The sequence below is a fragment of the Achromobacter sp. MUI-25009338 genome (assembly GCF_057359325.1).
In genome coordinates this window covers 5,776,044-5,833,714 of sequence record NZ_CM170627.1, presented here as the reverse complement: position 1 = coordinate 5,833,714, position 57,671 = coordinate 5,776,044, and the positions used below count along the sequence as shown (strand labels likewise).

At 60.4% G+C, this 57,671-nt stretch carries 44 protein-coding genes, 2 pseudogenes and 1 other annotated feature (2 of these 47 cut by a window edge); of the genes and pseudogenes, 23 read left to right on the top strand and 23 right to left on the bottom strand.

What is annotated here, in order from left to right:
* From AC1IQ6_RS27620 to AC1IQ6_RS27585, 8 genes are all read right to left on the bottom strand, one after another.
* Positions 1-70, bottom strand: the beginning of a protein-coding gene (locus AC1IQ6_RS27620; protein ID WP_102774973.1) for an ABC transporter substrate-binding protein. 974 nt of this gene lie to the left of the window's left edge; 70 of the gene's 1,044 nt are visible here — the first part of the coding sequence; it begins with the start codon at positions 68-70; the stop codon falls past the left edge of the window.
* Positions 71-116: 46 nt separating this feature from the next.
* Positions 117-1,040, bottom strand: coding sequence for a TauD/TfdA dioxygenase family protein (locus AC1IQ6_RS27615; protein ID WP_485865606.1), 924 nt, complete (start codon positions 1,038-1,040; stop codon positions 117-119).
* Between the two features lie 328 nt (positions 1,041-1,368).
* On the bottom strand, positions 1,369-2,568 hold the full coding sequence (locus AC1IQ6_RS27610) for a M20 aminoacylase family protein (RefSeq protein ID WP_102774975.1): 1,200 nt from the start codon (positions 2,566-2,568) through the stop codon (positions 1,369-1,371).
* A gap of 40 nt (positions 2,569-2,608) precedes the next feature.
* Positions 2,609-3,619 (bottom strand): ABC transporter ATP-binding protein, encoded by a 1,011-nt coding sequence (locus tag AC1IQ6_RS27605; protein ID WP_209166007.1) that lies wholly within the window; start codon positions 3,617-3,619, stop codon positions 2,609-2,611.
* Positions 3,616-4,626: an ABC transporter ATP-binding protein gene (locus AC1IQ6_RS27600; RefSeq protein WP_479730711.1), complete on the bottom strand. Its 1,011-nt coding sequence runs from the start codon at positions 4,624-4,626 to the stop codon at positions 3,616-3,618. Before AC1IQ6_RS27600 ends, AC1IQ6_RS27605 begins: the two co-directional genes overlap by 4 nt.
* Before the next feature lie 11 nt (positions 4,627-4,637).
* Positions 4,638-5,564 carry an ABC transporter permease gene (locus AC1IQ6_RS27595; protein ID WP_102774978.1) on the bottom strand — a complete coding sequence of 309 codons (927 nt, stop codon included), beginning with the start codon at positions 5,562-5,564 and terminating at the stop codon, positions 4,638-4,640.
* Complete coding sequence (locus tag AC1IQ6_RS27590) at positions 5,561-6,535, bottom strand: ABC transporter permease (RefSeq protein ID WP_111826281.1); 975 nt, start codon at positions 6,533-6,535, stop codon at positions 5,561-5,563. Before AC1IQ6_RS27590 ends, AC1IQ6_RS27595 begins: the two co-directional genes overlap by 4 nt.
* Positions 6,536-6,556: 21 nt before the next feature.
* On the bottom strand, positions 6,557-8,143 hold the full coding sequence (locus AC1IQ6_RS27585; protein WP_111826282.1) for an ABC transporter substrate-binding protein: 1,587 nt from the start codon (positions 8,141-8,143) through the stop codon (positions 6,557-6,559).
* A 115-nt stretch (positions 8,144-8,258) separates the two neighbouring features.
* Between AC1IQ6_RS27585 and mnmE the strand changes: the two genes are divergently transcribed.
* From mnmE to AC1IQ6_RS27540, 9 genes are all read left to right on the top strand, one after another.
* Positions 8,259-9,611, top strand: a complete 1,353-nt coding sequence (gene mnmE / locus AC1IQ6_RS27580; protein ID WP_111826283.1) for a tRNA uridine-5-carboxymethylaminomethyl(34) synthesis GTPase MnmE — start codon at positions 8,259-8,261, stop codon at positions 9,609-9,611.
* A 184-nt stretch (positions 9,612-9,795) separates the two neighbouring features.
* A complete protein-coding gene (locus AC1IQ6_RS27575; RefSeq protein WP_485865605.1) occupies positions 9,796-10,986 on the top strand; it encodes a tyrosine-type recombinase/integrase in 1,191 nt (396 codons plus the stop codon).
* A 209-nt stretch (positions 10,987-11,195) separates the two neighbouring features.
* Complete coding sequence (locus AC1IQ6_RS27570; RefSeq protein ID WP_104588210.1) at positions 11,196-11,387, top strand: type II toxin -antitoxin system TacA 1-like antitoxin; 192 nt, start codon at positions 11,196-11,198, stop codon at positions 11,385-11,387.
* Positions 11,388-11,452: 65 nt separating this feature from the next.
* Positions 11,453-14,371: an SNF2-related protein gene (locus tag AC1IQ6_RS27565; protein ID WP_485865604.1), complete on the top strand. Its 2,919-nt coding sequence runs from the start codon at positions 11,453-11,455 to the stop codon at positions 14,369-14,371.
* Positions 14,368-19,320: an Eco57I restriction-modification methylase domain-containing protein gene (locus AC1IQ6_RS27560; RefSeq protein WP_485865603.1), complete on the top strand. Its 4,953-nt coding sequence runs from the start codon at positions 14,368-14,370 to the stop codon at positions 19,318-19,320. Before AC1IQ6_RS27565 ends, AC1IQ6_RS27560 begins: the two co-directional genes overlap by 4 nt.
* Before the next feature lie 8 nt (positions 19,321-19,328).
* Positions 19,329-20,633 (top strand): AAA family ATPase, encoded by a 1,305-nt coding sequence (locus AC1IQ6_RS27555; RefSeq protein WP_485865602.1) that lies wholly within the window; start codon positions 19,329-19,331, stop codon positions 20,631-20,633.
* Positions 20,630-21,277, top strand: coding sequence for a retron system putative HNH endonuclease (locus AC1IQ6_RS27550; RefSeq protein WP_485865601.1), 648 nt, complete (start codon positions 20,630-20,632; stop codon positions 21,275-21,277). The genes AC1IQ6_RS27555 and AC1IQ6_RS27550 overlap by 4 nt, the downstream gene beginning before the upstream one ends.
* Positions 21,270-23,153 carry an ATP-binding protein gene (locus AC1IQ6_RS27545; protein WP_485865600.1) on the top strand — a complete coding sequence of 628 codons (1,884 nt, stop codon included), beginning with the start codon at positions 21,270-21,272 and terminating at the stop codon, positions 23,151-23,153. The genes AC1IQ6_RS27550 and AC1IQ6_RS27545 overlap by 8 nt, the downstream gene beginning before the upstream one ends.
* Position 23,154: 1 nt before the next feature.
* Positions 23,155-25,662 (top strand): DEAD/DEAH box helicase, encoded by a 2,508-nt coding sequence (locus AC1IQ6_RS27540; protein WP_485865599.1) that lies wholly within the window; start codon positions 23,155-23,157, stop codon positions 25,660-25,662.
* A 6-nt stretch (positions 25,663-25,668) separates the two neighbouring features.
* On the opposite strand, the gene merR is transcribed toward AC1IQ6_RS27540, so the two are convergent.
* Positions 25,669-26,103, bottom strand: coding sequence for a mercury resistance transcriptional regulator MerR (gene merR, locus AC1IQ6_RS27535; protein ID WP_003131969.1), 435 nt, complete (start codon positions 26,101-26,103; stop codon positions 25,669-25,671).
* Between the two features lie 71 nt (positions 26,104-26,174).
* Between merR and merT the strand changes: the two genes are divergently transcribed.
* The 9 genes and pseudogenes from merT (at position 26,175) to AC1IQ6_RS27490 (ending at position 35,020) form a co-directional block, all read left to right on the top strand.
* The gene (gene merT, locus AC1IQ6_RS27530; RefSeq protein WP_003131974.1) at positions 26,175-26,525 is read left to right on the top strand and encodes a mercuric ion transporter MerT; all 351 of its coding nucleotides are present in this window, start codon (positions 26,175-26,177) and stop codon (positions 26,523-26,525) included.
* Positions 26,526-26,537: 12 nt separating this feature from the next.
* Positions 26,538-26,813, top strand: a complete 276-nt coding sequence (gene merP / locus AC1IQ6_RS27525) for a mercury resistance system periplasmic binding protein MerP (protein ID WP_003131987.1) — start codon at positions 26,538-26,540, stop codon at positions 26,811-26,813.
* Between the two features lie 71 nt (positions 26,814-26,884).
* On the top strand, positions 26,885-28,570 hold the full coding sequence (gene merA / locus AC1IQ6_RS27520; protein ID WP_485865598.1) for a mercury(II) reductase: 1,686 nt from the start codon (positions 26,885-26,887) through the stop codon (positions 28,568-28,570).
* 17 nt (positions 28,571-28,587) lie between these two features.
* The gene (merD, locus tag AC1IQ6_RS27515; protein ID WP_000995360.1) at positions 28,588-28,953 is read left to right on the top strand and encodes a mercury resistance co-regulator MerD; all 366 of its coding nucleotides are present in this window, start codon (positions 28,588-28,590) and stop codon (positions 28,951-28,953) included.
* Positions 28,950-29,186: a broad-spectrum mercury transporter MerE gene (gene merE / locus AC1IQ6_RS27510; protein ID WP_003132004.1), complete on the top strand. Its 237-nt coding sequence runs from the start codon at positions 28,950-28,952 to the stop codon at positions 29,184-29,186. Before merD ends, merE begins: the two co-directional genes overlap by 4 nt.
* Positions 29,183-30,172 (top strand): DUF3330 domain-containing protein, encoded by a 990-nt coding sequence (locus tag AC1IQ6_RS27505; RefSeq protein WP_003132006.1) that lies wholly within the window; start codon positions 29,183-29,185, stop codon positions 30,170-30,172. Before merE ends, AC1IQ6_RS27505 begins: the two co-directional genes overlap by 4 nt.
* Positions 30,173-30,302: 130 nt before the next feature.
* Complete coding sequence (locus tag AC1IQ6_RS27500) at positions 30,303-30,863, top strand: recombinase family protein (protein ID WP_003124096.1); 561 nt, start codon at positions 30,303-30,305, stop codon at positions 30,861-30,863.
* A gap of 2 nt (positions 30,864-30,865) precedes the next feature.
* Positions 30,866-33,835 carry a Tn3 family transposase gene (locus AC1IQ6_RS27495; protein ID WP_485865597.1) on the top strand — a complete coding sequence of 990 codons (2,970 nt, stop codon included), beginning with the start codon at positions 30,866-30,868 and terminating at the stop codon, positions 33,833-33,835.
* A 57-nt stretch (positions 33,836-33,892) separates the two neighbouring features.
* Positions 33,893-35,020, top strand: a pseudogene (locus AC1IQ6_RS27490) (IS3 family transposase).
* Positions 35,021-35,325: 305 nt separating this feature from the next.
* On the opposite strand, the gene AC1IQ6_RS27485 reads toward AC1IQ6_RS27490, so the two are convergent.
* The 7 genes from AC1IQ6_RS27485 to AC1IQ6_RS27455 form a co-directional block, all read right to left on the bottom strand.
* Positions 35,326-36,102, bottom strand: a complete 777-nt coding sequence (locus tag AC1IQ6_RS27485; protein WP_485865596.1) for an IclR family transcriptional regulator domain-containing protein — start codon at positions 36,100-36,102, stop codon at positions 35,326-35,328.
* A gap of 65 nt (positions 36,103-36,167) precedes the next feature.
* Positions 36,168-37,328 carry a C4-dicarboxylate TRAP transporter substrate-binding protein gene (locus tag AC1IQ6_RS27480; RefSeq protein WP_485865595.1) on the bottom strand — a complete coding sequence of 387 codons (1,161 nt, stop codon included), beginning with the start codon at positions 37,326-37,328 and terminating at the stop codon, positions 36,168-36,170.
* Positions 37,329-37,372: 44 nt separating this feature from the next.
* Complete coding sequence (locus tag AC1IQ6_RS27475; protein WP_485865594.1) at positions 37,373-38,827, bottom strand: NAD-dependent succinate-semialdehyde dehydrogenase; 1,455 nt, start codon at positions 38,825-38,827, stop codon at positions 37,373-37,375.
* A gap of 24 nt (positions 38,828-38,851) precedes the next feature.
* A complete protein-coding gene (locus tag AC1IQ6_RS27470; RefSeq protein ID WP_485865593.1) occupies positions 38,852-40,162 on the bottom strand; it encodes a TRAP transporter large permease in 1,311 nt (436 codons plus the stop codon).
* The gene (locus tag AC1IQ6_RS27465) at positions 40,159-40,677 is read right to left on the bottom strand and encodes a TRAP transporter small permease (RefSeq protein WP_485865592.1); all 519 of its coding nucleotides are present in this window, start codon (positions 40,675-40,677) and stop codon (positions 40,159-40,161) included. The genes AC1IQ6_RS27470 and AC1IQ6_RS27465 overlap by 4 nt, the downstream gene beginning before the upstream one ends.
* Before the next feature lie 80 nt (positions 40,678-40,757).
* Entirely contained in the window at positions 40,758-41,834 is a 1,077-nt protein-coding gene (locus AC1IQ6_RS27460; protein ID WP_485865591.1) for an alcohol dehydrogenase, read from the bottom strand.
* Positions 41,835-42,295: 461 nt separating this feature from the next.
* Positions 42,296-43,312 (bottom strand): IS110 family RNA-guided transposase, encoded by a 1,017-nt coding sequence (locus AC1IQ6_RS27455; protein ID WP_485865590.1) that lies wholly within the window; start codon positions 43,310-43,312, stop codon positions 42,296-42,298.
* An 899-nt stretch (positions 43,313-44,211) separates the two neighbouring features.
* On the opposite strand from AC1IQ6_RS27455, the pseudogene AC1IQ6_RS27450 reads away from it, so the two are divergent.
* From AC1IQ6_RS27450 to AC1IQ6_RS27435, 4 genes and pseudogenes are all read left to right on the top strand, one after another.
* Positions 44,212-44,568 (top strand): annotated as a pseudogene (locus tag AC1IQ6_RS27450) (IS1634 family transposase); the annotation flags it as partial.
* Positions 44,569-44,736: 168 nt separating this feature from the next.
* Positions 44,737-44,988, top strand: coding sequence for an integrase core domain-containing protein (locus AC1IQ6_RS27445; RefSeq protein ID WP_485866604.1), 252 nt, complete (start codon positions 44,737-44,739; stop codon positions 44,986-44,988).
* Positions 44,972-48,937 (top strand): helicase-related protein, encoded by a 3,966-nt coding sequence (locus tag AC1IQ6_RS27440; RefSeq protein WP_485865589.1) that lies wholly within the window; start codon positions 44,972-44,974, stop codon positions 48,935-48,937. The genes AC1IQ6_RS27445 and AC1IQ6_RS27440 overlap by 17 nt, the downstream gene beginning before the upstream one ends.
* Before the next feature lies 1 nt (position 48,938).
* Positions 48,939-51,047, top strand: a complete 2,109-nt coding sequence (locus AC1IQ6_RS27435) for a UvrD-helicase domain-containing protein (protein ID WP_485865588.1) — start codon at positions 48,939-48,941, stop codon at positions 51,045-51,047.
* Between the two features lie 54 nt (positions 51,048-51,101).
* Here the strand turns inward: AC1IQ6_RS27435 and AC1IQ6_RS27430 are convergent, their stop codons facing one another.
* The 7 genes from AC1IQ6_RS27430 to AC1IQ6_RS27400 form a co-directional block, all read right to left on the bottom strand.
* Positions 51,102-51,965 carry a phage integrase N-terminal domain-containing protein gene (locus AC1IQ6_RS27430; protein ID WP_485865587.1) on the bottom strand — a complete coding sequence of 288 codons (864 nt, stop codon included), beginning with the start codon at positions 51,963-51,965 and terminating at the stop codon, positions 51,102-51,104.
* A 740-nt stretch (positions 51,966-52,705) separates the two neighbouring features.
* Positions 52,706-52,990, bottom strand: coding sequence for a HigA family addiction module antitoxin (locus AC1IQ6_RS27425; protein WP_485865586.1), 285 nt, complete (start codon positions 52,988-52,990; stop codon positions 52,706-52,708).
* 72 nt (positions 52,991-53,062) lie between these two features.
* Positions 53,063-53,473, bottom strand: coding sequence for a hypothetical protein (locus tag AC1IQ6_RS27420; RefSeq protein ID WP_485865585.1), 411 nt, complete (start codon positions 53,471-53,473; stop codon positions 53,063-53,065).
* Between the two features lie 302 nt (positions 53,474-53,775).
* Positions 53,776-55,010 (bottom strand): IS3 family transposase gene (locus AC1IQ6_RS27415; protein WP_485864893.1). Its coding sequence is split into 2 segments (ribosomal slippage): positions 53,776-54,731 and positions 54,731-55,010, totalling 1,236 coding nucleotides; the frame shifts between segments, so codons are not numbered across the junction.
* Positions 54,616-54,732: a sequence feature (AL1L pseudoknot), on the bottom strand. (Overlaps the previous gene by 117 nt.)
* 30 nt (positions 55,011-55,040) lie before the next feature.
* Positions 55,041-55,568: an STY4528 family pathogenicity island replication protein gene (locus AC1IQ6_RS27410; RefSeq protein ID WP_485865584.1), complete on the bottom strand. Its 528-nt coding sequence runs from the start codon at positions 55,566-55,568 to the stop codon at positions 55,041-55,043.
* Positions 55,569-55,993: 425 nt separating this feature from the next.
* Positions 55,994-56,848, bottom strand: a complete 855-nt coding sequence (dinD, locus tag AC1IQ6_RS27405) for a DNA damage-inducible protein D (RefSeq protein ID WP_111826284.1) — start codon at positions 56,846-56,848, stop codon at positions 55,994-55,996.
* Between the two features lie 218 nt (positions 56,849-57,066).
* Positions 57,067-57,423: a winged helix-turn-helix domain-containing protein gene (locus AC1IQ6_RS27400; protein ID WP_485865583.1), complete on the bottom strand. Its 357-nt coding sequence runs from the start codon at positions 57,421-57,423 to the stop codon at positions 57,067-57,069.
* Positions 57,424-57,481: 58 nt separating this feature from the next.
* Between AC1IQ6_RS27400 and AC1IQ6_RS27395 the strand changes: the two genes are divergently transcribed.
* Positions 57,482-57,671, top strand: partial view of a hypothetical protein gene (locus AC1IQ6_RS27395; RefSeq protein WP_111826286.1) — the 5' end (the start) only. It continues 374 nt past the right edge of the window; the window shows 190 of its 564 coding nt (coding positions 1-190); it begins with the start codon at positions 57,482-57,484; its stop codon lies beyond the right edge, outside the window.

Genomic DNA, 57,671 nt, shown 5'->3' with positions numbered 1-57,671 from the left:
GCGCCAGCGCAAGGCCCGCGCCGGTGGCGGCGCGGATGAAGCGGTCCCTCAGGTTGGAAGAAAAATGCATGGCGTTCCTTGTGGATAAATCGTGGGGCGGGCGCGGGCGCCGGTTTTCAGAACGGCGTATCGCCTTCGATGGTGGTGCGGTACAGCTTGCGGCGCAGGTGGTCCGGCGTGCCGGCGGCCAGGTGGATCAGCGAGCGGTTGTCCCAGAACACCAGGTCGTGGGGCCGCCATTGGTGGCGGTAGATGTGTTCGGGCCGGATGCTGTGGGCGAACAGCTCGTCCAGGATCTGGCGGCTCTCGTCCTCGGGCAGGCCTTCGATGCGGGTGGTGAAGCCTTCGCTGACGAATAGCGCGCGGCGGCCCGATTCGGGATGCGTGCGCACCACGGGATGAACGACTTCCTGCACCTGCGCCAGCTGCTGCGCGCTCAGGTTGGGACGCCAGGCGCCTTCCTTCTGCAGCTGCCCGTACTTGGCCAGGTAGGAATGCACGGCGCGCCTGCCTTGCACGGCATCGCGCAGCGCGGCGGGCAGCGTGTCGTAGGCCAGGTGCATGTTGGCGAAAAGCGTGTCGCCGCCCTGCGCCGGCAGTTCCTGCGCATGCAGCAGCGAGCCCAGGCTGGGCAGCGCCTTGTACGAGATGTCCGAATGCCAGTACTTGCCGGCGTCGCCCAGGCCCACCGGCTTGCCGTTTTCCACGATGTTGGACACGACCAGGATCTCCGGATGTCCGGGCAGGTGGAATTGGTGCAGCACGTGGATCATCAGGCGGCCGAAGCGGCGGCTGAAATCGATGTGCTGCTGCGGCGTGATGCGCTGGTCGTGGAACACCAACAGATGGTGGTCCAGATGGGCCCGGTGCACCCGGGCGAAATCGGCCGCGTCGAGTTCCTGCGACAGGTCGATGCCGACGATTTCGGCGCCCATCGCGCGCGCCAGCGGGCGGATTTCGAAATCCTGGGGGGCGGGGGCGCCGGCGTAACGCGGCGCGGTTTGCGCTTCGGGCAGGCGCAGCGCGTTGCTCTGGGACATGGGTCGCTCCTTGCGGTTGGGCCGCCGGCCGGGCCGGCATTGGAGCGATCCATTATGAAAAGCCGGCAGCCCGGCACCAACGAATTATTCGGCCTTTGTTCAAGCCGCTCCGGCATAAAGGGGACTGTGCCGGCCTGTGGATAAACCTATGGATAAACCTGGAGACAAGCCCGGGAAAAGCGGTGAATAGCCGGTGGATACCCAGGGGATATCCCGGTGGATAGCCGGTGGAAAGCCAGTGGACAGGCGGTGCACAACCCGGCCCGCGCATGGAAAAAGGCGCGGACCCCGACGGTTCCGCGCCTTTTAAATCAATGACTTGCGTATATCAGGGGGCGGCCAGGAAGGTCTGAGCCAGTTTCACCCAGTAAGTCGCGCCCACCGGCAGCAGGGCGTCGTTGAAGTCGTAATTCGGGTTGTGCAGCTGGCACGGCCCCATGCCGTGATAGGTTTCCAGCCGGTGCCCGCCGTCGCCGTTGCCCAGGAACAGGTAGGCGCCCGGCACCGCCTCCAGGAAGAAGGAAAAGTCCTCGGCGCCCATGAAGGGCGGCATGTCCCGCAGCACCTGGTCGGCGCCGAACACGTCTTCGGCCACCTGGGCGGCGAAGGCCGTTTCCTTTTCCCAGTTCACCAGCGGCGGATAGGCCCGCACGAAGTCCAGTTCGCCCGTGCCGCCGTATACCTGGGGCAGCGTGGTGGCGATGCGGCGCATATCGGATTCGATCTTGTCCAGCGCCTCCACCGTATAGGTGCGCACGGTGCCGCGCAGCACGGCCTCGCCGGGAATCACGTTGTAGGCGTCGCCGGCGTGGATCTGCGTGATCGACAGCACCGCCTGGTCCAGCGGATTCTTGCTGCGCGAGATCACCGTCTGCAGCGCATGCACCATGTCGGCCGCCACCACGATGGGATCGACCGAGGCGTGCGGCTGCGCCGCGTGGCCGCCCACGCCCTTGATGACGATGTCCCAGCGGTTGCTGGAAGCCATGGTCGGCCCGGCGCGGAACCCGAACTGGTTGACCGGCATGCCCGGCATGTTGTGGATGCCGAACACCGCGTCGCACGGAAAGCGGTCGAACAGGCCATCCTCCATCATGGCGCGCGCGCCGGCGTTGCCGCCTTCCTCGGCCGGCTGGAAGATGAACACGATGGTGCCGTCGAAGTCGCGATGCCTGGCCAGATACTGCGCCGCGCCCAGCAGCATGGTGGTGTGGCCGTCATGGCCGCAGCCGTGCATGCGCCCGCTGATGGTGGACTTGTGCGCGAAGCGGTTGTGCTCGGGCATGGGCAGGGCGTCCATGTCGGCGCGCAGCCCGATGGTTTTCTTGCCGCTGCCGGCGCGCAGCACGCCCACCACGCCGGTTTTCCCCAGCCCGGTGTGGACTTCCAGCCCCCACTCCCGCAGGCGTTCGGCCACCAGCGTGGAGGTGCGCGTTTCCTGGAAGGCGAGTTCGGGATGGGCGTGGATATCGCGGCGCAGCGCGGTCAGCTCGCCGTGCACGCGTTCGATTTCGGCTATGGTTTTCATGGCTGTGGATAAACGGTAGGAGTGTGGATAGGCGTTTTTTCTAGGCCGCGTCGTTCAAATGGCAGGCGCTGAGCTGGCCCGGCGCGACTTCCTTCAGCAGCGGCCGCTCGGCGGTGCAGCGCGGCATGGCGTGCGGACAGCGCGGATGGAAGGCGCAGCCGCTCGGCGGGTCCAGCGGCGAAGGCAGTTCGCCCTTGATCGGCTGGTACGTGCGCCGCCCCGGCTGCAGCGTCGGCAGTTCTTTCAGCAGGGCCTGGGTGTACGGATGGTTGGCGCGCCGGAAAACGGTGTCGGTGGGCGCCAGCTCCACCACGCGGCCCAGGTACATGATAGCCACGCGGTCTGAAATATGGCTGACCACGCTCAGGTTGTGGCTGATGAAAAGATAGGTCAGGTCCAGGTCGGCGCGCAATTGTTCGAACAGATTAAGCACCTGGGCCTGGATCGATACGTCCAGCGCCGCGACCGCCTCGTCGCACACGATGACCGAAGGCTTGAGCGCCAGCGCCCGCGCAATACCTATGCGCTGCCTCTGGCCGCCCGAGAATTGATGGGGATAACGCTGTGCAAAACTCGCGTCCAGGCCCACCTGGCGCATCAGCCCCGCCACGTACTCGGCCTTGTCGCGCGAGCGCACCAGGCCGTGCGCCACCGGCGCCTCGCCGATGATCTCGCGCACCCGCATGCGCGGATTCAGCGAGGCGTAGGGGTCCTGGAAAATCATCTGCACGCCCAGCTCGTACGCCTTGCGCGCCGGGCCCGCCAGGTCCTGCACCGGCTTGCCCTGGTAATGCACCTCGCCGGCCGTCGGCGGCAGGATGCCGCAGACCACGCGGCCCAGCGTGGATTTTCCACAGCCCGACTCGCCCACGATGCCGATGACCTCGCCGGGCATCACGTCCAGGTCCACGCCGGCCACCGCGTGCACGACCTGCGTCTTCAGGCCCGCGCCCAGCAGATTGGCGATGCGGCCGGCCAGGTCCACGCGCTGCACGAAGCGCAGCTCGACCTGGCGCAGGGACAGGATGGGGCGGGAATCGGCGGCGTTCATTGGATGTCGGGGCCTCCTGCATGCCAGCAGCGCACCCATTGCGCCGGACGGACTTCCACGGGCTGCGGCTCGACCAGACAGGCGTCGGTGGCGCGCGGGCAGCGCCCCCGGAACGCGCAGCCCGCCGGCAGGTTGAGCAGCGACGGCGTCATGCCGGGAATCGGCACCAGCGGCTTGCCGCGAGATTGCGGCGTGGGAATCGAGGCGATCAGGCCATGCGTGTAGGGATGCATGGGATGGCTGATCACGGCCTCGGTGCTGCCGGTTTCGACCACGCGGCCCGCGTACATCACGGCCACGCGGTCGGCCAGCCCGGCCACCACCGCCAGGTCATGCGTGATCCAGATCAGGCCGGTGCCGGTCTCGCGGCACAGCTTCTGCACTTCGAACAGGATCTGCCCCTGTATGGTCACGTCCAGGGCCGTGGTCGGCTCGTCGGCGATGATCAGGCGCGGCGAATTCAGCAGCGCGATCGCGATCGCCACGCGCTGGCGCATGCCGCCGGACAACTGGTGCGGATAGCTGCGCAGCCGCTCCTGCGGAGACGGAATGCCGACCATCGCCAGCGTCTGCAGGGCGCGCTGGCGCGCCTGTTCGCGCGTGGCCGGGCCGTGCGCCTGCACCGCCTCTATCATCTGCGTGTCCACGCGCAGCACCGGGTTCAGCGTCATCATCGGGTCCTGGAAGATCATCGCGATCTCCTGGCCGCGCAGCTGCCGCCAGCGCGCCGGCGTGGCGCCGCGCAGGTCTTCCCCGTTCAGCCTCAGCTCTCCGTCGACGATGCGGCCCGGCGGGTCCAGCAGCCCCATCAGCGAAAAGCCGGTAATGCTCTTGCCGGAGCCGGACTCGCCCACCAGCCCCAGGATCTCGCCTTCGGCCAGATGCAGGTCCACGCCGTCGACCGCCTTCACCACGCCGGCGCGCGTGAAGAAATGCGTCTTCAGCCCGCGCACTTCCAGGATGGAGCGCGGCGCGGCGGACGGGTTTTCCACAGGCTGGGTCTGCATCGCGGCGCCCCTCAATTCGCGTGGCGCGGGTTGAGCACGTCGCGCAGGTGATCGCCCACCAGATTGATGGCGATGATGGCCAGCGCCAGCGCGATGCCGGGAAAGAACGAGATCCAGTACTGGCCCGACAGCAGGTATTCGAAGCCGTTGTAGATCAGCATGCCCAGCGACGGCTCGGTCACCGGCACCCCCACGCCCAGGAACGACAGCGTGGCTTCCAGCGCGATGGCGTGCGCCAGGTCTATGGTGGCGATCACGATCAAGGGCGGCATGCAATTGGGCAGCACGTGGCGAAACAGCACCCGTCCCCATGACAAGGACATGCAGCGCGCCGCCTCCACGTATTCCTTGCCGCGCTCGACCAGCGCCGCGCCGCGCGCCGCGCGCGCGAAATACGCCCACTGCACCACGATGAGCGCGATGATCACCTTGTCCACACCCTTGCCCAGGATCGCCAGCAGCATCAGCGCCACCAGGATGGCCGGAAACGACAACTGGATATCCACAATGCGCATCAGCAAGGCGTCGATTCGGCCGCCGAAATAGGCCGCCACCAGGCCCACGGTGGCGCCGATGCCGAAGGCGGCCAGCACCGACACCGTGGCCACCAGCAGGCTGGTGCGCATGCCGTACAGGATCGCCGACAGCAGGTCGCGCGCCTGGCCGTCGGTGCCCAGCCAGTAGCGCATGCTGGCGTCGCCGCTTTCGCTGCCCGGCGGGAGCTTGGAATCCATGATGTCCAGCATCGCCAGGTCGTACGGATTCTGCGGCGCGATCCACGGCGCCAGCAGCGCGGCGCCCACGATCAACACCAGCATCGCCAGGCCCAGCGTGGCCAGCTTGCTGGCGAAGAAATCGCCCAGGAAGCGGCGCCAGGGCGTCTGTTCCCGGACCGGTTGCGCGGTCGCGGCGGCGGGGGCGGAGACGGGCGTGGTCATCGGCGGCTATCCAGTCGTACGCGGGGGTCCAGCACCGTATAGATGATGTCCACCACCAGGTTCAGCATGACCAGGAAAAACACGATCAGCAGCAAGTAGGCCACCACCACCGGACGGTCCAGGTTGATGATGGAATCGATCAGCAGCTTGCCCATGCCGGGCCAGGAAAACACCGTCTCGGTCACCACCGCGAACGCCATCACCTGCCCGAACTCCAGGCCCGCGACCGTCACCACCGGAATCAGGATGTTCTTGAGCAGATGCACGCCCAGCACTCGCTTTTCCGACAGTCCCTTGGCGCGCGCGAACTTGATGTAGTCCATCGGCAGCGCCTCGCGCGTGGCCGCGCGCGTCACGCGGATGATCATGGCGCACTTGGCGAACGCAATGGTGGCGGCCGGCAGCGCCAGGCTGAGCCAGCCGTCGAAAGTCAGCACGCTAAGCTGCAGGGCGCCGATGCTGACGGTCTGCCCGCGCCCGCCGGCCGGCAGCCAGCCCAGCATGACGGCGAACACCATGATGAGCATCAGCCCCACCCAGAAGTTGGGCAGCGAAAAGCCCAGCACCGAGCCCGTCATGATGGCCCGCGATCCGGGCGCCTCCGGCCTGAGGCCGGCGCGTATGCCCAGCGGCACGCCGATCAGCACCGACATCAGCATGGCCACACAGGCCAGCTCCACCGTGGCCGGCATGCGCTCCAGGATCAGCCGCATGGCCGGCTCGCCGGTCAGGAAACTGTTGCCGAAGTCGCCGCGCACCGCCTGGCCCATGAAGATCAGGTACTGCCGCCACAACGGCAGGTCCAGGCCCAGCGAGGCTCGCACCGCGGCGCGCTGCGCCTCGGTGGCTTCCGGGCTGGCCAGCATCGAGACCGGGTCGCCCACCATGTATATGCCGGCGAAGACCAGCGCCGACATGACGAACATGACGACGATGGTCTGCAGCAGCCTTCTTACGATCGTGGCCAGCACGTGGCGTTATCCGCGGGCGCGCTACTTCTTCAGGGTCGCGTATTGCGCCAGCGTGACCTGGTCCGGCCGGCCCTGGTAGCGGATGTCGTTCTTCATGGCCCACACCGACAGCTCGAAATGGATGGGCAGCATGGCGTAGTCATCCATGGCGATGTTGCCGGCCTCGGACAGCAGCTGCGCGCGCTTGGCGTCGTCCATGGTGGACGACGCCTCCTTGACCAGCGCGTCCATCTTCGGATTGGAATAGCGGCTGCGGTTGGTGGTACCCAGGCCCGCTTCCGGGTTGCGCGTCACCAGCAGCGACGTCAGCGCGTTGGACATTTCGCCGCTGGTCACCGACCAGCCCGCCAGGTAGGCCGAGAACTTGTAGCTGTCGCGGCTCTTGAAGAACACCGGGGGCGTCAGCGCGTCCACGCTGGTCTTGACGCCGATGCGCGTCCACATCGAGGCGATCGCCTGCGCCACCTTGGAGTCGTTCACATAACGCCCCGAAGGCGAGCCCAGCGTGATAGAGAAACCGTCGGGATAGCCCGCTTCCTTGAGCAGCGCCTTGGCTTTCTCGACGTCGGCCTTGGGCGCCTTGGAATGTTCCTTGCTCGATCCGAACATGGGATAGGGCAACAGGTTGCCGGCCGGCAGCGCCACCCCGCCCATCACGCGTTCGACCAGCGCCTGGCGGTTGATGGCCAGCGACAGCGCCTCGCGCACGCGCTTGTCCTTCATGGGGTTCTTGTCGGTGCCCTGCACCCCGGGCGACGGCTCGGCGTACTGGTCCAGCGCGACGTACACCACGCGCACCGACGGCGTTTCCTCGACGTAGAGCTTCTTGTCGGCCTTCAGCTTGGGCAGGTCGTCGGTCGGGGGGTCCTCGATCATGTCCACGTCGCCGGCCAGCAGCGCCGCCACGCGCGCGGCCGCATTGCTGATCGGGCGGTAGACCACGCGATCCCATTCGGGCTTCTTGCCCCAGTAATTGTCGTTGCGCGCCAGCACGAACTCGGCGCCGCGTTTCCACGACACGAACTTGTACGGGCCGGTGCCGATCAGGCCGTCGCCGCTATTGAGTTCGGTGGTGGTCTTGCCCTCCGGCGCCGGCCCCGAGGCCGCCTTCTTGGACATGATGGGCAGCTGCGCCAGATTGACCAGCAGGTTCGGCGCCACTTCCTTGGTGGTGATGCGCACGGTATGCGGATCGACCGCCTCGGTCTTTTCCACCGCGCCCAGGTACAGCGTGAAGGGCGACGGGCTGTTGGGCACCTTGGGCACGCGCGCATAGGTGAAGACGACGTCTTCGGCGGTGAACGGCGTGCCGTCGGAGAACTTCACGCCGGGCCGCAGCTTGAAGGTCCACACCTTGCCGTCCACGGTCCAGGACTCGGCCAGCGCGGGGCGCGGCTTGAGCTGCGCGTCGGTCGCCACCAGCGTGTCGAAAATGGTCTGGGAGATCTGCGTATTCGGCGTGAGCGCGTGATACTGCGGGTCCATGGAGGAAGGTTCGGTCTTCAGGGCGATCACCAGATCGCGGGCCATGGCCGAACCGAGAGTGCCCAACGCCAGAACCGCCGCGGCCGCGCCGCAGGTCAAGACACGCGAAAACCGAGACGCCATAGTGATCTCCCAGAGTAGTTTCGGGTTTTGAACCTCCGGGCCACATTAACCAGCAAACAAGCCGCCGCGCAACAGTTATATTCCCTTATTGTCCTTGCCCCGCCCCGCCTGAAATATGTCCGTCCACGCCCCCATCGCCGCCATCGCCACCGCCCCCGGAAGAGGCGGCATCGGCGTCGTACGGGTCTCGGGCGCGGACCTCTCGGGCTTGGCGCGCCGTCTGTTCCAGCGCGACCTGACCCCGCGCCACGCCCACTACCTGCCCTTCAAAACCGAATCCGGCGAACTGCTGGACGAAGGCATCGCCATTTATTTCCGGGCGCCGCACTCTTACACCGGCGAGGACGTGCTGGAACTGCAAGGCCACGGCGGGCCCGCCGTGCTGCGCCGCGTGCTCGACAGCTGCCTGGCCGCCGGCCGCGACCTGGGCCTGAGGCTGGCCGAGCCCGGCGAATTCACGCGCCGCGCCTTTCTCAACGACCGCATGGACCTGGCCCAGGCCGAGGCCGTGGCCGACCTGATCGACGCCTCGTCGGTGGCCGCCGCGCGCGGCGCCATGGCCTCCCTGTCGGGCGAATTCTCGGCGCGCGTGAACGACCTGTCCGACCGCATCGTGCATCTGCGCATGCTGGTCGAGGCCACGCTGGACTTCCCCGAAGAGGAAATCGACTTCCTCGAAAAATACCAGGCGCGCCCGACGCTGGAAGCCCTGGCCGCCGACCTGGCCGCGCTGATCGCCCAGGCGCGCCAGGGCGTCATCCTGCGCGAAGGCCTGCACGTCGTGTTCGCCGGCCAGCCCAACGTCGGCAAATCCAGCCTGCTCAACGCGCTGGCCGGCGACGACATCGCCATCGTGACCCCCATCGCCGGCACCACCCGCGACAAGGTCGTGCAGGAAATCCATATCGACGGCGTGCCGCTGCACATCGTCGACACCGCCGGCCTGCGCGAAACCGAAGACACCGTCGAAAGCATAGGCATCGCCCGTACCTGGCAGGAAATCGAACGCGCCGACGTCATCCTGCATCTGCAGGACGCCACCCAGCCCGGCGACCAGCTCGACGCCCAGATCACCGCGCGCCTGCCGCCGCGCACGCCGGTGCTCAAGGTCTACAACAAGATCGACCTGCTGGCCGCCCCCTTCGCCGCCGGTCCCGGCGAACTCGGCATCTCGGCCAAGCGCGGCATCGGCCTGGACGCGCTGCGCGCCGAACTGCTGCAGATCGCCGGCTGGAACCCGGGGGCGGAATCCCCTTGGCTCGCGCGCGAACGCCATCTGCACGCGCTGCAGGCGGCCGCCGAACACCTGGCGCTGGCCGGCGAACACGCGCAACAGGACGACCGCGTGCTGGACCTGTTCGCCGAAGAACTGCGCCTGGCGCACGACAGCCTGTCCAGCATCACCGGAAAATTCACCAGCGACGATCTGCTGGGGGAGATTTTTTCGAGTTTTTGTATTGGGAAGTGAGGTGGGGTCCATGGACGTCCACTGAAGTCTGCTGATGCGGCTGTAGGCCGCATAAATAAAGGGATTTTTGTCTTCTGAGTGATTCGGTGATACAGTCGAAGCCAATCGCTTTTATGTCCAAGTTTGGTTCCAAGTAGCTGGGTTTTTGTCTCTCATCCCCCTGCTTGGACATACGGAGGATGAGATGGCACTGACCGACACCGCGCTCAAGGCACTCAAGCCCAGGGACAAAACCTATACGGTCACCGACGACCGCGGGCTGTATGTGGAAGTCTTCCCAACCGGGGGCGTCGTCTGGCGTTACCGCTACCGGCTGAACGGCAAGTACGAGAAGCTGACGCTGGGCAAGTACCCTGCGCTAACGCTGAAGAACGCTCGCCTGAAACGGGATGAGGCGGCCCAGCAAGTAGCGATGGGCGAATCGCCTGCAAAGAAGAAGCAGCAGGCCAAGATGGCCGGCGCAGAAGACGCCACGGTGGCCGACTTCGCCGAACGCTTCTTCAAGGACATCCAGTCGCGCGACCGCAAGGACGTGACCATGCCTCGCCGCTACCTGGAAAAGGACATCCTGCCTCACATCGGCAGCAAGCCGGTCCGGGACATTACCGCCGAGGACGTGCGCAGCGTCATCTGGCGCAAGAAGGAGCAAGGCTTCGACGCCGCCGCGGGCCAGGTGCGCGGCCTGCTCAAGCGCATGTTCGACTACGCGCTGACCTGCGGCCTGATCCAGGCCAACCCGGTCATGGCCTTGCCGATGCGCCACGTCTACCGCGCCGCCGCCCGCGACCGGGCGCTGACACCGGACGAGATCCGGCAGTTCCTGCGCGCCATGCAGACCTCCAACATCCGCCGCCAGTTCAAGATCGCCTTCCAGTTGATCCTGATTACCCTGGTGCGCAAGTCCGAGCTGATGCTGGCGCAGTGGAAGGACGTGCATCTGGACGAAGGCGAATGGCACATCCCGGTCGAGAACTCCAAGACCGGCAAGCCGCACATCGTCTACCTGTCCACCCAGGCACAGACGCTGTTCAAGGAACTCAAGCCGCTGGCCAGCAGTAGCAACTGGGTGCTGCCAGGGCGTGGCACCCTGGCCAAGCCCTTCGCCAACAATGCGCTAAACCAGGCGCTGAAGGTGTCATTGCAGGGGCAGGAGATCCCGGCCTTCACCATCCATGACCTACGGCGCACGGCCTCGACATTGCTGCACGAGCAGGGCTGGCCTTCGGATGTGGTGGAAAAAGCGCTGAACCACACCATCGGCGGCGTGCGCGGCGTCTACAACCGGGCGGAATACGCTGAGCAGCGGCGGGAGATGTTGCAGGCGTGGTCGGACTACATCGACGGGTTGGCGCCGTCGGCCAATTTGGTGGTGTGAGTCCGGCCAGGACGCTGGTGGCCTTTTCCCTTTTTGGGTGGGGCCGTTGACCCTTGATTGCCATTCCCCTTCGGCTTACTACCCTTGCCCCCTTTCGTAATAGAAGCTACCCAACCGTCTATTCGCATGTGTTTAACGCATGGCACTTTCCGTGCCATGCAAAGTGCAGTACATTTGCAAGTAAATATGACTTATCCCAAGGCCTTGCAATGACGCGCTTGAAGGTTGAAACGCTCTCCATTCGAACGTCGCCAAACGTCAAACAACTGTTGCGTGCCGCAGCGGAACGTGAACACCGCTCCGTGGCCTCGATGGTGGAGGTGCTGGTGATCGAATATGCCCGCAAGCACGGGTTGCAGGTACCTGCGCAGGATGGACGTCCGTCGGAATCGTCAGCGTGATGAAGTGTCCGTTGGCTTGCTTCCCAGTCCCCCCTCCATCCACCCGAGCGTAGCGTAGAAACTCCATGTCCCTTTCCCAGCCTCCCGCCCCCGGTTCCCGCGCCCTGATTCGCGACGAAGAATGGCTCGTCCAGCATGCTGATCAATGCGCCCAGGGCGGCTGGCAGCTCTCCTGCATCGGGGTGTCGGAAACCGTGCGCAATCGCCACGCCCTGTTCCTGACGGCGCTCGATGACGTCACCCTGATCGACCCGGCACAGACCGAGCTGGTGTTTGACGACTCTCCCGGATTCATGGCCGCACGGCTGGCGATCGAAGCCCGCCTGCGCCAATCCGCCGTGCAGGGCGATGCCTTGGTGCTGGGGCATCAGGCCGTGATGGATGCCTTGCCCTTCCAGCTCGATCCGGCCCACCATGTGCTACAGCAACTGCGCCCGCGTCTGCTCATTGCCGATACCGTCGGCCTGGGCAAGACCCTTGAAGCAGGCATCCTCACCGCCGAGCTGATCCGCCGCGGCCGTGCCCGGCGCATCCTTGTGGTCACCACCAAAAGCATGATGCGCCAGTTCCAGCAGGAGTTCTGGAACCGCTTCACCATCGCCCTGACGCGCCTGGATTCGGCGGGCATCCAGCGCATCCGCCGCCAGATACCAGCCAACCACAACCCTTTCAGCTACTACGACCGCACCATCATCTCGGTCGATACGCTCAAGCGCGACAGCGAATACCGCCATTACCTGGAAAGCGCGTGGTGGGATCTCATCATCATCGACGAGGCCCACAACGTCTCCTACAAGGGCAATCGCACCCAGAGCAACCGTCTGGCCGAACTTTTGGCCCAACGCTCCGACGCGCTCATCCTGCTCACCGCCACGCCGCACAACGGCAAGAAGGAGAGCTTCGCCAGCCTGGTGCGCATGCTCGACCCCACCGTGCTGCCGCCTGGGGCCGACTACAGCCGCAGCGACGTGGAGCACCTGTTCATCCGCCGCTTCAAGAGCGACGTGCGCGAACAGATGAAGCAGGATTTCCCCGAGCGCCGGGTCTTCAGGCTGGCCGCCCAGGCCAGCGCCGCCGAGAACCTCGCCTTCGATGCCCTGGCCGAACTCGAGCTCGCCAGCGATGGCGGCGGCGCGCGCGACGGCGCCATGCTGTTCCGCACCGTGCTGGAAAAAGCCCTGTTCTCCTCGCCCGCCGCCTGCCTGCAAACGCTTAAAGAGCGCATCCGTCGCCTGGAGGCCCGCGATGCAACGCATCCCGACCTGGCTTCGCTGCGCGACCTGCAAGCCCTCGTGCAACAGATCGAGCCTGCACAGTTCAGCAAGCTGCAATATCTCATCGCCCAGCTCAAGGACGACCCGCACTGGCGCTGGGACGGCCGTGCCGCCGATGACCGCCTGGTGCTCTTCACCGAGCGCATCGAAACCCTGAAATTCCTGCAACAACACCTGCCGGCCGCGCTGGGCCTGAAGGCGGACGCCGTCGCCATCCTGCACGGCCAGTTGCCCGATCAGGACATCCAGCAGACGGTCGAGGATTTCGGCCGCGGCCATTCGCCGCTGCGCCTGCTCATCGCCTCCGACGTGGCCTCCGAAGGCCTGAACCTGCACTACCAGTCGCACCGGCTGATCCACTTCGACATCCCCTGGTCGCTGATGGTGTTCCAGCAGCGCAACGGCCGTGTGGACCGCTATGGCCAGACGCAAGCGCCCAAGATCGGCTACCTCTACACCCAGCCGCATAACGAGCGTGTCCGTGGCGACCTGCGCTACCTGGAAATCCTGATCGAAAAGGACGAACAGGCCGCGAAGAACATTGGCGACCCCTCTGCCTTCATGGGCCTGTACGACGAAGACGCCGAAACTTTGGAAGTGGCCAAGGCCATCGAAGACAACACCACCGCCGAAGCGTTCGCCCGGCAACTGGCGGGCGGCGACGTCGATCCCTTCGAACTGCTCTGGGGCGACGCCGCCAACAGCGTGACGCCACCGGTGGGCAACCCGGTGCCTTCCACCACGCCATCCCCTACCGCTACGTTGCCCAGCCTGTTCGCCGGTCACTACCACTACGCCCGCGACGGCCTGCGCTGGCTGCGGCAGCACCAGCCCGAGCAGCAACCCGCCGTACAGGCCGACGACGCCACCCGTACCCTCAGCTTCCAGCCGGGGCGCGACCTGGCGCAGATTCTGGAGCGCGACCTCGCCCCGGAAATGTGGCCCACCGACAATACGTTCGCCCTCTGCGCCGACAAGCGCACGGTCGAGGCCGCCATCGCCCAGTCCCGCGACGGCAGCGACTGGCCACAACTGCACTATCTTTGGCCGCTGCACCCCATCGCCCAATGGCTGGACTACAAGCTGATGGCGGCCTTCGGCCGTCAGCGCGCCCCGCTGCTGCGCGTACCGCAAGGTCTGCAAGCGGGTGAAGCCATCATCCTCGTGCTGGCCCAGGTGCCCAACCGGCGCGGCCAGGCCATGCTGGCCGAATGGCTGGGCGTGCAGCTCGATGCGCGGGGCCAGGTGCAGACCGTGCTGAGCCTGCCCGATACCCTGCACCGAACCGGGCTGGATGGCGGCCAGAACCCGGCCCCGGCCAACGATGGCCATGCCCCCGACAGCCGCCTCTGGCAGCAAGCCCTGCCTGCCGTCATCCGCGCCGCCGAAGCCTACCTGCGCCCCATCAAGCAGGCATTCGATGCCGACTGCCGCCAGCGCCTGGACCAGGAACTGACCAAGCTGGCCACCCTGCGCGACAAGCACCTCGCGCAGATGGAACTGGAACTGGCGCAGGGCGGCATCGAACAAGTCCGCGCCGCCCAGCGCCAGCAGCGCGAAAGCGCCACCGCCGACTTGTTCGGCCAGTACCAGCAATGGGTGCGCGACACGCTGCAACTGGACGACCGCGCCCAGTTCACCGTGGTTGCCGCCCTGGTTTCCCAACAGGACGCAGCACCACAGGACATGGCGCAAGGAGCGGCCCAATGAGCTTCACCATCAACGGCCTCATCAACGCCAACGAGTTCTACAGCCAGCACTACCTGGACGACATCCTGGTCAAGGATCTCAAGCCGCTGTTCGAGCAGTGGAAGGAACAGGGCGCGGGCAGCCCCGTTGCCCGCCTGCGCAGCGCCAGCGGTGCCAACGGCTATTTCCGCGACCGCGAGCGCTTCCTGGCCGAAAAACGCCCAGAGGCACGCGCGCGCCTGCTGCACGAACTGGCCCAGCCGCTGCTGGCCGCGCTCGGCTATGCATTGCAGCCTCAAGCCCTGACCCTGGCCAACGCCGGCCGCGAAGGCGAATTGCCCTTGCTGGCCCTGTACCGCGACGCCAAGGGCCACCCGTTGCTGACCATCGCCGCCGCGCTGGCCCTGCCGGGCGACGAAGACACCGCGCCGCTGCAACTGCCCCCGCGTGACGGCAACGGCGCCAAAGCCGGCCGTCACCACGCGGACTGGGAGGAAACCCTTTCCCGCCGCCTGTTCGCCGACGACACCCCGCCCCGCTGGGTGCTACTGGTTCACCACGAACAATGGCTGCTGATCGAACGCAGCAAATGGGGCCGCAAGGCCCTGCTGCGCTTCGACCTGCCGGAACTGTTCGGCCCGCGCGACGAACACAGCCTGCGCGCCTTCGCGGCGCTACTGGGCAAACAATCCGTTCTGCCCGCAGAAGGCGGCGCGGCCCTGCTCGACAGCCTGGACGACAGTTCCCACAAACACGCCTTCGAGGTCTCCACCGACCTCAAGTACGCCCTGCGCGAGTGCATAGAACTGATCGCCAACGAGGCCATCCGCTACAAGCGCGAAGTCAGCAAGGAAAAGCTCTTTGATCGCACCGACACCGACCTGGCCGACCAGCTCAGCCGCGAAAGCCTGCGCTACATGTACCGGCTGCTGTTCCTGTTCTACATCGAGGCCCGCCCTGAACTGGGCTACGCCCCGATCCAGGCAGAAGCCTATCTGAAGGGCTACAGCGTCGAACACCTGCGTGAGCTGGAACAGACCCCGCTCACCACCGACCAAGCCCGCAACGGCTTCTACTTCCATGACAGCCTGCAACAACTGTTCGGCCTGATCTGGCAGGGCTTCCCGCGCCGCGATGCCGGCAGCGGACAGCAGGAACTGGGCCCCGGCGTTGAGCCGGCACCGGGTGACATCGCGCAAGGCAGTGGCTTCACCATCGCCCCGCTGCAAGGCCACCTGTTCGACCCGGAACGCACCCGGCTGCTGAACAGCGTCAAGCTGCGCAACCACGTCCTGCAACGCGTCATCGAGCTGATGTCCCTGTCGCGTGGCAGCAGCGGCAGGAACGGCCGCCGTGGCCGCATCAGCTACGCCACACTTGGCATCAACCAGTTGGGTGCCGTGTACGAGGCGCTGCTCTCCTTCCGAGGCTTCTTCGCCGAAGAAGACCTGTATGAAGTGCGCCGCGACCCCAAGGCCCAAAAGGCTAGCCGCACCGAAGATGACGAAGGCGGGCTCCCCGATGACAGCGACGCCACGGAGGACGACGACACCCCGCCCGCCAGCGCCCGCGAAAAGCGCAAGGACGCCGAACTCGACCCGCTGGAAGCCGCCTATTTCGTGCCAGCCAGCGCCATCGGCCAGTACAGCGACGCTGAACGCCTGTTCGGCGGCGAGCCGCGCCTGCACAAGAAAGGCAGCTTCATCTACCGGCTGGCTGGGCGCGAGCGCGAAAAGTCCGCCAGCTACTACACCCCGGAAATCCTCACCCGCTGCCTGGTGGAGCACGCCCTGCGCGAAATCCTGCCCGGCAAATCCGCCGACGACATCCTGCGCCTGACCGTCTGCGAGCCCGCCATGGGCAGCGCGGCCTTCCTGAACGAAGCCGTCAGCCAGTTGGCCGAAGCCTACTTGCAGGCCAAGCAGAAGGAACTGGGCCGGAGCATCCCGCACGATGACTACGCGGCGGAAAAACAGCGGGTCAAGATGTACATCGCCGACACCAACGTGTTCGGCGTCGATCTCAACCCCGTGGCCGTGGAACTGGCCGAAGTCTCGCTGTGGCTCAACGCCATCTTCAAGGGCGGCCATGTGCCCTGGTTCGGCCTGCAACTGGTGGCCGGCAATTCCCTGGTCGGCGCGCGGCGCGATGTCTTCAGCACTGCGCAACTGTCGCCCGGCCGGGGCGAGAAGGACATGCCCGAGCGCGACTGGCGCTGCGCCGTGCCGCGTGCCCTCGCGCTTTCGGAAACACCTTCCGCCACCGATATCTTCCACTTCCTGCTGCCCGCCGAGGGCATGGGCGCCGTCACCGACAAGGTGGTCAAGGCACTGGAACCCGCCGCCTTCGAACGCTTCAGGCAATGGCGCAAGACCTTCACCGCCCCGCTGGAACGCAGCGAAATCACCCGCGTGCAGGCCATCGCCCAGGCCGCCGAAGCCCTCTGGCAGCAGCATGCCCAGGAACTGGCCCGCGTGCGCCGCGCCACCAGCGACGAGCTGCACGTCTGGCCCAGCACCGACGCCAACCGTGCGCCCACCACCACCGCGCAGAAGGACGCCACCTTCCAGCGCGAAATGCTCAGCGAGGCGCAGAAGAACGCCAGCCCCTACCGCCGCCTGAAGCTGGTGATGGACTACTGGTGCGCCCTGTGGTTCTGGCCGCTGGACAAGGCGGACGACCTGCCCAGCCGCGAGGAATGGTGGTTCGTGCTGGAAACCGTGCTGCTGGGCAACGCCAGCCTGGCCGCCAACACCGGCGGCAGCGACCTGTTCCCGGAAACCATGCCCCAGTCCACGCTGGACTTCACCCCCGAGCGCGACCGCTACGGCCATGTGGATATCGAAGCGCTGGTCGAAATCCTGCCGCAACTGCAAGTGTCCCGGCAGGTGGCCGCGCAACAGCGCTTCCTGCACTGGGAGCTGGAATTCGCCGATATCTTCCAGCAGCGCGGCGGTTTCGATGTGGTACTGGGCAACCCGCCGTGGATCAAGGTGGAATGGAACGAGCAAAGCCTGCTGTCGGACTTCGACCCGCGCTTTGCCATCCGCAAGCTCAGCGCCAAGCAGACTGCCGACCAGCGCGAGGCCGTGTTTGCCGTCGTGCCCCAAGCCCGTGCCGACTACCTGGCCGAATGTGTGGCTACCGAGGGGTTGGGCGCGTTTCTCAATGCGGTGCAGAACTATCCGTTGCTCAAGGGCCAGCAAAGTAATTTGTACAAATGCTTTCTGCCGCTGGTGTGGCGCGTGGGTGGTGGTGTGCAGGCGCTGCTGCATCCGGAGGGGCCATATGACGATCCGAAGGGTGGGGAGTTACGGGCGGCGATGTATGCGCGGTTGCGCTCGCATTATCAGTTCCAGAACGAACTGAAGCTATTTGCCGAAATTGGCAACCGCGTCAAATACAGCATCAACGTCTATGGGATGGAGCAGACAGTTCGGTTCCGGACGATTGCCAACCTTATGCATCCGCAGACCAGCTTTGCTTGCCTGGAACATTCCGGGGCAGGGGCAACGCCGGGCATCAAAAATGACGAAGACCATTGGGATCTGACTGGGCACCGCAATCGCGTGGTGGAAGTGAATGAAGGCGTACTCGCCACCTTCGCCCAGCTCTACGACGCTCCCGGCACGCCGCCCTTGCAGGCCCGCCTACCCGCCGTGCACAGCCGCGAACTGGTTTCGGTGCTGGAAAAATTCGCCCGCGTCCCGCGCCGCCTGGGCGATCTGAAAGATGACTACTTCACGCTGGAAATGTGGCACGAAACCGGCGCGCAGAAGGACGGCACCATCCGCCGCGAAACCGGCTTCGTGAGCCGCCCCGAAGACTTCGTGCTCTCCGGTCCGCACTTCTACGTCGGCAACCCGCTCAGCAAGACCCCTAAAGCCGTCTGCGAAACCCACAAAGCCTACGACACACTTGACCTCGAAACCCTGCCCGACGACTACCTGCCACGCAGCAACTACCGCCCCGCGTGCAGCCCCGACGAATACGCCCGCCGCGTGCCGCGCGTCAGTTGGGTGGAGGAAGGGGAAGCCGAGGCAAAGCCGGTGACGGCGTATTACCGCCTCTTCTTCCGCAACATGCTTTCTCAGAGTGGCGAAAGAACGTTAATACCAGCTATTTTCCCCAAAGGGGTCGCGAATATTCATCCTGTTCAATGCTCTGTCATCAGGCATGAGCAGGATTTGGTTACAGCGGCTGGCATAACGTTTAGCCTTGTCGGTGATTTCTTTGTCAAAGCAACGGGAAAAGCCATGCTTTATGGGGCATGGACGCAATTGCCATACGTTGATAGTTCAGCCATTAGGTTGAGGGCTCTTGCGTTGTCGTGCCTCACCACCCACTACGCCGACCTCTGGCAATCCTGCTGGCAACCCGAATTCCAGCAAGACCGCTGGGCCAGCGCCGACCCGCGCCTGCCGCAGGACTTCTTCGCCAATCTCATCCCTGAATGGCAGCGCCACAACGCCCTGCGCAGCGACTATGCCCGGCGCCAGGCCCTGGTTGAAATCGACGTCCTCGCCGCCCAGGCCCTGGGCCTCACGCTGGACGAACTGCTCACCATCTACCGCGTGCAGTTCCCCGTCATGCGCCAGTACGAGCGCGACACCTGGTTTGATGCCAACGGCCGCGTCGTCTTCACCGCCAGCAAGGGCCTGGTCGGCGTTGGCCTGCCGCGCAAGGCCGCTCGCCGCGACCCCGAATGCACCGTCATCACCCCCGACGGCATCCGCCAGCCGCGCCGCCTCGGCTGGGAAGACATCCAGCCCAAGCGCATGCCCGACGGCACCCTGCACCCCCAGGTCCCCGACGGCACGGTGATCGAACGCCCCATCACCGACACCACCCAAACCGGCGGCCCCATTGACCGCACCATCCGCTACGTCGCGCCCTTTACCCTGGCGGATCGCGAAGCGGATTACCGGGTAGCATGGATGCATTTCGCGTCATCACCGCTTTCTGAATGAGGCACACCATGAAACTGACCTCGATCCATTTGCAGAACTATCGTGCCCACACGGATTTGCGCGTGGAATTCAATGCCACATTCAATGTGGTGGCTGGGATCAATGGCAGCGGTAAGACTTCCCTGCTCAAGGGTATTGCCGAGGGTGTAGCTGGATTGCTGTGGGGAATTCCGAATGTTCCAAGTTCACCCTTGGGCGAGCCAGCCTACGCGCATGTCAGTGCCTTGTATGTGGAGGGGCGTTATCGCTTCGAGCCACTGTTTCCCGTAACGGTAAAAACCGAAGGGCGTGCAGTAGAAAACGACTTCACCATCACAGTAAAAAAAGCGAGCGATGTTGCACAACTTGCTTTTGAAGGAAGGTCTCCACTGCGTGATCTCATTCAAGGCAGAGGGAATAGCCAGCCGACGCAGGGACATATAGTCCTACCGGTGGTTGCCTTCTACCGCGCAAACCGCCAGTGGATTTCTGATCGCAGTCAGGTGATGAAGGCCGCCATGGAAAAATCCTCCCGCCACGATGGCTACCAACAATGGTGGGATGCGGCTTTTAATGTCTCTGCTTTGCAGCATTGGGTAATCGGCAAGTGCCTGGAGCGTTATCAACGCTCGTCCGAAACCGGCAAGCGCTTCCATGAAATCGACGATGACGAACTGGCACTGGTCAATACCGCTTTGACCGCTGCCATCGAAGGCATTGGCGATCTGCGCTACGACATGCAGCAGAAAAGTTTGCTGGTGAGTTGGCAACAGGCAGAAGGTGACGAGCAGAAAACCATTTCCTTCGATCACCTCAGCGACGGCCAGCGCGCGGTGATCTGCCTGGTGGCGGATATTGCCCGGCGCATCTGCCTACTCAACCCGCAACTGGGTAAAGATGTAATCCGCAAAACGCCAGGTGTAGTGCTGATCGATGAACTGGACGTGCATCTACATCCCCGCTGGCAGCGCCGTATCGTCAATGGACTGAAGGCAGCATTTCCGTGCGTTCAATTCATTGCTTCTAGCCATTCGCCCCAGGTACTGGGTGAACTGCAACCGGAAGAAATCATCCTGTTGCGCGAGGGGGGCACAAGCCAGCCGCAAGTCAGCTATGGGCTGGATTCCAGCCAGGTTCTGGAAGAAATCATGGGGGCATCCTCCCGTAACCTGAAAGTGGACGAAAAGCTGAAGCAACTGTTTGAGAAGATCGAAAACGGTCCACTGAACGAAGCCAAGCGCTTACTGGATGAGCTGAAAGAATCTGCGCCGCAAATCCCCGAGTTAGGCCGTGCCGACGCCCTGATCCGCCGCAAGGAGGTGATCGGGCGATGAAGCTTGTGCAGAAGCAGAAAGCGCCGGAGAGCTTCGAACAATGGAAAGCACAGGCCAATGACGATTGGCAGCCGACCTATGCCGATTTGCAGAACCCGGAGAAGGCGCAACTGCAAGAAGCCTTGCTGAGCGAGCAGGGCTGGGTGTGCTGCTATTGCGGCCGCAGCATCGAGCAGGCGAACAGCCACATCGAGCATTTCCAGCCGCAGGAGCACTATCCCGACAGGGCATTGCGCTATAACAACCTGTATGCCTCTTGCATTCGTGAAACCAGTCCAGGAACGCCCTTGCATTGCGGCCATGGCAAGGGAAATAACTTCGACGAAGCGCGTGCAATAAGCCCGACAGACCTTGATTGCGAGCGGCAATTTCGTTACACGCTGGACGGACAAATCCTCCCGGAAAATGAAAAGGCCGCCTACATGCGCGATTTGCTCAAGCTGGATATCGAGTTCTTGAACGACCGCCGGGCAGCAGTTCTTCAAGGTGTGTTCGACAACGATTTTCTGGAGAACGCCAGCACTGACGAACTACGCCGCCTGCGCGAAGGTTACAAGCGGCCCGATGCCGATGGCCATCTCCCAGATTTCGGCCACATCGTGGCGCGTTATGCCGAACAATTGATGGGGGAGGCTGATGCGTAGCGCCACCGACCTCTTCGAAGAACTCAACTCGGTCGATGAGTCCACCCGCATCGAGGCCAAGCGCGCCAGCGAGCTGGGCAAATCTGTGATGCAGACGGTCATCGCCTTCGCCAATGAGCCTGGGCTGGAGGGCGGTTATCTGCTGCTGGGCGCGGACTGGTTCGTCAACGACAAGGGCGATACGGTGTATCGTGCCGCTGGCCTGCCCGACCCTGACAAGGTGCAGCGCGACCTGGCCAGCCAGTGCGCGTCCATGCTCAACGTCGCCCTGCGGCCGGAGATGCAGACCGAGACCGTGGATGGCAAGACAGTGCTGGTGGTGTACGTACCCGAGGCCGATGTCACCCAGAAGCCGGTCTACCTCAAGGCTACCGGTTTGCCGCGCGGGGCCTACCGCCGCATCGGTTCCAGCGACCAGCATTGCGTGGATGAAGACCTGTGGGTGCTGCGCGGCGAAAGCCAGCCGTTGCACGGACCGGATTCCAGCATCCTGCCCGATGCCCGGTTGGATGACTTCGACCCCGCCGCCGTGGCCGCCTATCGGCGCGAACGTGCCCGCATCAACCCCCAGGCTGAGGAGCTGGATTACGGCGACGAGGACCTGCTCGAAGCCCTGGGCGCGTTGCGCCGCGTGGACGGTCGATTGCAGCCGACGCTTGCCGGCATGGTGCTGTTCGGCAAGCCATTGGCCTTGCGCCGGTTGTTGCCCATGGTACGCATCGACTACATCCGCGTGCCCGGCAACGAATGGGTGGAAGACCCAGAAAACCGCTTCCAGTCCATCGACATCCGCAAGCCGCTGTTGCTGGCGTTGCCGCAGGCCGAGGCCAGCATCATCGACGAGTTGCCCAAGGGCTTTCGTCTGCCCGAAGGGCAATTGCACAGCGTGCAGGAGCCGATCCTGCCGCGCAAGGTGATCCGCGAGGCACTGGCCAATGCCGCCATGCACCGCAGCTATACCGTGCATAGCCCGACCCAGATCATCCGCTACAGCAACCGCATCGAAATCCGCAATGTCGGCTATTCCCTCAAGGAGCCCGCGCAGTTGGGTACGCCGGGGTCGCGCCTGCGCAACCCGGCCATTGCCGCCGTGCTGCACGACCTGCACCTGGCCGAAGCCAAAGGCACCGGCATCCGCGCTATGCGACGCCTGGCCGCCGAGGCGGGCTTGCCCTTGCCGGAATTTCACTCCGACCGGCAGGCCAACGAGTTCCGGCTCACCCTATTCCTGCATAACCTGCTGACCGAGGACGACCATGCCTGGCTGCGGGGGTTCGCCGGCGCGGCGGTCAGTGCCGACGAAGCCAAGGTGTTGATCTACGTTCGCGCCACGGGCGCGGTGGATAACACGGCCTGCCGGGATTTTTGCGGACTGGATACGCTGGCGGCCAGCCTGGTCCTGCGCCGGCTGCGCGACCGGGGACTGTTGGAGAAGCAAGGAGCGGGCAGCCGCACCTACTACACCCTGGCGGCTTCCGAGCGCCAGGCAAGCGTCCCTTCCGACCAGACTGAACTGCCGCTGGATGTTCCGTCCCATGCCGACACCCTGCACAGCCGCTCAGCCGAGCATGCCACCCAAACCGACGAAGCTTGCAACCTTGAGCTTGCAACCTTGCCCCCCGAGCTTGCAACCTTTCTTGCAACCCTGAAAGGACGCACAACGGAGGCCGCCCTGCGCGACGCTATTTGCCGCCTGTGCGACTGGAAGCCGCTGACGGTGGATCAGCTTGCAACCTTTCTGGGCAAGAGTCGGCAATATTTGCGTAACAAACATCTGATTCCGATGGTGCGCGACGGCGAGCTGCGTTTCCGTTACCCGGAAAGCGCCAAACACCCGCATCAGGCTTATGTGACGCCCAAAGCGGGGGATCCTTGATATGCAACCCCTAATCGTTTCCCAGCAAATCACCCAAGGAGTGGCCGACTTTCTGCGCGCGGCCTTCCCGGCCACCACGCCGGGCTTCGACGGCCTGATCCAGCGCTTCCTGGCCGACCGCGACCGGGTGTTCAAGGGGCCGTACCTAACCTTGCCGCTGCCGTTCCGCAAGCAGGCCGATAGAGGCCAGCCCACGTTCGGCTGGCTGCCGCCGGGCTTCATCCCCCATGCCCACCAGGGCCGGGCGTTCGCACGCCTGACCGGAGAGCAGGCTCGATCGACCCTGGTGGCCACCGGCACCGGCTCGGGCAAGACCGAGTGCTTCCTCTATCCAATCCTGGAGCATTGCCGCGAACAACGGGAACTGGGCCGGTCGGGCATCAAGGCCATCATCCTGTACCCGATGAACGCGCTGGCCTCGGATCAGGCCAGCCGCCTGGCCAAGGAGATCCTGCGCACACCCGCACTGGCCGGTATCCGCGCAGGCCTGTACGTGGGCGAGGCCCCGGCCGAGGAATCCTCCCGCGTGCAGCAACTGGCCGATGGCGGCTTCTCGATCATCACCGACCGCAACGCGCTGCGCGAAAACCCGCCGGATATCCTGCTGACCAACTACAAGATGCTGGATTTCCTGCTGATCCGTGCCGCCGATGCGCCACTGTGGGCGCGGCAGCAACCGGATACGCTGCGCTATCTGGTGGTCGATGAGTTGCACACCTTCGACGGTGCCCAGGGTACGGATCTGGCCTGCCTGATTCGCCGCCTCAAAGGCCGACTGGAGACGCCGCCGGGGCAACTGGTGTGCGTGGGCACCTCGGCCACGCTGGGCAGCGATGGCGAACAGGATTTGCTGGCGTTTGCCGGCCAGATCTTCGGCGAGACGCTGGATGACCAAGCCGTGATCGCCGAAGACCGCGAGCCGGTGGCGGACTATCTGGCGGATGCCGTGGTGGAGTTCACCCAATCTCCGCTGCCGGACGCCGTGTCGGTGCTGGATCCGGCAGGCCATGACGACTTGCCGTCCTGGCTGGCGGCCCAGGTGCCACTGTGGTTCGGCACCTCATGCAGCGCCGAGCAAGTGAACGATGCGGGCTGGCGCTGTCGCTTGGGCGGGATGCTGAAAAGCCACTTCGCCTTCCAGAACCTGTTGCGCGATATGGAGCGCCTAGGGCCACGCGCCGTGGCGCTGGACGATCTGCTGGCGGTACTGGCGCGCCGCCTGCCACCCCATGCCGACGCGCGCTATCCACTGCTGTGGCTGGGCAGCCTGCTGGCGCTGGTGGCGCATGCGCGCCAGCCTCGTGGCGTGTCGCTCGACGCGGTGCGCGGCGAACAGGACGTGACCTTCTTCCTGCAAGTCAAGGTGGAGCTTTGGCTACGCGAGTTGCGCCGCATGGTGGCTTCGTTGGGCAACCCGCCTCGACTGACCCATCACGACGATCTGGGCAAGGCCGAGCAGACACAGGTCTGGTTGCCGGTGATCCACTGCCGGGACTGCCACGCCACCGGCTGGGGCACCACCTTGCCCAGGACCAGCCCGAATCAATTCAACCAGGACATCCAGCAGTTCTACAGTGCCTTCTTCGCCGAGGATGTCAGCACCCGCTTTCTGTTCCCCCATGGCGAAAGCGCAGACCCGAAGCTATTCGAGCACAAGAAGGTCTGCCCGCGCTGCGGTACGCTGCATGCGGTGGGGCAGACGCACTGCGACTGCGCTGAAGACCCGGTCGCGCTGGTGGATGTCGATGTGACCGCCAACCTGCGCGAAGGCACGCGCAACGGCGCTCGCTATACCCGTTCCCATCATAACTGCCCGTACTGCGGCGGGCACAAGACGCTGTCCATCGTCGGTTCGCAGGCGGCCAGCCTGGCGGCGGTGATGCTGGCGCAACTGTTCGGTTCACGTTTCAACCCGGACAAGAAGCTGATCGCGTTTTCCGATTCGGTGCAGGACGCGGCGCACCGTGCGGGGTTCCTGGCGGCCCGGACCTGGCGCCTGAACTTGCGCCCGGCGGTGGCCCAGGTCATTGCCGCAGCGCAGCAGGCCGGGGAACCGCTGACGCTGGCTCAACTGCCGCAAGCCTTCGAGGACCACTGGCTGCCAGCAATGGGGCAGGGCCATTACCTGGCCAACTTCCTGCCGCCGCAACTGCATTGGCTGCGGGATTTTGAAACGCTGATGAGCGAAGGGTCGCTGCCAACCAATAGCGAGTTACCGCAGGATTTGCGTCGCATCCTGCCGTGGGTGCTGAATGCCGAGTTCGGCCAGGACGCCCATATCGGCCGCAGCCTGACCGTGACCGGGACCGCCAGCGTGGAACCGCCACCGCAGGCACTGACATCGGCCGTGCAGTGGATGCTGCCACGCCTGCAGGCCACGCTGGAGCCGCTGTCTGACGTGCCAGCGGATGCTCTGGCGGTATTCCTGCGAGGCATCGTGCAATCCCTGCAGCGGCTTGGGGCCTGGCGCGACGCTGGACTGGGGGTCGTCTCAGAAAACGGAAAATAAAGCACGCTAAGGCATAGCCGAACCTGCCAAGCTTGCTCCACCCTGTAGTGACGCGATCAGCGGGCAGGAAACGTTCCCCCTTCGCGCATGGCAGGCGCACACCAACTCAGACAGCACGGCCTCCATGCGCGCCAGGTCAGCCATTTTCTCGCGCACGTCCTTGAGCTTGTGCTCGGCCAGACTGCTGGCTTCCTCGCAATGGGTGCCATCCTCCAGCCGCAGCAGCTCGGCGATCTCATCCAGGCTGAAGCCCAGCCGCTGGGCTGATTTCACGAAGCGCACCCGCGTTACATCCGCCTCGCCATAGCGGCGGATGCTGCCATAGGGCTTGTCAGGCTCCAGCAACAAGCCCTTGCGCTGATAGAAACGGATGGTCTCCACATTGACCCCGGCCGCCTTGGCGAAAACGCCAATGGTCAGGTTCTCCAAATTGTTTTCCATATCGCTTGACTCCGTACATGAGTACGGAAGTAAGGTTACGCTATCCAATTTCAATTCGAAAGGACAAGCGCATGTCTGAACCAAAAACCGGGCGCGGCGCGCTCTTCACTGGAGGGCTTGCCGCCATCCTCGCCTCGGCTTGCTGCCTCGGGCCGTTGGTTCTGATCGCCTTGGGGTTCAGCGGCGCTTGGATCGGCAACTTGGCGGTGTTGGAACCCTATCGCCCCATCTTTATCGGCGTGGCGCTGGTGGCGTTGTTCTTCGCCTGGCGGCGCATCTACCGGCAGGCAGCGGCCTGCAAACCGGGTGAGGTCTGCGCGATTCCCCAAGTGCGAGCTACTTACAAGCTCATTTTCTGGATCGTGGCCGCGCTGGTTCTGGTCGCGCTCGGATTTCCCTACGTCATGCCATTTTTCTACTGATCGGAGTTCACCATGAAGAAACTGTTTGCCTCCCTCGCCCTCGCCGCCGTTGTTGCCCCCGTCTGGGCCGCCACCCAGACCGTCACGCTGTCCGTACCGGGCATGACCTGCTCCGCCTGCCCGATCACTGTCAAGAAGGCGATTTCCAAGGTCGAAGGCGTCAGCAAAGTTGACGTGACTTTCGAGACACGCCAAGCGGTCGTCACCTTCGACGATGCCAAGACCAGCGTGCAGAAGCTGACCAAGGCAACCGCAGACGCGGGCTATCCGTCCAGCGTCAAGCAGTGAGTCACTGAAAACGGCACCGCAGCACAACGGACGTCATTGTCTGGCGCCACAAACGATAAAGGATCTGTTGCATGACCCATCTAAAAATCACCGGCATGACTTGCGACTCGTGCGCGGCGCACGTCAAGGAAGCGCTGGAAAAAGTGCCAGGCGTGCAGTCGGCGCTGGTGTCCTATCCGAAGGGCACAGCGCAACTCGCCATCGTGCCGGGCACATCGCCGGACGCGCTGACTGCCGCCGTGGCCGGACTGGGCTACAAGGCAACGCTAGCCGATGCGCCACTGGCGGACAACCGCGTCGGACTGCTCGACAAGGTGCGGGGATGGATGGCCGCCGCCGAAAAGCACAGTGGCAACGAGCCCCCGGTGCAGGTAGCGGTCATTGGCAGCGGTGGAGCCGCGATGGCGGCGGCGCTGAAAGCCGTCGAGCAAGGCGCGCAGGTCACGCTGATCGAGCGCGGCACCATCGGCGGCACCTGCGTCAATGTCGGCTGTGTGCCGTCCAAGATCATGATCCGCGCCGCCCACATCGCCCATCTGCGCCGGGAAAGCCCGTTCGATGGCGGTATTGCGGCAACTGTGCCTACGATTGACCGCAGTAAGCTGCTGGCCCAGCAGCAGGCCCGCGTCGACGAACTGCGGCACGCCAAGTACGAAGGCATCCTGGGCGGTAATCCGGCCATCACCGTTGTGCTCGGTGAGGCGCGCTTCAAGGACGACCAGAGCCTTACCGTCCGTTTGAACGAGGGTGGCGAGCGCGTCGTGATGTTCGACCGCTGCCTGGTCGCCACGGGTGCCAGCCCGGCGGTCCCGCCGATTCCGGGCTTGAAAGAGTCACCCTACTGGACTTCCACCGAGGCCCTGGCGAGCGACACCATTCCCGAACGCCTTGCCGTAATCGGCTCGTCGGTGGTGGCGCTGGAGCTGGCGCAAGCCTTTGCCCGGCTGGGCAGCAAGGTCACGGTCCTGGCGCGCAATACCTTGTTCTTCCGTGAAGACCCGGCCATCGGCGAGGCGGTGACAGCCGCTTTCCGTGCCGAGGGCATCGAGGTGCTGGAGCACACGCAAGCCAGCCAGGTCGCCCATATGGACGGTGAATTCGTGCTGACCACCACGCACGGTGAATTGCGCGCCGACAAACTGCTGGTTGCCACCGGTCGGACACCGAACACGCGCAGCCTCGCGCTGGACGCAGCGGGGGTCACTGTCAATGCGCAAGGTGCCATCGCCATCGACCAAGGCATGCGCACGAGCAACCCGAACATCTACGCGGCCGGCGACTGCACCGACCAGCCGCAGTTCGTCTATGTGGCGGCAGCGGCCGGCACCCGTGCCGCGATCAACATGACCGGCGGCGATGCGGCGCTCGACCTGACCGCAATGCCGGCCGTGGTGTTCACCGATCCGCAAGTGGCGACCGTGGGCTACAGCGAGGCGGAAGCCCACCACGACGGGATCGAGACCGACAGCCGCACCTTGACCTTGGACAACGTGCCGCGTGCGCTCGCCAACTTCGACACACGCGGCTTCATCAAGTTGGTTATCGAGGAAGGCAGCCATCGGCTGATCGGCGTACAGGCGGTCGCGCCGGAAGCGGGTGAACTGATCCAGACGGCGGCTCTGGCCATTCGCAACCGCATGACGGTGCAGGAACTGGCCGACCAGTTGTTCCCCTACCTGACGATGGTCGAGGGGTTGAAGCTCGCGGCGCAGACCTTCAACAAGGATGTGAAGCAGCTTTCCTGCTGCGCCGGGTGAGAAAAAGGAGGTGTTCAATGAACGCCTACACGGTGTCCCGGCTGGCTCTTGATGCCGGGGTGAGCGTGCATATCGTGCGCGACTACCTGCTGCGCGGATTGCTGCGCCCGGTGGCGTGCACACCAGGCGGCTACGGCTTGTTCGATGACGCCGCCTTGCAACGGCTGTGCTTCGTGCGGGCGGCCTTCGAGGCGGGCATCGGCCTCGACGCGCTGGCGCGGCTGTGCCGGGCGCTGGATGCGGCGGACGGCGACGAAGCGGCCGCGCAGCTTGCCCTGCTGCGTCAGTTCGTCGAGCGTCGGCGCGAAGCGTTGGCCGATCTGGAAGTGCAGTTGGCCACCCTGCCGACCGAGCCGGCACAGCACGCGGAGAGTCTGCCATGAACAACCCCGAGCGCTTGCCGTCCGAGACGCACAAACCGATCACCGGCTACCTGTGGGGCGGACTGGCTGTGCTGACTTGCCCCTGCCACCTGCCCATCCTCGCTGTCGTGCTGGCCGGCACAACCGCCGGTGCTTTCCTCGGCGAGCATTGGGTCATCGCGGCGCTCGGTTTGACCGGCCTGTTCCTTCTGTCCCTGTCGCGGGCGTTGCGGGCATTCAGGGAAAGAGAATGAGCGCTTTCCGGCCGGATGGATGGACGACGCCGGAACTGGCCCAAGCGGTCGAGCGCGGGCAGCTTGAACTGCACTACCAGCCCGTCGTCGATCTGCGCAGTGGTGGGATTGTCGGCGCGGAAGCCCTGTTGCGCTGGCGTCATCCGACGCTTGGACTATTGCCACCGGGCCAGTTCCTGCCCGTGGTCGAATCGTCCGGCCTGATGCCTGAAATCGGCGCTTGGGTGCTGGGCGAAGCCTGCCGCCAGATGCGTGACTGGCGAATGCTGGCATGGCGACCGTTCCGGCTGGCCGTCAATGTTTCGGCGAGCCAAGTGGGACCGGACTTCGACGGGTGGGTAAAGGGCGTGCTGGCTGATGCCGAGTTGCCCGCCGAGTATCTCGAAATCGAGCTGACCGAATCGGTCGCGTTTGGTGATCCGGCGATCTTCCCCGCCCTGGACGCCTTGCGGCAGATCGGTGTGCGCTTCGCCGCCGATGACTTCGGGACGGGGTATTCCTGTCTGCAACATCTGAAGTGCTGCCCAATCAGCACGCTCAAGATCGACCAATCGTTTGTCGCCGGGCTCGCCAACGACCGCCGCGACCAAACCATCGTGCACACCGTGATTCAGCTTGCGCACGGGCTGGGCATGGATGTGGTGGCTGAAGGCGTGGAAACATCGGCGAGTCTTGATCTATTGCGACAAGCGGACTGCGACACAGGACAAGGCTTCCTGTTCGCGAAGCCAATGCCGGCGGCGGCATTCGCCGTCTTCGTCAGTCAATGGAGGGGTGCCACCATGAATGCAAGTGACTCGACCACCACCAGTTGCTGCGTGTGCTGCAAGGAAATCCCGCTCGATGCCGCCTTCACCCCGGAAGGCGCGGAATACGTCGAGCACTTCTGCGGGTTGGAGTGTTATCAACGCTTCGAAGCGCGTGCCAAGACAGGGAACGAAACCGATGCCGATCCGAACGCCTGCGACTCGCTACCGTCAGATTGAGGCATACCCTAACTTGGCGTCAGACCATCCGGCGCTAAATCGTCAGAATAGAGTTGCCTTCCGAATTGATTGACATACGCCGTCAAGGGTCATAGATTTCTTCCTGACACATTTCCCTCAGGAGGATACCTTGCACGGTCAGCGCATCGGTTACGTCCGCGTCAGCAGCTTCGACCAGAACCCAGAACGGCAGCTAGAACAGATCCAGGTGGATAAAGTGTTCACCGACAAGGCGTCGGGCAAGGACACACGGCGGCCCGAACTGGAACGGCTGCTCGCCTTCGTGCGCGAAGGCGACACGGTCGTGGTGCACAGCATGGATCGTCTGGCGCGCAACCTCGACGACCTGCGCCGCCTGGTGCAGGGCCTCACCCAGCGCGGCGTACGCATCGAGTTCCTTAAGGAGCATTTGACCTTCACCGGCGAGGACTCGCCGATGGCGAACCTGATGCTGTCGGTAATGGGCGCGTTCGCCGAGTTCGAACGCGCCTTGATCCGCGAGCGGCAGCGCGAGGGCATCGCGCTCGCCAAGCAGCGCGGGGCCTACCGTGGCAGGAAGAAATCCCTGTCGTCTGAGCGTATTGCCGAACTGCGCCAACGTGTCGAGGCTGGCGAGCAAAAGACCAAGCTGGCTCGTGAATTCGGAATCAGTCGCGAAACCCTGTATCAATACTTGAGAACGGATCAGTAAATATGCCACGTCGTTCAATCCTGTCCGCCGCCGAGCGCGAAAGCCTGCTGGCGTTGCCGGACACCAAGGATGAGTTGATCCGTCACTACACGTTCAGCGAAACCGACCTCTCCATCATCCGGCAGCGGCGCGGCCCGGCCAACCGGCTGGGCTTCGCCGTGCAGCTCTGTTACCTGCGCTTTCCTGGTGTCATCCTGGGCGTCGATGAGCCGCCGTTTCCGCCCTTGTTGAAACTGGTCGCCGACCAGCTCAAGGTCAGCGTCGAAAGCTGGGACGAATACGGGCAGCGGGAGCAGACCCGGCGCGAGCACCTGGTCGAACTGCAAACGGTGTTCGGCTTCCAGCCCTTTACCATGGGCCACTACCGGCAGGCCGTCCAGTTGCTGACCGAGATGGCCTTGCAGACCGACAAGGGCATCGTGCTGGCCAGCACCTTGATCGAGCACCTGCGACAGCAGTCGGTCATTCTGCCTGCCCTCAACGCCGTCGAGCGGGCGAGCGCCGAAGCAATCACCCGCGCCAACCGGCGCATCTACGATGCCTTGGCCGAACCGCTGTCGGACGCGCATCGCCGCCGCCTCGACGATCTGCTCAAGCGTCGGGACAACGGCAAAACGACCTGGCTGGCCTGGCTGCGCCAATCGCCCGTCAAACCGAATTCGCGGCACATGCTGGAACACATCGAACGCCTCAAAGCGTGGCAGGCGCTCGACCTGCCTTCTGGCATCGAGCGGTCGGTGCACCAGAACCGCCTGCTCAAGATCGCCCGTGAGGGTGGCCAGATGACGCCCGCCGACCTGGCCAAGTTCGAGGCGCAGCGACGCTATGCCACCCTGGTGGCGCTTGCCATCGAGGGCATGGCCACCGTCACCGACGAAATCATCGACCTGCACGACCGCATCCTGGGCAAGCTGTTCAACGCCGCCAAGAACAAGCATCAGCAGCAATTCCAGGCGTCCGGCAAGGCGATCAACGCCAAGGTGCGGCTGTTCGGCCGCATCGGCCAGGCGCTGATCGAGGCCAAGCAGGCGGGCCGCGATCCGTTCGCCGCCATCGAGGCCGTCATGTCCTGGGATGCCTTCGCCGAGAGCGTCACCGAAGCGCAGAAGCTTGCGCAGCCCGAGGACTTCGATTTCCTGCACCGCATCGGCGAAAGCTACGCCACGCTGCGCCGCTACGCGCCGGAATTCCTTGCCGTGCTCAAGCTGCGGGCCGCTCCCGCCGCGAAGGACGTGCTCGACGCCATCGAGGTGCTGCGCGGCATGAACAGCGACAACGCCCGCAAGGTGCCCGCCGACGCGCCGACCGAGTTCATCAAGCCGCGCTGGCAGAAGCTGGTCATGACCGACACCGGCATCGACCGGCGCTACTACGAACTGTGCGCGCTGTCGGAGATGAAGAACGCGTTGCGTTCCGGCGACATCTGGGTGCAGGGGTCGCGCCAGTTCAAGGACTTCGAGGACTACCTGGTGCCGCCCGCGAAATTCGCCAGCCTCAAGCAGGCCAGCGAATTGCCGCTGGCCGTGGCCACCGACTGCAACCGGTACCTGAACGACCGGCTGACGCTGCTGGAAACACAGCTTGCCACCGTCAACCGTATAGCGACGGCCAACGAGCTGCCGGACGCCATCATCACCGAGTCAGGCTTGAAGATCACGCCGCTCGACGCGGCGGTACCCGACACCGCCCAAGCGCTGATCGACCAGACGGCAATGATCCTGCCGCACGTCAAGATCACCGAACTGCTGCTGGAGGTGGACGAATGGACGGGCTTCACTCGGCATTTCGCGCATCTGAAATCGGGCGACCCGGCCAAAGACAAGAACCTGTTGCTGACCACGATCCTCGCCGACGCGATCAACCTGGGCCTGACCAAGATGGCGGAGTCTTGCCCCGGCACGACCTACGCCAAGCTGGCTTGGCTGCAAGCCTGGCACATCCGCGACGAAACCTACGGGGCGGCGCTGGCCGATCTGGTCAACGCACAGTTCCGCCATCCCTTCGCCGAGCACTGGGGCGACGGCACCACCTCATCGTCGGACGGCCAGAACTTCCGCACCGGCAGCAAGGCCGAGAGCACCGGCCACATCAACCCGAAATACGGGAGCAGCCCAGGGCGGACGTTCTACACCCACATTTCTGACCAGTACGCGCCATTTCACACCAAGGTCGTGAACGTCGGCGTGCGCGATTCGACCTACGTGCTCGACGGCCTGCTGTACCACGAGTCCGACTTGCGGATCGAGGAGCATTACACCGACACGGCGGGCTTCACCGATCACGTCTTCGCCCTGATGCACCTCCTGGGCTTCCGCTTCGCGCCGCGCATCCGCGACCTGGGCGACACCAAGCTCTACATCCCGAAGGGCGACGCCGCCTATGACGCGCTGAAACCCATGATCGGCGGCACGCTCAACATCAAGCACGTCCGCGCCCATTGGGACGAAATCCTGCGGCTGGCCACCTCGATCAAGCAGGGCACGGTGACGGCCTCCCTGATGCTCCGAAAGCTCGGCAGCTACCCACGCCAGAACGGCCTGGCCGTGGCGCTCCGCGAGCTGGGCCGCATCGAGCGCACGCTGTTCATCCTGGACTGGCTGCAAAGCGTGGAACTGCGCCGCCGCGTGCATGCCGGTCTGAACAAGGGCGAGGCGCGCAATGCGCTGGCCAGGGCAGTGTTTTTCAACCGCCTGGGTGAAATCCGCGACCGCAGTTTCGAGCAGCAGCGCTACCGGGCTAGCGGCCTCAATCTGGTAACGGCTGCCGTCGTGTTGTGGAACACGGTCTATCTGGAACGGGCTGCGCACGCGCTGCGTGGCAACGGCCATGCCGTTGATGACGCGCTGTTGCAGTACCTGTCGCCGCTCGGTTGGGAGCACATCAACCTCACCGGCGATTACCTCTGGCGCAGCAGCGCCAAGATCGGCGCGGGCAAGTTCAGGCCGCTACGACCGCTGCGTAGACTTACCTAAAAAAGGCACATGCCAAAAGTAGAGATTTCTGCCATCATCACCCTGATGGAGGAAATCATGAAACGATCTAAATTTACTGCAAACCCAGATTGTGGCTATTTTGAAGTTAGCAGAGCAAGGCGCCAAAGTGAGCGACATTTGCCGGGAACACGGTATTAGCAGTGCAACCTATTATCAGTGGAAAAGCAAATACGGCGGCTTGGAGGCGTCTGACTTAAAGCGGATGCGCGACATCGAGGCAGAAAATGCCCAGCTTAAAAAAATGTACGCGGAGTTGGCTTCAGAAAACGCGGCCATCAAGGATTTGCTGGGAAAGCTTTAACGCCGGAGCGACGACGAGAGGCAGCCCTGCACCTGGTCCAACAGGGTTCGCTCTCCATTGCCAGAGCATGTCGTTTGACACGCCTGTCTCGTCGCAGTTGGTACCGGCCTGACCCAAGTCAGCATCGCCTTGAACGGGATCAACCCGTCATTGATGCGCTCAATGCGATCGTGCAGGATCCAACACGGTCTCGCTGGGGCTTTTGGAAATGTTTTTATCGATTGAGGCTGGATGGTAAGTTATGGAATTTTAAGCGGGTGTGGCGTATTTATTGTGCAATGAATTTGAATCAAAAACGGCGCACTAAAAAACGGTTACCAGAGCGGGAGCCGGCTCCGTTGGCGGTTCCCGCTGAATCAAATTACAGTTGGTCCTTTGATTTTATGAGTGATGCACTTTACAACGGCACGCGTTTCCGAGTGCTCAATATCATTGACGAAGGCGTCAGGGAAGCTTTGGATATCGTGATTGATACCTCACTGCCCGCTGCCAGAGTGGTGAGAACCCTGGAGCAGCTTAAAGCGGAAAGAGGGCTTCCTAAAATGATTCGCGTGGACAATGGCAGTGAAATGACATCGCTTGCCTTTACGCAGTGGTGTGAAGCACATGACATCAAGATTTGTTATATTGAGCCAGGCAAACCGAACCAAAATGCCTATATCGAACGATTTAATCGTAGCTATCGCACAGAAGTCTTGGACCCGCATTTATTCTCCTCGTTGTCTCAGGTGCGGGAACTCAGTTGGGCTTGGATGTTAAGTTATAACGAGGAACGACCCCATGAATCGCTGGGAAATTTACCACCCAGTGAATTTAAACGACAGTTAGCAGCAGAAGTCTCTAGTTATGAACTGTGCGCTTGACGGTAAGCTTACGAAAGTACCAGCAAGTTCGGAGTAATGGTAAGTGAAGCTTTGCTGCTCCTGATGGTGATTAATCGCTTATGTGATGCGAACTCCAAGCTGGGCACCCCGCGATGGGCCAAGACCCCTCATCTGGCAGGATAGTTGTCACCTTGAGGAAAATCGTAAAAACTGGTTCTTCGCCGAATCAGTGCGCGCGGGCCAACAGGCAGCGACAGTGATGAGCTTGATCCAATCCTTCAAACTTAATGTGTATTGCCTAACCGCTTACCTCCGAAGTTAGCGTTTATGAACAATCGAAGCATTTAAGGTAATACCAAAGTTATTTTTTGTGCGGTATTTTTCAATACAGGCAAGAAGCGTTGTACCATTTCTTCAGGCGATACCAACCAGGGGTTACAGCTAACAATTAACGCCAGCATCACTTGATTACTGCGGTTATAAACGGGTACTGATAGTGAACACATACCCAGCTCCAGCTCTTGATTCACCAGACAATAGCCTTGTACACGCACTTTTTTGATTTCCGCTATTATTTGCTTTGCAGTCTTGGTATGTTCCGTTAATTTTTCACAGAGTTCATCCCTGAAAAAAATATCCAGCTCTTCATCGCTTAAAGCCGCCAAAAAAACACGCCCTGTTGAAGTTACATACGCAGGCAAACGGGCTCCTATCTGAAGACTCATGGAAACAAGCCTGCTACGACTTGCACGCCCTATATAGACAACATCCTTATCCTCCAGAACAGTGACAGAGCACGACTCATTCAGGTCACGGGCAACCTGTTCAATAATGGGTGTCACACGCTCCATAAAATTCAGCGATGCCAGATATGAATATCCCAGATCAAGAATTTTAGCGCTTAAACTAAATTGCCCATTATTTTGATGTAAATACCCCAGCTTGAACAAAGTTAGCAGAAAACGTCTTGCTGCCGCCCTGCTAAGACCCACCTTTTGCGCAAGCTCGGTAACTGTTAAGCTGGGGGTTTCATCATTAAATGACTTAATAACCTCTAAACCCTTGGCAAAGGTTGTCAAAAAATCTTTGTCAGAATTATCTGTTTTTATAAGGTTAGACAAAAGACACTTTCCTATGTATATAAAACATAGGGTGACATTTGCCACCCTATGAATCATGTTAAGACTTAGTTGCCGTATTGCTCTACATTAACTTTGGAATAAACCTCATCCCAGTATAATTTTTGCAAATCTTCAGCAGACTTGATGTCAGCCTTGGCAAGAATATCGCTCCATTTTTCAACCAACTGGGACATAGTGCCAGACAAATCTTTCAATCGGGCAGCGTCCAGCTTGTATTCCTGCGCGTAAAACTCGGGAATGAAAGCAAGGTCTTTACTGATGAATTCATGTGACTTCTTCAACAGCTCAGGATCAGCCTTCATGACATTAATCCCTTTTTGACGCGCTTTTTCCAGGTCATCCATCGCTTGTTTCTGATAACGATAGGTTACTTCAGACGTCATGACCGAGCCGGCTTTTAACAAGGCCTCTTTTTCAGCCGCGCTAAACTTGTCCCACTTGGTTTTATTTAAAGTAGCGGCACCACCTGCTGCATACAAGCCACCTGGCACATCGGTCACAATATTTTTCACCACTTCAATCAAATTAAAGTTGGTCAATTCGGTTGCCGAGAAAAATGTACAATCCACCACACCTTGGCTTAGTGCCTCGTAAGCCTCACCAATTGGCAAGGCAACCGGCTGAGCACCAAATTCACGTGCCCAACGTGCCCATGGCGCACCAGAAATACGAATACGCTTACCCTTCAGCTCTTCAACCGTATCCACGGGCGCATTACAAAACATAGTATAGACGGGTGTTGAAACCACACCTGTATAAACCTGATTGTTTTTCTTGAACTCTCCCTGGCACTCAGGGCAATTGAGCATGATGTACTCAAGCATCGCCCCTGAATAAGCCATCCCTTCTTTCTCAGGAATCTTGTCATTAAGCGCAACCGACATGCTCATATCGGCACCCATATTTGAGAATGGATAGTCTGAAGGGCTGTAAGCGGTTAATAAGTAACCGACATCAGCCAGGCCCTTGTTAATCCCCTCATTCATTTCAGCATGACTGAGCAGTGAAAGCTCAAAAATACGAACCCGATGCTTATTGTTGGTTAGCTCTTTTACCGCTTCAGCATACTTTTGCGCCGCTTCAATCGGTGCACCCGAAGGGAACCCAACCGCAAAACGCAGCGTATCTGCTTTAGCAGGCATTGCAAAAGAAGCAGCCACAAGAGCGCCACCAACCAGACCTGTTAATTTCTTCATAGAAAACATGAAATGCTCCACCTTAGTTATAAATCACAAAAAGATTTCATTACTTAATTTTTAATGCATACATAGTGCATTTCCAAAAACTCATCAATACCATGTACTGAACCTTCGCGACCGATTCCCGACTCTTTAACCCCGCCAAAAGGAACAGTTTCAGACACAAAACGAGCGGTATTGATGCCCAACATGCCATATTCCATTTGGTCGCTTAAACGGAAAATTCGGCCTTTGTCTTCCGTGTAGGCATAAGCGGCCAAGCCATAATTGGTGCTATTGGCAAGGCGAATAGCCTCATCTTCCGATTTAAAGCGATAAACGGCAGCCACAGGACCAAAGATCTCTGTTTTGAAAACCTCCATCTCGGGTGTGACATCGGCCAGAATAGTAAAGTTGAAAAACTGTTTACCAATTTCCGGAAGATGACTACCACCCTGAACAAGACGCGCACCTTGCTCCACCGCTTTGCTCACAATTGAGCCCACTTTCTGGATGGCTTTTTCATTGATCAGAGGGCCATGTGTTGAATCAGGCTGCAAACCATTTCCCAGACGCAATTTACTCAGGGCCTCTTGCAGCTTGGCGATAAAGGCCTCATAAATGCCATCCTGCACCAGCAAACGATTGGCACAAATGCATGTTTGTCCCGAGTTATAGAACTTGATGGCAATGGCTCCCTGAACAGCGGCCTCCAGGTCTGCATCATCAAAAACCATGAACGGCGCGTTACCACCCAATTCCAGACTTAATTTTTTAACCGTATCTGCGCACTGGCGGCCAAGAATCTTGCCAACCTCGGTAGAACCCGTAAATGACAGCTTTCTAACCATCGGGTTGGCGCACAGTTCCTGCCCAACTTCCTGACCAGAACTGGCGGTAATGACATTAAGCACACCTGCAGGAATCCCGGCTTGCTCAGCCAGGGTGGCCAAGGCCAGCGCTGACAAAGGCGTGTCTTCCGCAGGCTTGATGACCACAGAACACCCGGCTGCCAAAGCCGGTGCGACTTTTCTGGCAATCATCGAATTGGGAAAGTTCCAGGGTGTAATGGCAGCTACCACGCCAACCGCACGCTTTTTAACAAACTCGAAATTACCCTCGGCACTAGGTGGTAAAACATCCCCATTAATCCGCATCGCCTCGTTGGCAAACCAGTCAATATAGTTGATTGATGAGGTAACTTCACCTTTTGCCTCGGCAAGACTCTTGCCTTGCTCAAGGGTTAAAATGGTAGCCAGTGTGTCAAGATGGGTTTCAACCAGTTGAGCCCAGCGCTTTAAAATAATCGAACGTTGCTTGGCGGTTTGTTTGGCCCACAGTTTTTGTGCCTGTTCCGCCTTTTCAATCGCCAGCCTCGTGTCTGCCTGCCCCATGTCAGGTACCAACACAATTTGTTCGCTTGTGGCAGGATTGAATACCGGATATTTTTTCCCGCTAATTGCCTCAAGCCACTGGCCATTAATCAAGGCCTTGTCCTTGATGAATTCAGTTACTTCTTTATTCATTGTTATATCTCCAAAACAAGCTTTTTAATTCGATACCCATTCAGGCAAATATAGGATGATTTCCGGAAAAATCAAAAACAATCCCACTATGGCCATGTCTATCACCAAAAACCACAGGATCCCTTTAAATACTTGTGAAGTTGTCACTGCATCGCCAACGACACTTTTTACAACAAACACGTTCATGCCAACGGGTGGAGTAATCATGCCGATTTCCAATATCTTGGTAAGCAGCACACCGAACCAGATCAAGCTAAATGAGGTCGTCTCGATAATGGGTAACAGTACCGGCAGGGTCAACAACATAGCCCCCACTGGCTCCAAAAACATGCCCAGCACCAAATAAATCAGGATAATACCCAGCATGACCAACATATCACTGGCTTCCAGGGCAATAATAAAGTCAGCAATAAAGTCACCGGTACCTGAGAGAACCAAAAAGCGGGTAAGCAGGCTGGCACCCACCGCAATAATCAATAAAGCACTGGTGGTCACTAATGTTTCCAAAGCAGCCGACTTGAAAGCGGTCCATGTCATTGCCCGTTTTAAAATAGCAACCACACAAGCCAAAAACGCACCAATCGCACCGGCCTCATTGGGGGTAAACACGCCCCCAAACAAACCGCCAAAAATGCCTATCATGATCAGAAAAATAGGCCAGGTATCCTTTAAGGCAACTACCTTATCCTTAAATGAAATTTCCTCCTTAACGTCCTGAGCTAAAGAAGGGTTCAGTTTCACCCGGACATAAACAACCAAGACATAAGCGACAATCGTAATCAGACCTGCCGTAATACCACCCAGGAACAATTGGGAAATGGACGTTTGCGCAATCACCCCATACAAAATCATGATAATTGAAGGGGGAATCAGGGCACCAATGGTACCGGCAACCGCAACCGTACCGGTTGCCAGGCTAGGATCATATTTGTAGCGTAACATTTCCGGAATAGCGATCCGGCCCATAGCAGCAGAGCAGGCAATGGAAGATCCGGAAACCGCGGCAAAGCCTGCCGAACCAAAAATCGAGGCAATCGCCAAACCGCCAGGCACGCCTGCCAACCAGGCTCTGGCAGCCTTGAACATGCCTTGGGTCAGGCTGGTGTGATAGCAGATAAAACCCAGGAACAGAAACAAAGGTACTGAACTGAGGGTCCAGTTAGCGGCAAAGTTGTAAGGGATGATACCCAGTGAAGACATGGCAATATCAACACCAACCACTGCCCAAATACCCACAAACGAAACGGCTATCAGGGTAAAGCCAATAGGCATTTTAAGCAGTAACAATACAAATAAAACAACAAGTCCTAAAAATCCGATGCCAATATCACTCATTTTTGCTCCCCAATCATCTGGTTATTTTCTTTATTCATTACGAAAAGCAAAAACTTCACTAGACAATAAACACCCAATAAGCCTGCCCCAAAGCACAAGATAAAGTAACTTGGCCAGGTAGGAATCGTATAATCACCTTGCATGACCGAGGTTTTGGACGCCAGGTTTTTCAAGGCAACCCCCCAGGATACATAGGCAATTAAAAATGCGGTGACCGACACAAACAGGCTGCCGAACATATCAACGGCCTTATTCATTTTGGGCGAGAAAAAGCCAGAGATCAGCTCGACGGATATAGCCGCTTTAGTTTGCTCTGTATAGGCCAAAGGCAAAAAAATCGCGATAATCATGTAGTAGTGCGCAACAAACGTGATGGTTCCTGGCAACGGCTTATTAATAAAAAATCTGGCTACAATATCCGCTGTCACATGGATCATCATTAATGCAATCGCTGCTCCACCAATCAAGGTAATCACTCGATTGATTTTTTGAAGAAATAATTCTATGTTATTCATTATTCATGCTCTCTAATCTCACATCCACCCAAGGCGGGTTTGCTCTCCAAACCCGTCCTGGTCTTTAAAATAACGTTTAACTATGAATTTTCCAAAACCAGACGCCCCTCAACCTGCCCATGGGTCAACTGATTCAAGGCATCATTGGCTTCATCTAGTGGCCTGATCTGAATAGGCAGATTGATTAAGTCATGTTTGTTGGCAAACTCAATCAGTTCTTTCAGGTCACCCAATGAGCCCGTGTAAGAACCAATAATTGAAATAGCTTTGGTAATAATGTAGGGAATGGGGTAAGACAGCTCTCCACCATGCAAACCAACAATAATCAGTTTGCCACCTTTGCGGGCCAGGTTAAGGCCCATTTGGACTGTCGCATCACCACCCACAAAATCAAGAACAGCTGCACAATTGGCATTGCCTGCCTGTAGCACCGCTTCCACTACATTTTCTTGGGAAGAGTCAAAGACTGATGTTGCACCAACTTTCAGGGCAAGCTCACGTTTTTGCTCGGACAAATCCAGGCCAACAATGTTTTTCACGCCAAGTAAAGACAAGGTTCTAATGGCAAGCAAACCTAAACCACCGCAACCAATCACAACAACGGCTTCATCATCATGAACATCACCTATTTTCTTAATGGCTGAAAAAGTGGTTAACCCAGAACATGCCAACAAAGAAGCATGGGAAGGATTCAAATTACCCAAGTCCATTAAATAACGTGGATGTGGCACCAATACATACTGGGAATAACCGCCCGGTTTAAACACGCCTAACGCAGCCGGCTTGGTACAAAGATTCTCTTCACCTCTTTTACAAACAGAGCACTCACCACATCCAATCCACGGATAAACCAGCATTTGTTTTCCTGGTTGAATTTCACCAGCCTGATCGCCGGCTGCTTCAATCGTGCCAACAATTTCATGGCCCAAAGTGACAGGCAACTTGATGCCACGCTCTTCAAGCGATAATTTTTTGCCTTGCCCAAGACCATAATAACCCTCGTAAATGTGAACATCACTATGACATACACCACAATAATTCACACGCACCAGAACCTCGGTTCCTGTGGGTTTAGGCAATTCCACTTCCGTTCTTTTCAGTCCCATGCCAAATTCATTGAACTGGTACCGGACATAAGTATTGATTTCAGTCGTCATATTTCGAGCTCCCCCAAGGGTAAATATTTTGTTTAATGCTAAAGCGATATAATTTGCTTGAAAATCAATTTGTTCGCATATCGCACATTAATTACATTAATCGCACAAAGAATATAACTGCAGCCCTACTGAGCGTCAATTCTTTTACCCCCATACCTAGGGTAAGTCTTATATGGACGCCTCCCGGAGTGTCAAGCTGATTTCGACGATTTGGCATAAAGGTGAGGATGCAGTCTTATATCCGGCCTGTTGGCGCAGGGTATAAGCCTGCTGGCCCTGATGGAATCCGCTACGACGAGGTCCTCATCTGAACATCGAGCTTTGGGCTCATTTTCCCTATCGGGTTTTCCTCGCGTCGGTCCGACCTATTTTGCCATCACGTGTCTATTGCCATCACTCCTTGAAGCTACCTTTAGAACCTAAAAAATATTGTCGATGCGAATCATCTTCATCTGCCATTCCTACGCGACAGCACTGAAGGCAGCGCGATCATAGGGCTTGCCTTTGGCAAGCACCGCCCAGATCGTGCGTGCCAGCTTGTTGGCTACCGCCGCCACGGCCACGTTGTACGGTCGCCGGGCCAACAGCGCCGCTATCCACGGCACGTTCCGGTGACGTATTACGATGGATCGCGCCCCGTGCATGAGTAAAGTGCGCAAGTACACGTCCCCCCGTTTGGACAACCCCAGTTGTCGCACTTGGCCACCGGTGCCGCGCTGCCTGGGAACCAGTCCAGCCCAGGCGGCAAATTCGCGCCCGGACTTGAACGACGCGGCTTCTCCCATGGTGGCTACCGCTGCCGTGGCCGTCAGCAGCCCCACGCCGGGTATCTCGGCAATCTGCTGGCATTGCGGGGTGTCACGCAGTACAGATGCCAAACGACGTTCAATGCGGTCAATTTCAACCTGCATCTGCTGCACACGCGCCCATTGTTCGTGCAGGCAATCGAGCAGGATGGCAGGCAGTTGTGTATCGAGCGCGGCCAGCGTATCGGGCAACGCCTTGAGCAAGGCCGTGTGCCCCTCGGGCAAGACGATGCCAAACTCATAGAGCAAGCCACGCAGCGCATTGGTCTGCATGATGCGAAACTTCATCAGCTGGGCGCGCATGCGGTGCAGCGCCAGTACGCTTTGCTGCACCTCGGTCTTAATGGCGACTTCGGGCGCTTCGGGTTGCTGCACTGCCGTCCAGATCGCACGGGCGTCGGCGGCATCGGTTTTGTTGCGCAACACAAAGGGGCGCACGCTTTTCGGATGCAGCAGGCGAACATCGTGACCTTGCTCAACCAGTTTGCGTGCCCACCAGTGGGCGCCGCCACAGGCTTCGATAGCGATCAGCGCAGGCTCACGCCGCACGAAGAACTCCAGCACCTGGCTGCGTTTGAGCTTGTAGCGCTCGACCTCGCCAGTCTCTGGGTTGACGGTGTGAAGTTGAATGATTTGTTTGGCAATATCCATGCCGAATACGCTATATTTCATGTCGGATCCTCCTGTCTTGTGGCTATTCATAGAACCACTACTTTGACACCAAGATGTCGTGACAGCGAGGATCCGCAATCAGGGTTTTCCTCTGCATTGTCATGCCACCCCGTTGCCGGGGGGAGGCGTCCATACCATCTGGATATAAAAATGTTCTTTTTAACAACGGATTTATTTTGGCTTATGCTTTTCAAGCTTTAAACACTTGCACTGTATCCATCCGGAAAAACTTGCAATTACCCACCTCTTTTGACCATTTGCATACCAAGCTCAAGATCACTGAGTCGACGCATTCCTACCCATATCACCAAATTACCTGGAGGAGAGTCACATGTCCGTACAAGATAAGCACCAAGCCTAGCCAGGCAAATCAGAGATGAAATTTATGGGAAGCAAGACTCTCGACTGGATGGTTACACCTCATGGGAGGCCGCTTCATTGGATATGAGGGGCTTGGAGTCTTGGATAATAGCCAAGTCACTAGAGCGACTGGAAGCGGTATCAGGCGCCAAAGGCTTGCGTTATGACATAAAGTACCGCCGCCTGGTGCTGGATTGGGTAAATGCTGAATCGACTCCTTTTGATACGCTTAGTGATGGACAGCGCGGCACGGTGGCTTTGGTGGCTGATATTGCAACCCGACGCCCAACAACGTTTACCTGCTTATTGTGTAGCAATTGCCCAGGCTGCTTTAAAGCATGCTGCTCGTGAGGAACGTAGGGCAGCAAGGATGAAAAAAAGACACTGACTTTTAAGTTTTAAGGTAAATGTATAGATAAGAACCAGACGTCAGGTTTTGCTAATTGCATTTTCACCGATGATTTTATTATTGCACGCCTGCTCATGCTGGGGTTGGTACAAACGGCCGAAGGCATTCCACTGTATCACGAGGTCTTCCCCGTTATAAGTCCCTGGCCGATATTGAGCGCGGCTTCAAGATGTTCAAGTCAGATATCGAAATCGGGCCCGTCTATCACCGGTTGCCGGATCGAATCCGTGCACATGCCTATATCTGTTTTATTGCGTTGGTGTTGGCACGTGTCATGCGTGCACGCCTGTACCAGAACCCTGTTCCTGACGTGTGCTCACCCGAACGAGCCCTGTCGGTATTGCGCCGGATTCAGACGCATAAAGTCACGTTCGATGGTCAGACACCCATCACCGGCATCTCAGCCATTGATGCGGAACAAACTGCAGTGTTGGCCAGCCTGAAGGTCAAAAAACCGACCGCTGATGTTGAATATGTGAATTTGTAATGGAGCGCTTTTAACGTGATCCTTTATAAATCAATAACTTAAAATTTTAACTATCGAACTCGGGTGGAGCAACTTAAAGCAGAAAGAGGCCTGCCCAAAATGATTCGGGTGGATAACGGTAGTGAAATGACATCGCTGACCTTTACGCAGTAGTGTGAAGCACACGGCATCAAGATTTGTTATATTGAGCCGGGCAAGCCGAACCAAAATGCCTATATTGAGAGATTTAATCGCAGTTACCGCACCGAAGTTCTGGACCCGCATTTGTTCTCATCGTTAGAGCAGGTGCGAGACCTCAGTTGGGCTTGGATGTTAAGTTACAACGAGGAACGATCCCATGAATCATTGGGTAACTTACCACCCAGTGAATTTAAACGACAGTTAGCAGTAGAAGTCTCTAGTTATGAACTGTGCGCTTGACGGTAAGCTTACGGCTGCAACCGGCTTAGCGTGCTTTATTTTCCGTTTTCTGAGGCGACCCCGACTGCATTTCTATTCACAGGTCGGCAATCGGCCGTGGGTCTACAAGCGCAATCCGGTGCAGTTCCAGATGCTGTCTGGCCCGCGGCCGCCACGCTTCGTGAGCCTGGTCGATTACCAGCGCTGCGTCGGTGTGTTGGGCAGCCATGCCAAGTGGTATCGCGCCTGGGCCTTCAAGACACTGAAACCGCTGCATGCGTTGGCCCTCGGCGCTGACAGTTTGCTGCCGGCGCTGTATCAGCTGGCATTCGAGGCGCTGGCCGAGGCGGGTTTGCTCGGCGCTGAACAGGCAGACGGCAAGCCGGAGATTCGCGTGTGGGGGCTGGAGCCTGGCGCTTTTCTGGTTTCCTTGGGCAGTCGCGCCTGGCGTTGCGACACCTGCCGCAGCGAGTGGCGCACCGGGGCTGAAGTGTCGCTCGCCGGGCAGCCTTGTCGGCACCCTGGCTGCCGAGGGCATCTGGAAGCGCTGGCGGAAGGGGATGCCGACTATTATCGCAGCCTGTATCTGCGTGCGGACATCCAGCGCGTGGTCGCCCACGAACACACTGGCCTGCTGCCACGCGGTACGCGTGAGCGGGTGGAGCACAGCTTCAAGTCCGATAGTCAGGCTCCTGGCAGCATCAATGTGCTCTCGGCCACGCCGACGCTGGAGATGGGTATCGACATCGGCGATCTGTCGGCAGTGCTGCAGTGTTCCGTGCCGCCACAGCAAGCCAACTACATCCAGCGCGCGGGACGCGCGGGACGCAGCACCGGCAATGCCTTGTTGCTGACCATGGCGGCCAGCAAACCGCACGACCTGTATTTCTGGGCCGACCCCAGGGAAATGATCGCCGGCAGCGTGCCGGCGCCGGGCGTATTCCTCAATGCCTCGGCGGTGCTGGAGCGCCAGTTGACGGCGTTCACGCTGGATTGCTGGGTGCGCGAACGGGGTCGTAACGCCTCGATTCCGCAGGAGATCCGCATGGTGCTCAGCGCAGTGGAAAACGGTGCGACGACGCGTTTTCCCTTCCCCTGGCTGGAGTATGTGGAGGCACACCGGGCCAGCTTGCTGGATCGCTTCCTGGCGCTGTTCCAGCAGGATGGCGGGCAGATCCTGACCGAAGCCACCCGGCAGTGGCTGGCACGTTTCGTCAATGGTCGGCAGGACGAGGAAAGCTCCCTGAGCTTCAAGATCGTCAGCAAGCTTCAGGGTATCGCCCGTGACGTGGCGCAGATCAAGCGTCTGCGCGAGAAGACCGTCAAGGAAGTGGAGAAGCTGGAGCAGCTTCCTGTGCGCGGCGAGGAACAGGAAGAAGAACTGAAAACCCTGCGCCAGGAACGTGCGGCGTTGGCGCGCCTGATCGGTGGCATTGAGGGCAAGCTCACCCTGAACGTCTTTGCCGACGAAGGCCTGCTGCCCAACTATGCATTCCCCGAACAAGGCGTGCTGCTACGCTCGATCATCGTGCGCGACACCCGCCGGGAAGGACCGCCTGCCGAGCCAATGACCTTTGAATACGAGCGCCCCGGCGCAACCGCCATCACCGAGCTGGCGCCCAACAACACCTTCTATGCCGAAGGCCGCCGGGTGGTCATCAACCAGGTGGATGTGTCTCGTGTCAAACCAGAGGCCTGGCGCCTGTGCCGCCAGTGCTCCTACGCGGAGCCCTTGTCGGCGGGCGACAGGCACCACCAATGCCCACGTTGCGGCGATGGCCAGTGGCGCGACACCGGGCGGGTCCATGAAATGCTGCGCCTGACCACCGTGTTCGCACGCACGCTGGACCGAGAAAGCCGGATCGCCGATGACTCCGACGAGCGCACACGTGGTTTCTACGTGCGCCAGGCGCTGGTGGATAGTCCGCCAGAAGCGGTGCGCCAGGCGTTCGCCATCGACAACCCCAGTTTCCCATTCGGGTTCGAATTCCTTGACCGGGTGACATTCCGCGAGGTGAACTTCGGCGAGCAGACGGTGGATGCCACGCCGATGACCATCGCGGGCGAAGAACTCAACCGGCCGGGCTTCGCCATTTGCCCTGAGTGCGGCACGCTGCAGCGTCGCCGCAAGGCCGAAGAGCTGTATCGCAACCATGCCCCCTGGTGCTCACGCCGCAAAACGCCCGAGGCCAGCGCCCAGCAATGCATCTTCCTGTACCGGGAGTTCGCCAGCGAAGGCATCCGTCTGTTCCTGCCCGAAGTTGGATTTGCCGAATCCAAGGAAGCCTTGCTGAGCTTCATCTCCGCACTGGAGCTGGGACTGAGCAAACGCTTCAAGGGGGCGGTGGCGCACCTGCGCATCGCGACCGACGTACGGATGGCGGCCGACTCGGAGTCGGCGCGAACCTATCTGGTGATCTACGACAGCGTGCCGGGCGGCACTGGCTACTTGAAGGAACTGATGCGCGACCCAGCCCCGCTGTTCGAAGTATTCAGTCAGGCGGCAACTGCATTGAACACCTGCACCTGCAATCAGGACGATACCGCCGACGGCTGCTATCGGTGTATGTACCGCTACCGCAACAGCCATGAACGCCAAGCCATCTCGCGCACGGTGGCGCAGAAGCTGTTGGCACAGATACTGGAGCATCGTGCAGCGCTGAAGCGTGTCAGCAACCTTTCCCAGCAAACGGACAACAGCTTGCTGGAAAGCACGCTGGAGAAACGATTCCTTGAGGCACTGCGGCGCGAGCATGCTGGCGTGACTTTCACGCTCAAGGACAAGCTCGTCGGCGGCAAGCATGGATACCTGATCCAAGCAGGCAGTCGCCGCTGGCGTCTGGAATTGCAGGTGGCACTCGGTGAGCGCGAAGGTGTCGTCGTGCCATGCAAACCGGATTTCGTTTTCTGGCCCGATGATGGCGTGGACGATGTGCCGATCGCGGTATTCACGGATGGCTGGCAGTATCACAAGCACATCGTGGCCGAAGACTTGGCCAAGCGCATGGCGGTGGCCAAGAGCGGACGGTTCGCAGTCTGGACACTGACCTGGGACGACATTGACGCGGCTCTGCGTGCCGAACCGGTCCCGGATTCCACAGCCTGGGACGAATTGTTGCTCGGGCCTGCCGATCAGGTCGTCATGCGTCTATGCGAGGCCCAGGAGATTGCCTCGCTGGCCGCCTTCCACCGCTTGTCACCTTTCCTGCAACTGCATCGTCGGCTGGCGCAGGAACGGCACGATGCCTTGCGCCGTCTCGCCGGCGTTCTGGGTGCGGCCATGTCGGCGCCACCTGGCGACGGCGCCGCCTTGAAAGACTTCCAGCAAGGCGCCTTCCGCCGGCGGCTGGACGACTATGGCTTGCTGCCCGACACCAGCAGGCACCGCTGGGGCCATCGCAGCTGGAGCGCTGCCGTGCAATGGCTGGCGGGTCTGTCATCGGAGCAGTTGCAGCAATGGATGACCGGCCAGGCAGCATCGTCCGCAGAGCCGGTGGTGCTGGTGCAGTGGCAACCGGGCGATGTACCGGAGGCCGAACTGCAACGGCGCTGGCGCCATCTCTGGCAGTGCCTGAACCTGCTGTTGCCCTTGCGCCATCTTTGGGCAGGCCATGACGAGATGGCCGGCCTGCCTGGTTTCCAGGCCAGCCCTGTACTGCGCCAGGCGGAACAGACATTCGACAGTCATTGGCAAACGGCACTGGAGTTGGCCAGCCCGGATGTGCAGGCATGGTTGCTTGCATTGGCGCATGCAGGCGCGCCGCTGCCGGAAGTCGGCTTCGAATTGATCGACGGACGCGGGCGGGTACTGGCGGAGGCAGAGCTGGCCTGGGTCAGCCTGAAGATCGCCGTGCTGCTGGCCGATGACCAGGCCGATGCCTCCTGCTTCGAGGCAGAAGGCTGGTCGATCTATATCGCGACAAAAGACGCGCCAGTCCAGGCGCTTCTGGATCGCTTGAAGGAGCATTGAAATGGCCCTTGCACCCAAGATTGCCATGTCCGACGACTTTCTGAAGTCGTTCGCCAGGATTCCGCGCCAGAACCAACAGGCGGTGTTGACCTTCGTCGCCAAGTTCCGCCAGAACCCGCTGGCCAGCGGCATCAACTACGAGCGCATCAATGATGCTGCTGATGCCAACATGCGCTCGGTGCGCATCAACGACAACCTGCGCGGCATCATCCTCAAACCGGAAACAGGCGATGTGTATTGCCTGTTGTGGGTGGATCGCCATGACGATGCTTATCAGTGGGCCAGGCGCCACCGCGTCGCGATTCACCCGGACGTGGGCAGCCTGCAAGTTTATGCGGTACAGGAAACGCAATCCCTGACCAATAATGAGGTAGCCCAAACCGAAACCTCCCCGAGCGAGGGCTTGTTTGCGGATTTGCGTGACCGAGAGATCCGCAAGCTGGGTGTGCCGGAGGAACGGCTGGCAGCCGTGCGAGCGGCTGTATCGGAAGCCGACCTGGAGGCCCTCGAAGCGCAGTTGCCGGATGAAGCCTTCGAGGCCCTGTATCTGTTTGCCGCCGGCGAGCCGCTGGACAAGATACTGGCCGAGCGGGCACCCGCCGAAACGGTCGACCCCAAAGATTTTGGCGCGGCGTTGACGCGCGACAGCACACGTCGCCACTTTGTTGTGCTCACCGATGACAGTGATCTGGACGCTCTACTGGCCGCTCCTCTGGAGCGTTGGCGTGTGTTCCTGCATCCGAGCCAACGCAAACTGGTGGAAGGCAACAAGAGTGGCCCCGTCAAGGTCACCGGCGGTGCTGGCACCGGCAAGACGGTGGTGGCCATGCATAGGGCAAGGTGGTTGGCCAGGCAATACGCAGACCTTCCGGGACGCCCGATCATCTTCACCACCTTTACTCGCACACTGGCCGAAGACATCCGTCACAACCTGTCTCTGCTGTGTTCACCGCAAGAATTGGCCAAGATTCAGGTGGTCAACTTGGATCAATGGGCGTCAGGCCTGCTGCGCCGCTTCGGCTATCCCTACGCGCTGCTCTATGACGAGAAACAGCGACGTGGCTTCTGGCAAGCCGCCTTGTCCGCGCTGCCCGCAGGCGCTGCCTACAGCGCCGCTTTCCTGAGGGCGGAGTACGAGCGCGTGATCCTGCCCCAAGGTTGCGAAACGGCGGAGGATTACATGCGTGCCCGTCGCATCGGACGTGGCGGGCAATTGGGCCGTTTGCAGCGCAAGGCGTTGTGGCCGGTGTTTGCCGAATATCGGGCGCAATTGCACGCGGCCAACCTTCGCGAGCCGGAAGACGCCTTCAGGGAGGCCTGCCAACTGATACTGCAGGAAAAGCCGCAACTGGGCATTCGCGCCATGGTGGTGGATGAGGCGCAGGACATCAGCGCCGCTGCCTACACCCTGATTCGCACGGCCGTGCCCAAGGCCGAGAATGATTTGTTCATCGTCGGCGATGCCCATCAGCGCATCTATCGCCACAAGGTGACGCTTGGACAGGTGGGGATCGAGGTAAGAGGTCGCAGCCGTACCCTCAAGGTCAATTACCGAACGACCGATGAGATTCGACGTTGGGCCTGCGCGCAGTTGGAAGGTATCGAGATCGACGACCTGGATGGAAACATCGACAGCTTGCGCGGCTATCGGTCATTGACCCACGGCGACTTGCCGGAAGTCCTTCCATCCGCTTCCTTGCAACAGGACGTGGAGCACATCCAGTCCATAGTTGAGCATGGCAAAGCCGATGACATCGAGGCTAGGCGCATCTGCGTCACGGCCCGTACCAATGAAGATCTGGATGCATTGGCACTGGCCTTGCGGCAACGCGGTATAGCTTGTCTCAGGCTGGACCACGGCACGACGGATGATCCTGCGGAACCGGGTATTCGACTGGCCACCATGCATCGCGTCAAGGGACTGGAATTTGACATCGTCATCCTGGCTGGCTATCGCGGCGCCAGGCAGTATGCCGAGCAGTTCAGCCATGACGAAGATGTCGGTGTCACAGACGACACTGAGGTTTCCGAACGTTGTCTTCTACACGTTGCGGCAACACGCGCCAAACGGCATCTGTTTGTGCTCGCCAGGGGTGGCTCACAAGATTGATCCGTCGAATTGCTGGGAACAGCTGGTGTTGCAAGAGGTGGCTTGATGGGAATCTCACGTTCCCAGGTAGATCGCTGTTATTGTTGCACGCTCATGTCCCAGCTCTCGGCTGATCTGTTGCCGGGCTTGCTGATCCAGCAGGCGTTGGGACGAATCCAATTGCACCGTACTGAGGCCACCCGCCACCGGTGCCTTCCACCCCGTCAGCACCTCATACCGCATCTGCGCATACCGATGCCGCAGCCCATGCATGTTACTCAACCCAGCCGCCTTGCACTGTCCATCGTAGAGATTCCGCTGCTGGATGTAAGTTTTGTGTGCCAGGATCAGCGAGCCAGACCCGGCCAGCCGATGAACCTCATCCAGCACCGCACGCTGTTCAGGCGTCGTGATTGGCACCGTCCGATCGCGCCCGCCTTTTGCCCATGATCCCTTGATGGCGATATGGTCGCCACGGTCAGCATAGCGGGGCTGGAACTTGATGGACTCTTCCCGCCGCAAACCGAAGGCAGCCTGCAAACGCAGGCTCATGCGGACATGAGGATCGTTAATCCTGTCCAACCTATCCCCCAGCTCCTTGGCCTTGCTTTCATTGGTCACATAGCGCCGCTCGGGAATGCCCAGCTTGGTGTTGTCTGCCGGCAAGATGCCTGCCTTGCCAACCTTCTCGGCCCACCAGCGCAGATGCGCCATACGGTTCTTCAGCGTGCCGGCGGACAGGCCTTCGGCTTGCCAGCGTTGCAACAGGGCTTCGACATGCTTGCCCTTCAACGAAGTGGCACGCATCTGGCGGAAGCCTGCTTCGCGCAATTGATGAGCGGCCAGGCTCAGCGAGCGCTGCCGGTCGGCCTGGGTGGCGTGGCTGCCGTCGCGGTTGCGCAGGCAGAGTTGTCGCAGGGTATAGGTCAGGTCGTCCATAGGAGCATCCCTCCATCGGTTGTCGGTTATTGGGGCTGAGCTACAAGGGTCAGTGTTTGTGCCAACTCGCCAAGGCGAGATCCCCGTAGGGCAAGGGCCAGGTGCTCAGTTCACCTGTGGCCTCGAATGAGGCATCCGCCGCGCTTCCTGCAGGAAGACCAGGCGGAGGAATTGCAAGGGACGACGACGCGATGTGCTGGGATGAATACCTCCTGTGGAGTGATGGAAAAAAGGCGCAGGCATGTCGTGCCAAGTCGGGACGACCGGCAATGAACGCCGTGCATGGCAAAGCGCCAACTGGCACTGGACAACCAAGATTGGCGGGATGAACCACGCCGAAGATGAAGAAGGCTCTGCCCGTGGGTAGGGCGGCACACCGAACGAGCCTGGGGGTGTGCCTGGAATGGTTCCTTCCGGCAAACCGGATCAGCGCTTGCAGGAACCTGCGCTATCTAGGCAACCGTATGGGAACGGCATGGAAAGCATGGCAACGCTCCATGTGGCGCTTACTGCCCCGCGCCAAGGTTCCGGTGTTCTCATACCCACCGGCAGGTCATTGCAAGGCCAGTGTGTCGGGACATCATCACGTGCGCAGCAATCAATGCGGTACCGCGCCACCCCGTATTGTTGCTGCAGTTCGCCGGGCCGTCACTGCGGCGGGCAGTGACGGCCCTATAACCGGAGCCAGGCACTGCAGCAAGCCTCTGTTACCAAGGGCTGGCGAATTTCATCCACCGATTTCACTGTGTCTGCAAACGCTTGATCGGCGGATGTGGCCGCTGCCGAGCCTGCCACAGGTCGTAGGCGATCTGCTCATTCAGATACTGGCTCGCACTGCCCAAGCCCGACAGTTCCAGCCGATAGGCCAGATCAGCGCTAATGGCTGAACGGCCATTCAACACAGTGGAGAGTTGGCCACGGGAGTAACCCAGGTGCTCGGCCAGGGCAGTGATGCTCAGGCCAATAGCGGGCAACACATCCTCGCGCAGGGACTCGCCGGGATACGGTGGATTGTGCATGGGCATGGCGGGGTACCTTCCCCGTGATAGAGACCAACGACAACGCGGTCTAGCCTAACATCCAGTGTAAGGTCATGCTTACGTTGCGCCAAGCAATCCAGGCACTCCTGCAATGGGATTCCCCTTGGGCCGAGTGGGCAGCGCACCACTGCCCGCCATGCTCTCAATGATCTGTCCAACCGATTTTGCGGACGGCTGCAGAATTTTCCGAATCTGCGCCAAGGACTGTTCCACCACGTCAGGAGAGGCCGGTTTGACGGCTGGGACATCAGACAATGCAGAGGCTGAAGGCGGCAAAACCTGCAATCCACTGGCTGCTGTTGCAGCCCCTTGCTGCGCAGCAGGTTTGCGTGCTGCCCACAGCTTGAACATCCCGTTCACCGCCTTCTTGATCAGCCCGTACAGGTAGGCAATGGCGTTATGCACACCACCCGAGGCGCAGCGCGCGTCCCATTCCGCCAGCACAGCCTGGCGTTGTTCCAGCGCCAAGCCCCTGAGACGCGCCATAAGGATTTGCTGCTGATCCTGCGGCAATTGCCGGAAGCGGATCGGTAAATCTGACCCGGATACTTGCACTTCGGATTGTGAGGGGTACGTATGTACTTCTTTTAATACTTCTTTTTCTACAGTACGTACTGTTGCAGTGGATGCGGGTGCGGACTTCGGAATGCCGTCCCTGGCTTCGACAGACCTGTTCGTGATGGAACCGCGACAATCAGGTGGCGTTGACCCACTTGGATCGCCTGGATCAGGGTTATTGAATCACACCGGGAATCGCGGAGGCTGTTTGATTAAAGTAAAACAGGTTCCGCAGCCGGTGCTGCAAGTTGTCGATAGTAACGCGCTTCGGCCTCGGCCGGCGGGATGTCGCCGATCGATCCTAGCAAGCGTTGGTGGTTGAACCAAGACACCCATTCCAACGTGGCGAGCTCCACAGCGGCCTTGGTTTTCCAGGGTGTCCTGCGGTGAATCACTTCCGTTTTGTAGAGACCATTGATCGTCTCGGCCAGCGCGTTGTCGTATGCACTTCCAGTGTTGCCGACAGACGGATTGATGCCGGCTTCACCCAGGCGCTCGGAATAGCGAATGGACACGTATTGCGACCCGCGATCCGAATGATGAATAAGGCCGTCTGCCTGACTGGGGCGACGGTCGTACACAGCTTGCTCAAGCGCATCCAAAACGAAGTCCGTCGTCATGCTGCTGGAGGCGCGCCAGCCGACAATCCGTTTGGCATAAGCGTCGATAATAAAGGCCACATACAGCCATCCTTGCCAAGTGGAAACGTAGGTGAAATCCGCTACCCAGAGCCGGTTCGGACGGTCCGCCTCGAATTGGCGTCGGACCAGATCTTGCGGGCAAGCCGCTGCGCTATCGGGCACCGTCGTGCGAACCCGCTTGCCACGACGCACCCCTTCAATGCCCAGGTCGCCCATCAGGCGTTCGACCGTACATCGTGCCACGCGAATGCTCTCGCGATTCATCTGCTTCCAGACCTTCCGAGCACCGTAGACGCGAAAGTTCTGCTCCCAGACCCTATAGATCTGAGGGCGCAGTTGTTCGTCCTTCTGGGCGCGCTGACTACGCAGCTGCGGCTGCCGACACCGGGCGGCGTAGCGCCTGTAGGCTGACGGGGCGACCTGCAACACCTTGCAGATCGGCTCGACCCCGTATCGATCCCGGTGTTGATCGAGATAGGCGTTTACTTCTTCAGTTCGCGGTCGAGCGCCGCCTGGGCGAAAAAAGCGCTCGCCGACTTCAGAATCTCGTTGGCTCGGCGCAATTCGCGGTTCTCCTTCTCTAACGCCTTGAGACGTTCGCGCTCTTCTGTCGTTACGCCGGGGCGGGTCCCGTTGTTGACTTCCGATCGCTTAATCCAATCCAGTAGGGTCGTCGGTGTGCAGCCGATCTTCGGTGCAATAGACTCGACAGCCGCCCACAGCGACCGGTACTCATCACGATGCTCCTGGACCAGGCGCACCGCGCGTTCACGTACCTCAGGGGAAAACTTGTTGTTCTTGCTCATGGCTCCATTCTCTCAAGAAATGAAGCCTCCTCAAAACCCGGTGTGATTCATATCGTCATTGCCCCGCAGCTGTTCGATGCGTTCCCTCGCCGCAGCTGGCAACCTCTCCAGCGCATCAGGCTGACTCAAGGCCTCGTCGAGGATGGACCGAGCCAACTGGCGAATCGTCGCACTGCTATGGCTGAGTGCCCGTTCGAGCAACGGCAGGTAATCGTCGTCTTCCAGGCACGCTTCGACGAAATTCAGCGGTTGATTGCGCACGGCATAACGGCTGGCCATGGAGAAGCCGGTCATGGGGTTGCGGCGGTATTCGACCAGGGCAATCCATGTGGACAGCCGCAGGCACAGCACGGCCCTGGACACGGTTTCAAGGGCCGCCTGCTTGCTGCCCGGTGCGCTGGGCAGGTATTTGCGTAGCGCGTCGTAGCTGAGGACCACGGTGCCGTCGCTGCTGGCCAGCGCACGGAAAGTCAGCCAGGCATTGCGCTCCAGCGGCGTCAGCCGCTCATCCAGCAACAAGGCTTTCGGGGTGATGATGTCTGAAGGTTGATGTGACATGGCAAGGCTCCTGTCGGTATCGGCCACATGGCCAAAGGAGCCGCCATCTCACCCCAGCATTACCGCTGCCGCCGCAAACAATCCGAACTGCGCGCTACCCGTATTGTTTGAGCTGGAACAGATCAAAGCATTCTTGGCATTCTGCGACAGACGGTAGGAAAATAGCCCAGCAGTAGTCAGTGGGCGTTGACGGCAAGGCAAGAGGCGTCGGCCAGCGCACTTCATCAGCGCAGGCAGAGCATGGATCGTCCAAGAAGCGCCATGTACATCCATCAAGAGACACACATCAGCTTTGGGTCCAAGAATAGGTCCAAGCACGCCAGGAACATAAATAAATATTATTTATAATCAACAAGATACGATTCAATAAATCCTTCTGCATCGGGAAGTGATTCGGGCGCGGGAACACCCGATCAGGCACGGTCTTACTTGTCTGTTTGCTTCTTTAACTGCTTTTTCTTCGCCGATTCGATTTGCTGGATGCTGTTGTCCGGCACGGGCAGGCGTTCCGGCATGGCACCGCCCAACTCTCGGATGGTCTGACGCACCTTGCGGCCAACGTCGAAGTGCGTCTGGTTGGCCTGCACCTTGCCTTGCACCTGGTCTCGACGCAGCTTTTCTTCCGTCTGGGTAGCGCGGAACAGGTTGGCCGCCAACTCCGTGCTGCCCATATGGTCGAGGATCTTCTGGCTTTTCTTCAAGCCCTTGCGGGCATGGATGTCCTTGGCGCCGAGGCCACCATACAGGCCTTTGTAGCCGTGGTCCTGGAAGATGGCGTAGTCCAGCGGGCTGTCCACGCCAGCATCCTTCGCGGCAGCGGCAAGATACTTGTTGTGCGCAGCCAACTCGTTGCGAATGGCCAAGCGTTTGTCGTCCTCGGGCAGCTGAGCGAACTGGCGCTCGTCGGCCAGCTCTTGCCGGCGAGTCTGCAGGGCAAAGTAGGTCTGACCGTTGGCGATGACCGGCTTGGACGGGTCGCCATTCTGCACGATCAGGTAGCAGGCATAGCGCGACAGGCGCACGTCTTCCACCTCGCGGTGGGCACCGGAGCCAATCTCGACCATTTTGCGCAAGTCCGCAAAATGGTCTGCCACCAACTGCCCGCTGGTACGGCAGGCAGCACGGGCTTTTTCCAGCACCGCGAGAAAATTGCGCCATTGCGGGTACTCCAACAACGGCGCCAATTCGCGTGCCAACCAATATTCGTTACCCGCCTCGTCAAGACGGCGAATGCCCTCGAAAGTGGCGTGATGCTGTTTTTCGATGTCTTTCCCGGTCATATCACATCTCGTCGTGGGATAAATACTTGCGCCAGTGCGTTTGTCATAACCCACCCATGTTCAAACAGTATTTCGGCTATGAGGTCGACAATTTCTCGGACGATTCACAGAGAACTAGCGTGAATCACGAAACCAACAACATACCCATTTACACCCATTCCAACAAAAGCGGCCGAGTCCCCATCGGCAACCCGCAAACCGGCAGCCCCACGCCGCCGCTACGGCTTGCGCGCCGCCTCCATCAGGCATTCCGACAGCCGGTCGAAATGCTTGAGCGCCGCCTGGCTGAGTTCGACCTGCTTGCGGCGGGCATCCTCGGTGTCGACCAGCTGCACCCAGCCTTTCTCGCGCATGGATTTCAGGCGCGCGTGCAGGGTCGCGGGCGAGCCTATGCTGTCGACGGCCATGACGTCGCGCACCGACAGGCGGCGCTCTTCCTGAGAGGCGCGCGCCACCAGCGTGAGGATGCGTTCTTCCACCGGGTCCAGAGTGGGCAGCGAGGGCAGGCCTCGCAGCGCTTCGGCCAGGCGCAGAAAGCGCAGGTAGATGTCGGCGGGCCTCTTTCTTTGTTTCATGGATAATGACGCGGCGACCGAGGGCGGGCAACGAAAAGTGGGCAAAGATACTTAGGTTATGGGCGACATTCTAAGGCAGGGAAAATGGGTGCTGGCCACGACCTTCCTGTTTCTCGCCAGTCTGGCAATCAACGAGTGGGTGTTCACCAATCTGGAATTCATGCGCGGCGTGAACTGGGTCTACCTGCCCGCCGGCGTGCGGCTGGTTGCCACGCTGCTGTTCGGGCTGCCGGGAGCGATGGGCGTGC

Coding starts and splice junctions, on each gene's coding strand:
- AC1IQ6_RS27615 (WP_485865606.1), bottom strand. CDS start 1,040: ATGTCCCAGAGCAACGCGCTGCGCCTGCCCGAAGCGCAAACCGCGCCG.
- AC1IQ6_RS27610 (WP_102774975.1), bottom strand. CDS start 2,568: ATGAAAACCATAGCCGAAATCGAACGCGTGCACGGCGAGCTGACCGCG.
- AC1IQ6_RS27605 (WP_209166007.1), bottom strand. CDS start 3,619: ATGAACGCCGCCGATTCCCGCCCCATCCTGTCCCTGCGCCAGGTCGAG.
- AC1IQ6_RS27600 (WP_479730711.1), bottom strand. CDS start 4,626: ATGCAGACCCAGCCTGTGGAAAACCCGTCCGCCGCGCCGCGCTCCATC.
- AC1IQ6_RS27595 (WP_102774978.1), bottom strand. CDS start 5,564: ATGACCACGCCCGTCTCCGCCCCCGCCGCCGCGACCGCGCAACCGGTC.
- AC1IQ6_RS27585 (WP_111826282.1), bottom strand. CDS start 8,143: ATGGCGTCTCGGTTTTCGCGTGTCTTGACCTGCGGCGCGGCCGCGGCG.
- mnmE (WP_111826283.1), top strand. CDS start 8,259: ATGTCCGTCCACGCCCCCATCGCCGCCATCGCCACCGCCCCCGGAAGA.
- AC1IQ6_RS27575 (WP_485865605.1), top strand. CDS start 9,796: ATGGCACTGACCGACACCGCGCTCAAGGCACTCAAGCCCAGGGACAAA.
- AC1IQ6_RS27570 (WP_104588210.1), top strand. CDS start 11,196: ATGACGCGCTTGAAGGTTGAAACGCTCTCCATTCGAACGTCGCCAAAC.
- AC1IQ6_RS27565 (WP_485865604.1), top strand. CDS start 11,453: ATGTCCCTTTCCCAGCCTCCCGCCCCCGGTTCCCGCGCCCTGATTCGC.
- AC1IQ6_RS27560 (WP_485865603.1), top strand. CDS start 14,368: ATGAGCTTCACCATCAACGGCCTCATCAACGCCAACGAGTTCTACAGC.
- AC1IQ6_RS27555 (WP_485865602.1), top strand. CDS start 19,329: ATGAAACTGACCTCGATCCATTTGCAGAACTATCGTGCCCACACGGAT.
- AC1IQ6_RS27550 (WP_485865601.1), top strand. CDS start 20,630: ATGAAGCTTGTGCAGAAGCAGAAAGCGCCGGAGAGCTTCGAACAATGG.
- AC1IQ6_RS27545 (WP_485865600.1), top strand. CDS start 21,270: ATGCGTAGCGCCACCGACCTCTTCGAAGAACTCAACTCGGTCGATGAG.
- AC1IQ6_RS27540 (WP_485865599.1), top strand. CDS start 23,155: ATGCAACCCCTAATCGTTTCCCAGCAAATCACCCAAGGAGTGGCCGAC.
- merR (WP_003131969.1), bottom strand. CDS start 26,103: ATGGAAAACAATTTGGAGAACCTGACCATTGGCGTTTTCGCCAAGGCG.
- merT (WP_003131974.1), top strand. CDS start 26,175: ATGTCTGAACCAAAAACCGGGCGCGGCGCGCTCTTCACTGGAGGGCTT.
- merP (WP_003131987.1), top strand. CDS start 26,538: ATGAAGAAACTGTTTGCCTCCCTCGCCCTCGCCGCCGTTGTTGCCCCC.
- merA (WP_485865598.1), top strand. CDS start 26,885: ATGACCCATCTAAAAATCACCGGCATGACTTGCGACTCGTGCGCGGCG.
- merD (WP_000995360.1), top strand. CDS start 28,588: ATGAACGCCTACACGGTGTCCCGGCTGGCTCTTGATGCCGGGGTGAGC.
- merE (WP_003132004.1), top strand. CDS start 28,950: ATGAACAACCCCGAGCGCTTGCCGTCCGAGACGCACAAACCGATCACC.
- AC1IQ6_RS27505 (WP_003132006.1), top strand. CDS start 29,183: ATGAGCGCTTTCCGGCCGGATGGATGGACGACGCCGGAACTGGCCCAA.
- AC1IQ6_RS27495 (WP_485865597.1), top strand. CDS start 30,866: ATGCCACGTCGTTCAATCCTGTCCGCCGCCGAGCGCGAAAGCCTGCTG.
- AC1IQ6_RS27480 (WP_485865595.1), bottom strand. CDS start 37,328: ATGTTTTCTATGAAGAAATTAACAGGTCTGGTTGGTGGCGCTCTTGTG.
- AC1IQ6_RS27475 (WP_485865594.1), bottom strand. CDS start 38,827: ATGAATAAAGAAGTAACTGAATTCATCAAGGACAAGGCCTTGATTAAT.
- AC1IQ6_RS27470 (WP_485865593.1), bottom strand. CDS start 40,162: ATGAGTGATATTGGCATCGGATTTTTAGGACTTGTTGTTTTATTTGTA.
- AC1IQ6_RS27465 (WP_485865592.1), bottom strand. CDS start 40,677: ATGAATAACATAGAATTATTTCTTCAAAAAATCAATCGAGTGATTACC.
- AC1IQ6_RS27460 (WP_485865591.1), bottom strand. CDS start 41,834: ATGACGACTGAAATCAATACTTATGTCCGGTACCAGTTCAATGAATTT.
- AC1IQ6_RS27455 (WP_485865590.1), bottom strand. CDS start 43,312: ATGAAATATAGCGTATTCGGCATGGATATTGCCAAACAAATCATTCAA.
- AC1IQ6_RS27440 (WP_485865589.1), top strand. CDS start 44,972: ATGAACTGTGCGCTTGACGGTAAGCTTACGGCTGCAACCGGCTTAGCG.
- AC1IQ6_RS27435 (WP_485865588.1), top strand. CDS start 48,939: ATGGCCCTTGCACCCAAGATTGCCATGTCCGACGACTTTCTGAAGTCG.
- AC1IQ6_RS27430 (WP_485865587.1), bottom strand. CDS start 51,965: ATGGACGACCTGACCTATACCCTGCGACAACTCTGCCTGCGCAACCGC.
- AC1IQ6_RS27425 (WP_485865586.1), bottom strand. CDS start 52,990: ATGCCCATGCACAATCCACCGTATCCCGGCGAGTCCCTGCGCGAGGAT.
- AC1IQ6_RS27410 (WP_485865584.1), bottom strand. CDS start 55,568: ATGTCACATCAACCTTCAGACATCATCACCCCGAAAGCCTTGTTGCTG.
- dinD (WP_111826284.1), bottom strand. CDS start 56,848: ATGACCGGGAAAGACATCGAAAAACAGCATCACGCCACTTTCGAGGGC.
- AC1IQ6_RS27400 (WP_485865583.1), bottom strand. CDS start 57,423: ATGAAACAAAGAAAGAGGCCCGCCGACATCTACCTGCGCTTTCTGCGC.